General features: G+C 68.3%; 45 protein-coding genes (1 of these 45 cut by a window edge). 24 read left to right on the top strand and 21 right to left on the bottom strand.

Translation table 11 applies throughout. The features are described from left to right. Window positions 1-138: 138 nt before the first annotated feature. Window positions 139-750, bottom strand: coding sequence for an NAD(P)H-dependent oxidoreductase (locus ACFV2O_RS16690; protein WP_355078052.1), 612 nt, complete (start codon window positions 748-750; stop codon window positions 139-141). A gap of 12 nt (window positions 751-762) precedes the next feature. Further along, window positions 763-2238, bottom strand: coding sequence for an aminotransferase class I/II-fold pyridoxal phosphate-dependent enzyme (locus tag ACFV2O_RS16685; RefSeq protein ID WP_379252527.1), 1476 nt, complete (start codon window positions 2236-2238; stop codon window positions 763-765). A gap of 168 nt (window positions 2239-2406) precedes the next feature. Here ACFV2O_RS16685 and ACFV2O_RS16680 point away from each other — a divergent pair, with 168 nt between their 5' ends. From ACFV2O_RS16680 to ACFV2O_RS16665, 4 genes are all read left to right on the top strand, one after another. Beyond that, complete coding sequence (locus ACFV2O_RS16680; protein WP_379252526.1) at window positions 2407-3597, top strand: alcohol dehydrogenase catalytic domain-containing protein; 1191 nt, start codon at window positions 2407-2409, stop codon at window positions 3595-3597. A gap of 92 nt (window positions 3598-3689) precedes the next feature. Continuing rightward, window positions 3690-8294 carry a cation-translocating P-type ATPase gene (locus ACFV2O_RS16675; protein ID WP_379252525.1) on the top strand — a complete coding sequence of 1535 codons (4605 nt, stop codon included), beginning with the start codon at window positions 3690-3692 and terminating at the stop codon, window positions 8292-8294. 160 nt (window positions 8295-8454) lie between these two features. Next, window positions 8455-9015 (top strand): hemerythrin domain-containing protein, encoded by a 561-nt coding sequence (locus ACFV2O_RS16670; RefSeq protein ID WP_379252524.1) that lies wholly within the window; start codon window positions 8455-8457, stop codon window positions 9013-9015. A 38-nt stretch (window positions 9016-9053) separates the two neighbouring features. Then, window positions 9054-9893 (top strand): SDR family oxidoreductase, encoded by an 840-nt coding sequence (locus ACFV2O_RS16665; protein ID WP_355078047.1) that lies wholly within the window; start codon window positions 9054-9056, stop codon window positions 9891-9893. Between the two features lie 67 nt (window positions 9894-9960). On the opposite strand, the gene ACFV2O_RS16660 is transcribed toward ACFV2O_RS16665, so the two are convergent. The 3 genes from ACFV2O_RS16660 to ACFV2O_RS16650 are packed head-to-tail and all read right to left on the bottom strand — an operon-like array spanning window position 9961 to window position 10747. After that, window positions 9961-10191, bottom strand: a complete 231-nt coding sequence (locus ACFV2O_RS16660) for a DUF6480 family protein (RefSeq protein ID WP_379252523.1) — start codon at window positions 10189-10191, stop codon at window positions 9961-9963. Between the two features lie 9 nt (window positions 10192-10200). After that, window positions 10201-10317, bottom strand: a complete 117-nt coding sequence (locus tag ACFV2O_RS16655; protein WP_355078045.1) for an LPXTG cell wall anchor domain-containing protein — start codon at window positions 10315-10317, stop codon at window positions 10201-10203. Between the two features lie 49 nt (window positions 10318-10366). Continuing rightward, complete coding sequence (locus tag ACFV2O_RS16650) at window positions 10367-10747, bottom strand: inorganic diphosphatase (protein ID WP_379252522.1); 381 nt, start codon at window positions 10745-10747, stop codon at window positions 10367-10369. A 186-nt stretch (window positions 10748-10933) separates the two neighbouring features. Between ACFV2O_RS16650 and ACFV2O_RS16645 the strand changes: the two genes are divergently transcribed. The 5 genes from ACFV2O_RS16645 to ACFV2O_RS16625 all read left to right on the top strand — a co-directional run bounded on the left by ACFV2O_RS16645 (window position 10934) and on the right by ACFV2O_RS16625 (window position 14940). Then, complete coding sequence (locus ACFV2O_RS16645; RefSeq protein ID WP_379252520.1) at window positions 10934-11875, top strand: esterase/lipase family protein; 942 nt, start codon at window positions 10934-10936, stop codon at window positions 11873-11875. After that, complete coding sequence (locus tag ACFV2O_RS16640; RefSeq protein ID WP_379252519.1) at window positions 11872-12435, top strand: TetR/AcrR family transcriptional regulator; 564 nt, start codon at window positions 11872-11874, stop codon at window positions 12433-12435. The genes ACFV2O_RS16645 and ACFV2O_RS16640 overlap by 4 nt, the downstream gene beginning before the upstream one ends. Window positions 12436-12527: 92 nt before the next feature. After that, window positions 12528-13151 (top strand): hypothetical protein, encoded by a 624-nt coding sequence (locus ACFV2O_RS16635; protein ID WP_364434969.1) that lies wholly within the window; start codon window positions 12528-12530, stop codon window positions 13149-13151. 155 nt (window positions 13152-13306) lie between these two features. Continuing rightward, window positions 13307-14086, top strand: coding sequence for a helix-turn-helix transcriptional regulator (locus ACFV2O_RS16630; RefSeq protein ID WP_355078040.1), 780 nt, complete (start codon window positions 13307-13309; stop codon window positions 14084-14086). Continuing rightward, on the top strand, window positions 14083-14940 hold the full coding sequence (locus ACFV2O_RS16625) for a fructosamine kinase family protein (RefSeq protein ID WP_379252518.1): 858 nt from the start codon (window positions 14083-14085) through the stop codon (window positions 14938-14940). Before ACFV2O_RS16630 ends, ACFV2O_RS16625 begins: the two co-directional genes overlap by 4 nt. A gap of 13 nt (window positions 14941-14953) precedes the next feature. Here ACFV2O_RS16625 and ACFV2O_RS16620 read toward each other — a convergent pair whose 3' ends face one another. From ACFV2O_RS16620 to ACFV2O_RS16610, 3 genes are all read right to left on the bottom strand, one after another. Beyond that, window positions 14954-15829 (bottom strand): TIGR03619 family F420-dependent LLM class oxidoreductase, encoded by an 876-nt coding sequence (locus ACFV2O_RS16620; RefSeq protein WP_379252517.1) that lies wholly within the window; start codon window positions 15827-15829, stop codon window positions 14954-14956. A 127-nt stretch (window positions 15830-15956) separates the two neighbouring features. Then, on the bottom strand, window positions 15957-16460 hold the full coding sequence (locus tag ACFV2O_RS16615; RefSeq protein WP_379252515.1) for a VOC family protein: 504 nt from the start codon (window positions 16458-16460) through the stop codon (window positions 15957-15959). Then, window positions 16457-16798, bottom strand: a complete 342-nt coding sequence (locus tag ACFV2O_RS16610; RefSeq protein ID WP_379252513.1) for a hypothetical protein — start codon at window positions 16796-16798, stop codon at window positions 16457-16459. Before ACFV2O_RS16610 ends, ACFV2O_RS16615 begins: the two co-directional genes overlap by 4 nt. A 61-nt stretch (window positions 16799-16859) precedes the next feature. Here ACFV2O_RS16610 and ACFV2O_RS16605 point away from each other — a divergent pair, with 61 nt between their 5' ends. Beyond that, the gene (locus ACFV2O_RS16605) at window positions 16860-17498 is read left to right on the top strand and encodes a TetR family transcriptional regulator (RefSeq protein WP_379252512.1); all 639 of its coding nucleotides are present in this window, start codon (window positions 16860-16862) and stop codon (window positions 17496-17498) included. 12 nt (window positions 17499-17510) lie between these two features. On the opposite strand, the gene ACFV2O_RS16600 is transcribed toward ACFV2O_RS16605, so the two are convergent. Next, the gene (locus ACFV2O_RS16600) at window positions 17511-17762 is read right to left on the bottom strand and encodes a hypothetical protein (protein ID WP_379252511.1); all 252 of its coding nucleotides are present in this window, start codon (window positions 17760-17762) and stop codon (window positions 17511-17513) included. Window positions 17763-18002: 240 nt separating this feature from the next. Here ACFV2O_RS16600 and ACFV2O_RS16595 point away from each other — a divergent pair, with 240 nt between their 5' ends. Beyond that, entirely contained in the window at window positions 18003-18179 is a 177-nt protein-coding gene (locus ACFV2O_RS16595) for a hypothetical protein (protein WP_379252510.1), read from the top strand. A 131-nt stretch (window positions 18180-18310) separates the two neighbouring features. Further along, on the top strand, window positions 18311-19609 hold the full coding sequence (locus tag ACFV2O_RS16590; protein ID WP_379252509.1) for an NtaA/DmoA family FMN-dependent monooxygenase: 1299 nt from the start codon (window positions 18311-18313) through the stop codon (window positions 19607-19609). Between the two features lie 22 nt (window positions 19610-19631). Here ACFV2O_RS16590 and ACFV2O_RS16585 read toward each other — a convergent pair whose 3' ends face one another. Beyond that, the gene (locus tag ACFV2O_RS16585) at window positions 19632-19961 is read right to left on the bottom strand and encodes a winged helix-turn-helix transcriptional regulator (RefSeq protein ID WP_379252508.1); all 330 of its coding nucleotides are present in this window, start codon (window positions 19959-19961) and stop codon (window positions 19632-19634) included. A gap of 63 nt (window positions 19962-20024) precedes the next feature. On the opposite strand from ACFV2O_RS16585, the gene ACFV2O_RS16580 reads away from it, so the two are divergent. Then, window positions 20025-20420 (top strand): VOC family protein, encoded by a 396-nt coding sequence (locus ACFV2O_RS16580; protein WP_379252507.1) that lies wholly within the window; start codon window positions 20025-20027, stop codon window positions 20418-20420. Here ACFV2O_RS16580 and ACFV2O_RS16575 read toward each other — a convergent pair. From ACFV2O_RS16575 to ACFV2O_RS16565, 3 genes are all read right to left on the bottom strand, one after another. Then, window positions 20417-21196 (bottom strand): hypothetical protein, encoded by a 780-nt coding sequence (locus ACFV2O_RS16575; protein ID WP_379252506.1) that lies wholly within the window; start codon window positions 21194-21196, stop codon window positions 20417-20419. The two genes, ACFV2O_RS16580 and ACFV2O_RS16575, sit on opposite strands and share 4 nt — an antisense overlap. A gap of 565 nt (window positions 21197-21761) precedes the next feature. Next, window positions 21762-22583, bottom strand: a complete 822-nt coding sequence (gene prcB, locus ACFV2O_RS16570; RefSeq protein WP_379252505.1) for a proteasome subunit beta — start codon at window positions 22581-22583, stop codon at window positions 21762-21764. Between the two features lie 95 nt (window positions 22584-22678). Then, window positions 22679-23998, bottom strand: a complete 1320-nt coding sequence (locus ACFV2O_RS16565) for a family 1 glycosylhydrolase (protein WP_379252504.1) — start codon at window positions 23996-23998, stop codon at window positions 22679-22681. Between the two features lie 339 nt (window positions 23999-24337). Between ACFV2O_RS16565 and ACFV2O_RS16560 the strand changes: the two genes are divergently transcribed. Further along, on the top strand, window positions 24338-25435 hold the full coding sequence (locus tag ACFV2O_RS16560) for a hypothetical protein (protein ID WP_355078027.1): 1098 nt from the start codon (window positions 24338-24340) through the stop codon (window positions 25433-25435). A gap of 42 nt (window positions 25436-25477) precedes the next feature. Here ACFV2O_RS16560 and ACFV2O_RS16555 read toward each other — a convergent pair whose 3' ends face one another. The 4 genes from ACFV2O_RS16555 to ACFV2O_RS16540 all read right to left on the bottom strand — a co-directional run bounded on the left by ACFV2O_RS16555 (window position 25478) and on the right by ACFV2O_RS16540 (window position 29754). Further along, the gene (locus ACFV2O_RS16555; protein WP_379252503.1) at window positions 25478-26725 is read right to left on the bottom strand and encodes an esterase/lipase family protein; all 1248 of its coding nucleotides are present in this window, start codon (window positions 26723-26725) and stop codon (window positions 25478-25480) included. A 36-nt stretch (window positions 26726-26761) separates the two neighbouring features. Beyond that, window positions 26762-27760, bottom strand: coding sequence for an SMP-30/gluconolactonase/LRE family protein (locus ACFV2O_RS16550; protein ID WP_379252502.1), 999 nt, complete (start codon window positions 27758-27760; stop codon window positions 26762-26764). A 336-nt stretch (window positions 27761-28096) separates the two neighbouring features. Next, on the bottom strand, window positions 28097-28813 hold the full coding sequence (locus tag ACFV2O_RS16545) for a metal-dependent hydrolase (RefSeq protein ID WP_379252501.1): 717 nt from the start codon (window positions 28811-28813) through the stop codon (window positions 28097-28099). A gap of 398 nt (window positions 28814-29211) precedes the next feature. After that, window positions 29212-29754 carry an AAA family ATPase gene (locus ACFV2O_RS16540; protein WP_379252543.1) on the bottom strand — a complete coding sequence of 181 codons (543 nt, stop codon included), beginning with the start codon at window positions 29752-29754 and terminating at the stop codon, window positions 29212-29214. Between the two features lie 292 nt (window positions 29755-30046). On the opposite strand from ACFV2O_RS16540, the gene ACFV2O_RS16535 reads away from it, so the two are divergent. The 3 genes from ACFV2O_RS16535 (at window position 30047) to ACFV2O_RS16525 (ending at window position 33204) form a co-directional block, all read left to right on the top strand. Continuing rightward, on the top strand, window positions 30047-31081 hold the full coding sequence (locus tag ACFV2O_RS16535) for a hypothetical protein (RefSeq protein ID WP_379252500.1): 1035 nt from the start codon (window positions 30047-30049) through the stop codon (window positions 31079-31081). 734 nt (window positions 31082-31815) lie between these two features. Beyond that, window positions 31816-32298 carry a hypothetical protein gene (locus tag ACFV2O_RS16530; protein WP_379252499.1) on the top strand — a complete coding sequence of 161 codons (483 nt, stop codon included), beginning with the start codon at window positions 31816-31818 and terminating at the stop codon, window positions 32296-32298. 261 nt (window positions 32299-32559) lie between these two features. Beyond that, window positions 32560-33204: a YitT family protein gene (locus ACFV2O_RS16525; protein WP_379252498.1), complete on the top strand. Its 645-nt coding sequence runs from the start codon at window positions 32560-32562 to the stop codon at window positions 33202-33204. A gap of 74 nt (window positions 33205-33278) precedes the next feature. Here the strand turns inward: ACFV2O_RS16525 and ACFV2O_RS16520 are convergent, their stop codons facing one another. Beyond that, complete coding sequence (locus ACFV2O_RS16520; RefSeq protein ID WP_379252497.1) at window positions 33279-34127, bottom strand: LLM class F420-dependent oxidoreductase; 849 nt, start codon at window positions 34125-34127, stop codon at window positions 33279-33281. 54 nt (window positions 34128-34181) lie between these two features. Between ACFV2O_RS16520 and ACFV2O_RS16515 the strand changes: the two genes are divergently transcribed. The 4 genes from ACFV2O_RS16515 (at window position 34182) to ACFV2O_RS16500 (ending at window position 38706) form a co-directional block, all read left to right on the top strand. Continuing rightward, window positions 34182-34568, top strand: coding sequence for a MerR family transcriptional regulator (locus tag ACFV2O_RS16515; RefSeq protein ID WP_379252496.1), 387 nt, complete (start codon window positions 34182-34184; stop codon window positions 34566-34568). Window positions 34569-34883: 315 nt separating this feature from the next. Continuing rightward, window positions 34884-35453: a GNAT family N-acetyltransferase gene (locus ACFV2O_RS16510; RefSeq protein ID WP_379252495.1), complete on the top strand. Its 570-nt coding sequence runs from the start codon at window positions 34884-34886 to the stop codon at window positions 35451-35453. A 66-nt stretch (window positions 35454-35519) separates the two neighbouring features. Then, window positions 35520-37733, top strand: coding sequence for a molybdopterin oxidoreductase family protein (locus tag ACFV2O_RS16505; protein WP_379252494.1), 2214 nt, complete (start codon window positions 35520-35522; stop codon window positions 37731-37733). A gap of 388 nt (window positions 37734-38121) precedes the next feature. Next, window positions 38122-38706 (top strand): SMI1/KNR4 family protein, encoded by a 585-nt coding sequence (locus ACFV2O_RS16500; RefSeq protein ID WP_364435028.1) that lies wholly within the window; start codon window positions 38122-38124, stop codon window positions 38704-38706. Between the two features lie 92 nt (window positions 38707-38798). On the opposite strand, the gene ACFV2O_RS16495 is transcribed toward ACFV2O_RS16500, so the two are convergent. Together ACFV2O_RS16495 and ACFV2O_RS16490 are read right to left on the bottom strand one after the other, a co-directional pair. Next, complete coding sequence (locus tag ACFV2O_RS16495; protein WP_379252493.1) at window positions 38799-39770, bottom strand: enoyl-CoA hydratase/isomerase family protein; 972 nt, start codon at window positions 39768-39770, stop codon at window positions 38799-38801. 156 nt (window positions 39771-39926) lie between these two features. Next, window positions 39927-40829 carry an alpha/beta fold hydrolase gene (locus tag ACFV2O_RS16490; RefSeq protein WP_379252492.1) on the bottom strand — a complete coding sequence of 301 codons (903 nt, stop codon included), beginning with the start codon at window positions 40827-40829 and terminating at the stop codon, window positions 39927-39929. Window positions 40830-40956: 127 nt separating this feature from the next. Between ACFV2O_RS16490 and ACFV2O_RS16485 the strand changes: the two genes are divergently transcribed. Next, a complete protein-coding gene (locus ACFV2O_RS16485; protein WP_379252491.1) occupies window positions 40957-42813 on the top strand; it encodes a Na+/H+ antiporter in 1857 nt (618 codons plus the stop codon). A gap of 10 nt (window positions 42814-42823) precedes the next feature. Here the strand turns inward: ACFV2O_RS16485 and ACFV2O_RS16480 are convergent, their stop codons facing one another. Then, complete coding sequence (locus ACFV2O_RS16480; protein WP_355078013.1) at window positions 42824-43372, bottom strand: TetR/AcrR family transcriptional regulator; 549 nt, start codon at window positions 43370-43372, stop codon at window positions 42824-42826. A 265-nt stretch (window positions 43373-43637) separates the two neighbouring features. Between ACFV2O_RS16480 and ACFV2O_RS16475 the strand changes: the two genes are divergently transcribed. Continuing rightward, window positions 43638-43853, top strand: a complete 216-nt coding sequence (locus tag ACFV2O_RS16475; protein WP_379252490.1) for a hypothetical protein — start codon at window positions 43638-43640, stop codon at window positions 43851-43853. A gap of 465 nt (window positions 43854-44318) precedes the next feature. Beyond that, window positions 44319-45392: the 5' portion of a fatty acid--CoA ligase FadD11 gene (fadD11, locus tag ACFV2O_RS16470; protein ID WP_379252489.1), read on the top strand. Its footprint extends 768 nt past the window's final position; 1074 of the gene's 1842 nt are visible here — the first part of the coding sequence; the start codon lies at window positions 44319-44321; its stop codon lies beyond the right edge, outside the window.

Genomic DNA, 45392 nt, shown 5'->3' with positions numbered 1-45392 from the left:
TGGGGGTGTACCTTTACGGGGGGGTTTGTGGATTTGTTGCATTTTTTTTTCCGGCCCCCGCGGGTTCGGCGGGGGGCGCCGCGCCCCGGGGCGCCCCCCCCCCCCCGGGGGCGGTGGCCCCCGCGACGGGCGCGGGAATCATTCAGCGGGAGGGTACTGCTGGGCGCCGAGCACCCGGGCCAGGTGCGCGGCGTTCCTGGCCAGCGCCGCGGTCGCCGAAGCCACCGCCTTCGGCACCGAGTCGAGGTCCTGATAGTCGGTGCCGCCCATGGCCTGATCGTTCCAGTACGTGCACCCCTGTGCCGGGATGGTGAATCCGATGTCGTTGAGCCCTTGATACAGGTCGGCGACGATCTTGTGCGCGCCGTCCTCGTTGCCGACGACCGCGACCGTGGCCACTTTGCCGACCATGGCGGGACGACCCGCGTCGTCGGTTTCGGACAGTTCGGCGTCCAATCGCTCCAGCATCCGCTGCGCCACCGACGACATGTGCCCGACCCAGGTGGGGGTGGCCACCAGCAGGATGTCGGCCGCCGCGATCCGTTCGCGGATGGACGGCCACTGGTCGCCGGGGCCTTCGTCGGCGGTCACTCCGGGTAGCACGTCGTAGTCCACCAGCCGCAGCACCGTGCCCTGCACGTCGTGTTCGGCCAGCTCGTCGAGGACCTGCCGGGCGATGACATCACTGCTGGATTCGGCGGGGGACTTCTTCAGCGTGCACACCAGGGCGAGCGCGGTCGGTCCGGCCATGAAAGAAACCTCCTACGTTTCGGTTCGATCGCGGGCGACGACGCGGATCGTGCGCAGCCGGGAGTCGGCCGCGTCGGGGACGTTCATGCCCGCGTCGAGCCCGGTGCGCAGGTAGTCGACGACGGCGGCGTCGATGCGCTCGCCGGGTATGACCACCGGAATGCCCGGCGGATAGGGCGTGATCTGTTCGCCGGCGATCCGGCCGACGGCGTCGCGCGCGTCCACTGTCTCCACCGGGCCGAAGAACGCGTCGCGCGGCAGCATCACCGATTCCAGTTGCAGGTCGTCGGGCGAGGGCAACTGGATGCGTGGCGGCCGCGGATCGCTCAGTTGGTCGCGCCACGCGGCGATGCCGTCGACCAGGACATCGATGGTGTCCTTGTCGTCGGCGAGCGACAGCGTGGCGAGCAACCGGCGGTGATCGGTCAATCCCATGTCGATGCGGCGGTGCTCGCGCAGCCAGTCAGCGGCCTGATAACCGCTGGCCCCGGTACCGGACACGTCCATGAGGACCTGCAACCGGTCGAGGTCGTGGGAGGCTTCGACACCGAGCAGTTCGTCTTCCAGCACCTTGATGCCGGGGATCTCGGCGAGCCGGCGCCTGGCCTGTTCGGCTACGCGCAGCGCGGAACCGAGCAGTTCCTGCCCCCGCTCGACCATCTGCCTGCGCCAGCCGTCGAGCGCGGCGTAGACCAGCACGTTCGGGCTGGTGGTCATCAGCAGGTCGGCGCATTCGCTGAGCCTGATCGTGTCGACCAGATCGCCTTGGACGTGGAAGACCGAGCCCTGCTCGAAACCGGCGCCCATCTTGTGCACGCTGACCACACACAGGTCCGCCCCTGCGTCCATCGCCCAGGTCGGCAGGTCGTCGTGGAACGGCAGATGCGCGCCCCACGCCTCGTCGACGATGAGCGGCTTGCCGCGCTCGTGACAGACCTCGGCGATGCCGGCGATGTCCGCGCAGGTGCCGTAGGGACTCGGGCTCACGATCAACGCGCCCGCGGCGTCGGGGTGTTCCTCCCACGCCTCGGACACCTGCCGCGGCGAGGGCGGGTGGGCGAAATGCTGCTCGGCGTCCCAGCGCGGGGAGATCCAGTGCGGCTGGACACCGGAGAAGATCAGCCCGGCGACCACGGACTTGTGGCTGTCGCGCGCCACCAGCAGGCCGCCCTCGTGGCCGCCCGCCACCGTCATCATGGCCGCCTTCACCGACAGCGAACTGCCGCAGGTGGAGAAGAACGCCGATTCCGCGCGCACCGCGTCGGCCATGAGCGCTTCGGCGCGCGACAGGTAGCCACCGCGCGAGAGCCGGTCGTCGAGTCCGGCGACGGCCAGGACATCGGAGCCGAAGGCGTCGCGGCCGATCACGTCCAGGACTCGTTCGTCGGTTCCGCGTCCTTGCCGATGCCCAGGGGGTGTGAAGCCGTACCGGCCCAGCCGGTGATAGTCGGCAAGGGCTTCCAGCAGGGGAGCTCGTGAATGGTCCACGGCTACCGCCTACCCCGAATCCGCGGCCGCACACATCCGGCGTACCCACCGCGCACCGAGCCCGTGGCCTGCGGTGTTGCCCACGGCAAACCCCGGCGCGGTCGTTTCGGGCACAGGTGTCCGGGTAGGACGGGGACAAGTACCGACCCCGACCGAGGAGCCGCGCGGATGAAAGCAGTGACCTGGCAAGGGCGACACAAAATCGCCGTGGAGACCGTGCCCGATCCTCGGATCGAGGCCCCGACGGACGCGATCATCGAGGTCAGCTCCACCGGCATCTGTGGATCCGACCTACACCTGTACGAGGTGCTCGGCGCCTACATGAGCAACGGCGACGTCCTCGGCCACGAACCCATGGGACGTGTGGTGGAGACCGGTTCGGCCGTCACCGGGCTGGAACGCGGTGACCGCGTGGTCATCCCGTTCCAGATCAGCTGCGGCGCCTGTTACATGTGCCGGACCGGGCTGCCCACCCAGTGCGAGACGACGCAGGTCCGCCGATACGGCTGCGGAGCCGCCCTGTTCGGCTATTCGAAGCTCTACGGGCAGGTGCCCGGCGGCCAAGCCGAGTATCTGCGGGTGCCGCACGCGGACGCCACCCACATCACCGTGCCCGACGGACCGGCCGACGACCGCTTCCTGTACCTGTCGGACGTGCTGCCCACCGCGTGGCAGGCCGTGGAATACGCCGGGGTGCCCGACGGCGGATCGGTGACCGTGCTGGGTCTGGGCCCGATCGGGGACATGGCCTGCCGGGTGGCCGCGCACCGCGGCTATCGCGTCATCGGTGTCGACCGGGTACCCGAGCGGCTGGCGCGGGTGGCCGAGCGCGGCATGGAAGTGATCGACCTCGACGCCGTCGACGAGCCGGTCGGCGACATCATCCGCGGCTGGACCGACGGCCGGGGCACCGACTCGGTGATCGACGCGGTGGGGATGGAAGCCCACGGGTCGCCGATCGCGTCGATGGCCCAGCGCTCGGCGGCGTTCCTGCCCGATTTCGTGGCCCAGAAGGTGATGGACACCGCGGGCGTCGACCGGCTCGCGGCACTGCACTCCGCCATCGACATCGTCCGTCGCGGCGGCACGATCTCGGTGATCGGCGTCTACGGCGGCATGCTCGACCCACTGCCGATGCGGGTGTTGTTCGACAAGCAGATCCAGCTGCGGATGGGCCAGGCGAACGTCAAACGGTGGGTCGACGACATCATGCCGCTGCTGCGCGACGGCGACCCGCTGGGCGTGGACACCTTCGCCACCCACCGCCTCCCACTGACCGATGCGGCGCAGGCCTACGCCACCTTCCAGCAGAAGACCGACGGCGCGGTGAAGATCGTGCTCGACCCGACCGCGAACTGACCGGCGGAGCGGGTCCGCACCGGACCCGGCCGCGGTGCCCGCACCGCGGCCGCGGACGGTTTGCTCTGTGCATGCCTGGGTAGCTGCCGTGTATGAGCTTCTTACTACGCGGAGTCGTCTCACCGTGGTGGCTCGAGGCGCCGACCTCCGTTGCGGCGGAGATGGCCCGTGCGAGCGTGGAGAAGGCCGTCGATGTGGGAATGAAGGCGGCGCAGGCGCCGGTGCAGGCGGTGGCAGCGGGTGCGCGGGCAGGCGTGTCGCTGCTGAATCTGGGCAGTAACGAGGAGTTGCGCGACGAGTTGGCCGCGCTGATCGACCCGCACGCGCTGCGCTCCCGGCGCCGGGTTGCGCTCAACGAGGACCGGGCCACCGTGGAGGTGCGCGGCCTGGACTCCGGCAGGAGCGGAGACATCACCGAGGCGCTGCACCGGACGCTGGACCGCCGCCGCGATGTGCGTTGGTGGCGGGTGAACGCGGTGACCGGCCGCGTCGTGGCCGCTCTCGAGCACGGTGCGGCCGACCTGCCCGCCCTGGTGTCGGCCATCGAATCCGTCGAGACCGATACCGCGGTCGGCGATCTGGACTGGAGTCGGGGCTGCGAGCACCCGGGGGACCGGGAACCGCTGCTGGCGGCCGGGATCCAGGTCGCGGGCGACGTGTGCGCGATCGGGTTGTCCGTTATGAGCGCCGTGCTGCCGTTGCGCGGACCCGCCCGGGTGTTGCGCGCCGCCGCCGCCTTCGTCGACACCCAGCCCCGCCTCCGCAAACGGCTCGAGGATCAGCTCGGCCGTCCACGGACCGACCTGGTGCTGACCACGGCGAACGCGATCGGCAACGCCCTGGGCAACAGTGCGGCGGCGGGCACGGCGAATCTGGTGATCGATGCGGTGCACCGCGGTTTCACGCTGACCGAATCGCTCACCCGCTACGTGCAATGGCAGGGCTGGGAGGCCGAGATCGACCGCCGCCCAGCGGAAGTGTGCGACCCGCTGACCCCGCCCGACCGTGTGGTCGAGATGCCGCAGGGCCCGATCGAACGGGTCGCCGACGAAACGGCCGCGGGTGCGCTGGCGGGCGCGGTCACCTCCGTCCTCGGCGGACGTGGCCTGTTCGGCGCGGCCGACGCGCTGGAACTCGGAGCGCCCAAGGCGGCGCGGGCCAGCCGCGAGGCCTACGGCGCGCTGGTCTCCACGATGCTGGGCCGCGCGGGTGTGCTGACGCTGCACCCGCGGGTGTGGCGGCGGCTGGACCGACTGTCGGCGCTGGTCATCGATGGAGAATCGCTGCTGACCACACGGCGTCTGGTCCTCGAGGCCGAAGCGAGCGACCCGAGATGGTCGGTCGCCGAGGTATGGAGCGCGAGCCAGCGACTGCTGTGGGAGTACGAGACCGGCGAAAGCCGCGACGACGCGCAGCCCGACCACACCGGCCGCTACCTGTCGGCCGGCGGTCACCGCAGACTGGTGCATCCCGCGACCGGAAAACCCGACGACGGTGTGACGCGCCGCCCAGTGTGGCGCGAACTCCACGACAACGGAACATCGGTCGGACGGGTCCTGGTCGGCCGGGAACTCGACCGGCGGGCATACGCGCTGCTGGGCCGGGCGCGCAGCGCGGGCCTGCGCGTGACGCTCGCCGCGAGCGCCGACGCCGCCGAGTTGCGGTCCATGGCCGACGAATTCGTCTCCCCGTCCACGTCGATGAGCGGGCTGGTGCGCGCTCTGCAGCAGGACGGTCACGTCGTCGCCGTGTTGAGTCCCCGCGCGCACAAGGCGCTGGCCCACGCCGACGTCGCGATCGGTCTGGCCGTGCGGGAAGACAACGCGCTGCAGATGCCGTGGACCGCCGACGCGGTCTGCCGCGACCTCGCACAGGCCGACCGCGTCCTCGCCGCCGTCGCTCCGGCCCGTCAGGTGAGCGAACGCGGTCGCTCACTGGCCCTGTCCGGCGCGGCGCTGGGCGGTCTGCTGCTCGCGGTCGCCCCCGACAGCGTGGGCCGCTCGTCGCCCATGACCGCTGCCCACTACACCGGTCTGCTCACCGGCGCCTACACCGGATGGCGTTCGGCGCGCACCGCCCCACCGGCCACGCTCGCACCGTTGCTGCCCTGGCACGCCCTCGAACCCCAAGAGGTGCTGAGCCGGTTGCCGCGGCCGCTCGCGGTGCCCGAGCGCGCCCGGCCCGGCGCGGTCGCCCGCATCCCCGGCGTGAGCGTCATCGCGGCGGCGGCGTCGTTCGCCGGTCAGTTGCGCCGGGAACTCGCCGATCCGCTCACCCCGATCCTCGGCGTCGGCGCGGTCGCCACCGCGGTACTCGGCGCGCCGTCGGACGCGGTGCTGCTGTCGTCGGTGCTCGGCGTCAACGCGCTGGTCTCCGCCTGGCAGCGCCAGCGCGCGGAGAACGCGCTGTTCCGCCTGTTCGAAGGCGAGCAGCTCAGCGCCCGCGTGATCGACCGCGCCGACCTCGACACCGCCGAACCGTACGAGCACCTGGTGCCCGCCGACGTCCTCGCACTCGGCGACGTGATCGTGCTGCGGGCCGGGGAAGTGGTCCCCGCCGATGCCCGGCTGCTGCGCGCGGACGATCTGGAAGTGGACGAATCCGGCCTCACCGGCGAATCGATCACCGTCGAGAAACAGGTCGCGGCGACCCCGGGCCGGGCGCTGGCCGAGCGCGCCTGCATGGTCTTCGAAGGCAGCACCGTGGTCAACGGCACCGGGCGAGCGATCGTCGTGGCCGTCGGTCACGACACCCAGGCGGGCCGCGCCGCCGCCGGTGCCATCCCGCCGGAAAAGGCCGGTGTGCAGGCGCAATTGCGCCGCCTGACCGACCGAGCCCTGCCGTTGACGCTCAGCGGCGGCGGCATCGTCACCGGACTGGGCATGCTGCGCGGCAGGCCGCTGCGCACCGCGATCGCCGACGGCGTGGCGGTCGCGGTCGCCGCGGTCCCCGAAGGACTGCCGCTGGTGGCCACGGTCGCTCAGCTCGCCGCCGCCCGCAGGCTGTCGCGACACGGCGTGCTGGTGCGCGCCAGCCGCACCGTCGAGGCACTGGGCCGGGTGGACACCCTGTGCTTCGACAAGACCGGCACCCTCACCGAGGGGCGGCTGCGCCTGACCACACTCGCCGATCTCGACGAGCAGTGGCCCCCCGACGCCGACTGCGAGCACGCGCACCGCCTGCTGCGGGCGGCGACCCGCGCCTGTCCCGATCCCGTCGAGGGCCCGATCGTGCACGCCACCGACCGCGCGGTGGTCGAGGCCGCGGCCGAGGCGCTCGGCGACGACCCCCGCCGCTGGGACGCGATCGAAGAGATCCCGTTCGAATCCAACCGCGGCTACGCCGCCACCCTCGGTCACACCTCCCGCAAACTGCGGCTGATCGTGAAGGGCGCCCCCGAAGTGGTGCTCTCGCGCTGCACCGGCGTGCGGAGCGACGAGACCGACCATCCCTTCGACGACCGCCTGCGTCAACGCGCCGAACAGGTGGTTCGCGATCTGGCCGAGCAGGGCTTGCGGGTGCTGGTGGTGGCCCGGCGCGACCTGCCGACCGAACCCGACGACGTCGAGGCGGCGGTCGCCGAACTGAGTCTGCTCGGCTTCATCGGCCTCGCCGACGCCCCGCGCCCGCAGACGGTGCCGCTGGTCACCGCGTTGCAGCGCAACGGAATCAGCGTCCGCATGATCACCGGCGACCACCCGGTGACCGCGGCGGCGGTGGCCCGCCAGCTCGGCATCGAGGCGGGGGAGGTGGTGACCGGCGCGGATCTCGATCGTCTGGACGAGACCGCGCGTGCGGAACTGATCGAACAGAGCACGGTTTTCGCTCGCGTCAGCCCGGAACACAAGGTGCGCATCGTGGCGGCGCTGCGCCGCGCGGGACACGTGGTCGGCATGACCGGCGACGGCAGCAACGACGCCGCCGCGATCCGCACCGCCGACGTCGGAATCGGTTTGGCCGCACAGGGTTCGGTCGCCGCCCGCAACGCCGCCGACATGGTGCTCACCCATCCCGACCCCCTGGTGCTGTTGCACGCCCTCGTCGAAGGCCGCGGCATGTGGCAGCGGGTCACCGACGCCGTCGGCGTGCTGGTCGGCGGCAACGCAGGCGAGGTCGCCTTCACGCTGTACGGCACCGCCGTCAGCGGCCAGGCGCCGCTGGGCACCCGGCAGTTCCTGCTGGTGAACATGCTCACCGACATGTTCCCCGCCATGGCGCTGGCGCTGTCGCGGGAACGGGACGCGGTCGATCCCGACGACACCGACGACCCGCAGGCCCAAGCGCAGCGCGCGGCGGAGCGGCTGGCCGAACTGCCGCCCGCGCGCCTGGGCCCCGACCTGCTGCACACGCTCGGGGTGCGCGGCGTCGCCACGGCCACCAGCGCCTCGGTCGCCTGGACCCTCGGCCGGATGACCGGCACGCAGCGCCGCGCCGCCACCATCGGCCTGGTCGCGCTCATCGGCACACAGCTGGGTCAGACGCTGGTCTCCGGTTACCGCAGCCCGTTGGTGTGGCTCACCACGGCCGCCAGCGGTGCGGTGCTCGGCGCGGTGGTGATGACACCGGGACTGTGCGGCTACTTCGGTTGCCGCCCGCTGGATCCGGTCGGCTGGGGGATCGCGACCACCTGCGCGACCACCGCCACCGTCGCCGCGGTGCTGGTTCCGCGGCTGCTGCCCCCACCGGAATCGGAGTAGCGGCGGCGCGCTGATTGGCGTCCGTCCGCCCGGGTACCCGCCGGGCGACGGACCTCGCCACGGGCACACGATCCCCGGTCCGCGCGGCGACCCCGGTCGCCCAGGGCGCGAAAACCTGAGCCCACGAACGCATTCCACAGCGACAGAAACGAGTGTTGCGATGACCGATCAGGATGTCGTCGACCTGCTCACCGCCCAGCACGAGGAGATCCGCACGCTGCTGGCGCGACTGAAGTCGGGTAACGACGGGAAACAGGACTTGTTCACCGAGTTGGTGCGGTTGCTGGCCGTGCACGAGAGCGCCGAGGAGGAGGTCGTGCATCCGGTCGCCGGACGGGCCCGGTTCGGCGCCGACGCCGACATCGTGCAACCGCGGCTGGAGGAGGAGAACGCGGCCAAACGCGCGCTGGCCGACCTCTACGACCTCGGAGTGGACCATCCCGAGTTCGATGCCCGGCTCGCCGAATTCGCCGACGCGGTGGACGAGCACGCCGCGCACGAGGAGGCCGAGGAATTCGCTCTGCTGCGCGCCCAGTTCTCCAGCAGCCAGCTCAAGCGGATGGCCGGGTCGCTGCGGGCCGCCGAGGCCGTGGCGCCCACCCGGCCGCACCCGCACGCGGGGGAGTCCGCGCTCGCCAATCTGGCGGCGGGCCCGCCGCTGGCGCTGTTCGACCGCGCCCGCGACGCGGTGCGCGACTGGCGCCGCCAGCACGACAGCTGAACCACCCACAGCCCCGAAACGCCAGAAGGAGGACCGACATGGGGTTTCCCGAGCAGCAGCAGAAAGTCCCAGGTATCCAGGCCAAGATGACTCCGGTGCCGGATTGCGGTGAGGACAGCTACCGCGGTTCCGGCAAACTGACCGGCAAGGCCGCCGTCGTCACCGGCGCAGACAGCGGCATCGGGCGGGCGGTGGCGATCGCCTACGCGCGTGAAGGCGCGGACGTACTGATCTCCTACCTCGACGAGGACGAGGACGCGAAGGAAGTCGCCGATCTGGTGACGCAGGCCGGACGCAAAGCCGTGCTCGTGCCCGGCGACCTGTCCGAAGCCGCCCACTGCCGCGCCGTCATCGACCGGGCAGTGCGGGAATTCGGAAAGATCGACGTCCTGGTGAGCAACGCGGCGTTCCAGATGACCCACGAGACCCTGGAAGAGATCAGCGACGAGGAGTTCGAGCACACCGTCAAGCTGAACATCAACGCCTACTTCTACCTGGTGAAGGCGGCGCTGCCGCACATGCCGCCGGGGTCATCGATCATCGGCAGCTCTTCGGTGAATTCCGACATGCCCTCGCCCACCCTGGCTCCGTACGCGGCGACCAAAGCCGCCATCGCGAACTTCTCCGCCAGCCTCGCGCAGCTACTGGGTGAGCGCGGGATCCGGGTCAACAGCGTTGCGCCGGGACCGATCTGGACTCCGTTGATCCCGTCCACCATGCCGGTGGAGAAGGTCACCCACTTCGGGGACGACACCCCGCTGGGCCGCGCCGGTCAACCGGCCGAACTGGCGCCCACCTACGTCATGCTGGCCTCCGACGACGGCAGCTATGTCTCGGGCGCTCGGATCGCCGTCACCGGCGGCAGGCCCATCCTGTGACCCTCGGCGCACCATAACCCCACGGTCGGCCGATCTCCCGGATCGGCCGACCGCCGGTGGCGGCGGGTCACAGCATCGTCACCACGAGCCCGACCGCGACGGCGACGAACAGCAGGATCACCAGCGCCCCGATGAGCATCGCCAGCACGCCGGTGATCGGGAAGTGGTGTCGGGTGCTCGGCTCCGGCGCGGACAGACCGGACGTCTGTGGGGTGTCCGGTGGTGTGGCGCCGGGCGACACCCCGCCGCCGGGTTCCAGGTCGGGAGTTTTCGCGGGGTCGGGGTCCATCGCGTTCATAGCCGCTCCCTACTCGCCGTCGTTTCCGGGTGCCTCGGGTGCGTCGGGCCGTTTGCCGGACCTCTTGCGATACAGGATCACCGCGCCGACCAGCACCGCGAGTCCGAGAATCACCAACAGTTCCATGGCAGGGGCCTACCCGGTATCCGCGTGCCCAATCGAGAGGGTCTGCCGGTCACCTGCCGATGATCACGTAGTGACCGGCGGTCTCCTGGAACTCGACGGCGTCGGCGATCGCCGCGTCGTCGAGCGCGGGGCTACCGTCCGCGACGACGAGCAGCTTGTCGTCATCGTCGTAGAACCGGTGGATGATCCCCACACAGCGTCCGCGGGCGAAGACCAGAGGTTCGGACGGTCCGAGGAAGTACCCGTCCAGTTCTTGTCCGTCGGGCGCGCGGGTGAGCGGAACGTATCCGTAGTTGACGCGATAGCGGAATCCGCATCGCGGATGGTGGCTGCCGTACGGGCGGTCGATGACCAGATCCACTGTGCGGCCGAGGAATAGACGCGCCAACCGCAGCGATTCGGAATCCTCGAGTTTCACCGGATCGGTCACCCGCCCCAGGCTACGGCAGATCGATCCTGCCGTGGCGCGCGAGCCACGACGGAGTTCGACGGCATCACCCCGCACGGGTGCGGGCCGGTCGATCGGGCGCTCCGCTTCGCCCTTCCCGCCCGGCCGCCACACCTGTACGCTATGACCGACCGGTCGGTCATAGCGTGTTCAGTGAAGGAGTAGCAGGTGCGAACCTTGCTTCGATTTGCCGCATCGACGGCCACCGCCGCGGTGTGCCTCCTGGGAGCCGCGCCCGTCGCCGGGGCGCAGGAGCCCGCGAGCGTTCCCTACAGCTATCTGGCGGGGTTGGCCGCGCAGCTGGCGGCGCCGGGGGCGCCCCCGCCGGGAGCCGACGATTGGACCTGCCACCCGGGCGCCGCACATCCGAATCCCGTGGTGTTGCTGCACGGCCTGGGCAACGAGACGGTGAGCTGGCAGACCCTGTCGCCGTTGCTGGCGGCCGCCGGTTACTGCGTGTACACCACCACCTACGGCACCGGTGCGTTCGGTCCGGCGCTGGGCGCGGTGGCGCCGGTCCCCGAGAGCGCCCGCCAGATCGGAGCGTTCATCGACCGCGTCCTGGCCGCCACCGGCGCGGCGAAGGTCGACGTCGTAGGGCATTCGATGGGCGGTGCGGTGCCGTTCTACTACTTCCACCACCTCGGCGGCGCCGGAAAGGTCGCACGCCACATCGGGCTGGGCGCTCCCTATCACGGGTCGACGCTCAGCGGCGCCGACACCGCGGCGAAGCCCCTGCGGGATCTGCCGGGCACCGCGGACGCCATCGCCGACTGCGGCCCCTGCCAGATGTCGCCGGACTCGCCGTTTCTGCGGGAGTTGAAAGCGGACGCCCGGCTGGTGCCCGATGTGCAGTTCGTCAGCATCGTCAGCCGCTACGACGAGATCGCCACGCCCTACACCACCGGCATGCTCGACGGGCCGAACGCCCGCAACATCGTGCTGCAGGACGTGTGCGCCACCGACTACTCCGAACACTACGGGCTCACCTCCGATCCGGTCGCGGTGCACGAAGTGCTCGACGCGCTGGATCCCGAGCATGCCCGGTCGGTGGAATGCCCGGTGGTCGCGCCGATCGTCGGACCGCTCACCTCGGCGGCCGGGTCGTGAGGTCGGCCGAGCCCGGCCGCAAGGCACTGCTGCACGCGGGCCGCACCCTGCTGGGGGAGGCGGATCTGGCCAAACTGTCGGTGAACGCGATCGTCGCGCAGGCGAACATGGCCAAAGGCAGCTTCTATCAGCACTGGTCCAGCCGCGGCGACTACATCCGAGCGCTGCACCACGCTTTCCACGAGGACTTGTTCGCCCAGGTGCTGGACACCGTCTCCGGCACGCCGCCGGGTATCGAGCGGCTGACCGCGGGTATGCACGCCTACCTCGACGGCTGCCTGGCCCAGCCGGCGACGAAGGCGCTGCTGATCCAGGCGCGCTCCGAGGCGGGCCTCGGTGAGCAGGTCGCGGCGCGCAATCGGCAAGCCGCGCTGGTCATCACGGACGATCTCGCCGCCGCCGGGTGGGCGGACCCGGAACCGGTCGCGCTGCTGATCGTGGCCGCGATCGCCGATATCGCGCTCGCGGAGCTGACCGCCTCGCGGACCCGCCCGGACCTGCGTGCGGCCTTGGTACGCCTGGCCACCGGACACCGCGGCAACGAGGTAGCCGAACGGTAGCCGAGGCATTGCGTGTGGGCGTGGGCTGGAGGAAGGTGAGTATGTCCGGTGGCGCCACCGGGGCGCCGCCATGAGCAGTCGGGAGGTTGCCCGTGTACGCACGTTCCAGCACAATCGCGGCCCAGCCGTCATCGATGGACGACGGGATCGCATACCTCCGCGATGAAGTGATGTCGAATCTGCCGGAGCTGCAGGGGTGGGTCGGCATGTCGTTGCTGGTGAACCGGTCGACGGGACGTTGCATCGCTACGACCTCGTGGGAATCGCAGGAGGCATTGCATGCCAGCAGAGGACGGGCCCAGCAACTGCGCGACGGCCTGGCCCGCCGACTCGGCGGCGAGGTGGAGCGCGTCGAGGAATGGGACATCGCGGCGATGCACCGCGACCATCCCGCCGGCGACGCCGCCTGCGCCAGGTGCAGTTGGGTGCAGGTCGACCCGGGGCAGGTCGAGCGCCTGATCGACACATTCCGGATGGAAGTGCTGCCGCAGATCGAGACGCTCGACGGATTCTGCAGCGCCAGCCTGTTCGTCGACCGGGACAGCGGTCGAGGGGTGGGCGCGATGGTGTGGGCGACTCGCGAGGCGATGGACGCCACCCGCGAGCACAGCACTCGGATCAGGAGCGCGGCGACTCAGCGGGTCGGCGCCAACGTGCTCGAGGTGGGGGAGTTCGAGCTGGCGTTCGCGCATCTGCGCGTCCCCGAAATGGCCTGACAGCGCCCGAGTTCCGGCCGGAGCACACGCTTCCGGCCGGACATTCGTGTTCCCGCGCGGGCACGGCGACCGGAACGGCCAGGACGCCGCGGGTATCGGCGACCCTTACCCGAGAGGTAATGGCCGCGACGGCCGGCCGTTCGTAGGATCGGGGCGTGACTACCCCAACGGCAGGTGACCTGCTGCGACATTGGCGCCTGGAACGCAGGCTCAGCCAGCTGGAGCTGGCCGGACGGGCCGACACCTCGGCGCGGCACCTGAGCTTCATCGAAACCGGGCGCGCCACCCCGAGCCGCACCATGATCGTGCACCTGTCGGAGCATCTGGAGATCCCGTTGCGCGAACGCAACCGCGTCCTGCTGGCCGCGGGCTACGCGCCCGCCTACGCGCAGCCCGGTCTGGACACTCCGGCCATGAACGCCGTCCGCGGCGCCATGCGCCAAATCCTCGCGGGCCACGAGCCCTACCCCGCGCTGGCCATCGACCAGAACTGGACGATGATCGACGCCAACAGCGGCGTGGCCGTGCTCATCGCGGACATCGATCCGGCACTGACGAAACCGCCGGTGAACGCGCTGCGGCTGAGCCTGCACCCCGACGGCATGGCCGGCCGCATCCGCAACCTCGCCGAATGGCGTGGCCACATCCTCGCCCGTCTGACGCGCCAAGTAGAGGTCACCGGCGCCAGGGACCTGGCCGACCTGCTCGAGGAGCTGCGGTCCTACCCCGGTGGCGAAGTGGAGCTCACCGTGCCCGAACCCGACCAGGCGGTGGTGCCGCTGCGGATCGAGCACGACGGCAACGAGTTGTCGTTCCTCAGCGTCACGACGGTGTTCGGCACCCCGATGAACGTCACCGTCGCCGAACTGGCCATCGAGTCGTTCTTCCCCGCCGACGAGGACACTATGAAACGGCTCACCGCGGGCGCCCGGTGAGCCGCGCGGCCCAGCTGTCGGCCCTGCTGGACGCGCCCGTGCGCGCCGTCACCGATCTCGGCGCCCGCCACGCGTGGACGCTGCACCGCGCCGAAACAGCCGACGGCAGAACCGTTTTCGTGAAGGCTTCGGCCGAGCCGACATCCGTCTTCGCGGCGGAAGCTGCGGGCCTGTCCTGGCTGCGCGCCACCGCGCCCGACCCGGCCGGGGCCTTGCTGCCGCAGGTCCTGGCCGCCGACGACCGGACACTGGTGCTGCCCTGGCTGGAGGAGACCGGACCCACCCCCGCGGCCGCCGAGCGATTCGGCCGTGAACTGGCCGCGCTGCACGCCGCCCGCGCCGAGTTGTTCGGGGCCCCGTGGGAAGGCTGGATCGCGAGCCTGCCACTGCCCAACACCCCGACCGACGGTCCGTGGTCGCGGTGGTACGCCGAGCAGCGCCTCGCGCCCTACCTCGCTCGGGCGGCGGCGGCGCTCGGCGCCGACGGCACCCGCCTGATCGAACGCGTCATCGATCGCATCGATGAGCTGGCCGGCCCCGCCGAACCACCGACCCGCATCCACGGCGATCTCTGGTCGGGCAACATCGTGTGGACGCGGGAACGGGCGATGCTCGTCGACCCCGCCGCGCACGCGGGCCACCGCGAGACCGATCTGGCCATGCTCGCCCTCTTCGGCGCTCCACACCTGAACCGTATCCGCGCCGCCTACCACGAAACCCACCCGCCGGCCGACGGATGGCGCACCCGCACGCCGCTGCACCAGCTGCATCCGCTGCTGGTGCACGTCGCGCTTTTCGGCGCGGGCTACCGAGCGCGGACCCTCGCCGCGGCCGCCGCCGCGCTAGGGTCCTGACCCGCACCCGGCGTCACCCGTTGACCCGGGCGATGACCTTCTCCGCGAAGCGGGACAGGTTGGCGATCTTGGTCTCCAGCGGCTCGGTGTCCTGCTCGGTGGTGTAGGGGAGCCGGAAGCCGACGATCACATCGGTGACCCCTTTGTCCTCGAGACGTTTGATCCCGTCGACAGTGAAACCGTCCAGCGAGATGACGTGCACCTCGAAGTCCTTGCGGGTGCCGTACTCCGCGCGCAACGTGTCCAATTCGCCCAGCAGCCGGTCCAATTCGGCGCCGTCGCCACCGGCGTGCATCCACCCGTCGCCGCGCTGCGCGGCCCGGCGCAACGCGGGCCTGCTGTGGCCGCCGATCAGGATCGGTACCGGTTCGGTCGGCACCGGGCTGATCTTGATCGGCGGAATGTCGTAGAACTGCCCGTGGTATTCGAAGTACCCGCCTGCCGAAAGTCCGCGCACGATGTCGATGCATTCGTCCATCCGCGCGCCGCGCTTGTCGAACGGCACCCCCATGATCTCGAAATCGTCCGGCCACGGGCTGATGCCGACACCGAGCCCGAACCGGTTGCCGCTCAGCGCGGCCACCGACGCGGCCTGCTTGGCCACCAGCACGGGCGGGCGAATCGGCAGCTTCAGCACGAACGGCGTGAACCGCAGCGTGGTGGTCACCGCTGCCATCGCCGCGCTGAGCACGAATGCCTCGACGAACGGCTTGTCCTCCAGGAAATCCCGGTTCCCGTCGGGGGTGTAGGGATATTTCGCGTCGGACTCCTTCGGGTACGCCACGCTGTCGGCGACCGCCATGGAGGTGTAGCCCGCCTCCTCGGCGGCCTTGGCCAGAGCGAGGTAATACGACGGGTCGGTCATCGTCTCGGCGTAGGTGAAACGCATGGTGCCTGCCTTCCTGGCGCGTCGAGCGCGCCGCTCGGGTCCCGGGCGGTTGCCGAGACGTGAGGGGAACTGCCGCAGGCGCGACCGTGGCGCCGCGACGGCATCGCGGACTGCCGTGGGTCGCCGCCTACTGCCATGGGTTGGTGAATCCTTCCGGAATCAAATGGTCGAACAGCGCACGCATCTGCGGTGACAACCGCAGCAGTTCGATGTGCGAGCCGATCGGCCCGCCCTCGAGATAGGCGAACTCCATCCCGACGCCATCGAACCGGCCGCGCGCGGTGATCTCGATACCGGCCGCGGCGGCCTCGGCGAGCGCGGCGTCGTAGTCCTCGGGCACCCAGGCGGCGTGATGCAGTCCGGGGCCGACCCGATCGAGATGCTCGGCGTACAGGCTCACCCCGCCACGCGGCTCGATCAGCTCCAACTGCTGGCCACCCGCATAACCGAGCGCCACACCGATCGTGTAATCGGTCGGGGCCCCGCGCAATTCGGCCGCATCGGGCCCGAAGTGGACCTCCGGAATGGTGAACCATTCACCGACTCCGTACCGGGTGGTGAACGTCTCACGAGCCGAAGCCAGATCACCCACCACCCAGCACAATTGGAAGATCGGGCCGCCTGTGATCATCGGCGGCCTCCGAGACGGCTCAGCAGACCCGGACACCACCGGTGTGCGATGTAGGGCCGGTTCTTCCGCATGCCACGCAGGATGTGCCGCGCGGCCCGTTCGGAGCCGGTCATCCCGATCGGCATCCGGCGCAACGGTGCGCGATAGGAGTACCCGGGCAGGTCGATCCCGGAATCGACGATGTCGGTCGCGACCCCGCCGGGCACGGCCACGCTCACGCGGACACCGGCGGCGTCGATGTCGGCGGCCACCACCGCGACGCCCTGCGCGGCCAAAAGGCGGCACAGCGCGGCGCCGGGGCCGGACGCGGCATCGGTGACCACCGCCACATTATCCACGCCGTTTAATTAATCATCTGTGTTTAACATCGTCAATACTCGTGTTTAGTAGAGTGCGTGCATGCCGAGCGACGAATCGCGCACCGCCTTGCTCGACGCCGGAGAACGCCTCATCGCCGAACGCGGCCTCGACGTGCCGCTGCGCGACATCGCCGCCGCCGCGGGCCAGCGCAACAACTCCGCCGTGCACTACTACTTCGATTCGCGCACCGGACTGATCGAGGCCATCGTCGAGCGCCGGATGAACTGGCTCGAACAGCGGCGCATGCAGCTGCTGGCCGCCCACGAGGCCGACGGCCGCACCAACGACGTGCACACCCTCGTCGCCATGCTCGCGACCCCGATCCTCGAACTGCTCGGCCACGACCGGGTGACTCATCTGGGCCGGTTCCTGGAAGTGGTACGCACCCATCCCGTCGTGGCGGACGCGCACCGTCTCGCCGACGCCGACCGCGCCGCCGTCCGCATCATCGCCACCCGCCTCGACGCCGCGCTGACCGCTCTGCCGCGGCGGCTGCGCAGGCAACGCCTGGAAACCATGGCCACCGTCATGTTCGCGTTGATCGCCGACTACGAACGCACCCTGGAAGCGGGGGTGCGCACCGCCCACCCCGGGGACGCCGCGGAGATCGTGGACATGATCGTCGCCATGCTCACCGTGCCCGTCCCCGAGCGCACGGCCGCCGCGCCGGGGCACTGAGACCGGCACCCCTCAACCCAGCACCGGCCGTGTACCCGGGGCGACGACCAGCTGCCGACGCACTTGCGGCCCCGCGGTATCGGGGAACCGTCGGTGCAGCCGGTCGATATAGCGGCGCACCACGCACAATTCGCTGTACAGCTCGTGCCGCGCGGCGGGATCGTGGCGGTAAGTGGATTCGATGTCCCGCGCCAACGTCCGGGCTTGCCGGGTCAGCAACTCCAAGAAGACCCGAGCCTGGGCGAGGTCGGCGTCGTATTCCATTCGGTAGGCCGATCTGTCGTTCGATTCCTGTATCGGTCGCCCAGCGCTCCCCGTGCCGCGGTCCTCGGCAGATCGGAGCAGAACATGATGCTAACCGAGCCTCAGCCTCTCGGGCGCCGAAATGGAACCGTTCGACCGCTATCGCCTGGCGATCACGTCCGCACTCGTCGACCGAACGCCGTCGGCGGGGATGCGCCGTGCCGGACTCGGTCGGATCCCGCTCGCGCGTATGGTGATCGTATGGGCGTCATCGGGGAGCTGTTTCCTGGCAAGAAGCTGAACCATGAGGGCAGCGAGGACAGCGACGGGCAGACCCATACACCGCGGTTCGACATCGATCTCGACACCGGAGTGGTACGGGTGCCGCGCGCGGACCGGACCCCCGAGGACCACGGCGACGGGCGAGAACAGGCCTAGGATCGGCCCCGGTGTACGAAGCCATGCCACATCACCTCTGTGGCACCGCCCCGCAAATTCCGCTCGGACAGAAAACATCTCGCTGATCGCAACCCGTTACGACAGCGGTGCGCACCGGTAGCGTCGCCGCAATGGGCAAAGTTGGTGGGCGACGACGGCCTCTGAAGACCGTCACGGGAGTCAGCGGTGCGGTCAGCGTGTACGCGGCGGCCATCGATCCGTCCGCCACGACGATCGCGTCATCGATCGAGATCGCGAAAATCGCCGAACAACACAAATTCGACGCCCTCTTCGCCGCCGACCTGCTCAGTTTCGGCGCACAAGGCGCCATCGGCGCCCAGGAACCGTTGATCTTCCTGTCCGCGCTGAGCGCCGTCACCTCGCACGTCGGCCTCATCGCCACGGTAACCACCACCTTCCACCACCCCTACAACCTCGCCCGGCTCTTCGGCACCCTCGACCACATCAGCAACGGCCGCGCGGCATGGAACGCGGTGACTTCCTCGGTGGGGGAGGAGAACTACGGCGACCAGGATCTGCCGAGCCCCGAAGACCGGTATGCCCGCGCCACCGAATCCCTCGAGGTGGTCAACGCCCTGTTCGACAGCTGGCAGTCCGGCGCGCTGACTCCCGACGGGCACGGCGGCGCGATCCTGGACGCCACCCGCGTGCGGCCCATCGATCACGCCGGGCGGTACTTCACCGTCCGTGGACCGCTGAACATCCCGCCCCTACCGCAGCGCAGACCCGTGCAATTCCAGGCCGGGCAATCGGCGGGCGGCATCGAACTGGGCGCGCGATTCGCCGAGGTCGTGTTCACCTCACTGCCGACCCTCGAAGACGCGGTCACCTACACCAAACGCATTCGCGCACGCGCGAGCGAACTCGGCCGCGCCGAAGGCCTGCCGCTGATCATGAGCTCGTTCCACGCCACCTACGGCGCCACCGAAGCCGAAGCGAAGCGCCTGGCGCGGGAACAGGCCGAGGCGACCGACTTCGAAGCGGGACGCGCCGCCCTCGCCGACATGCTCGGCGGCGGCGTCGACCTGTCCGGCCTGCCGCTGGACAAGCCCCTCCCGGACAACGTGCTCCCCGACGTGGCATCCGTGCACCGCCGACGCGGCCGGGTAGAGATCTTCAGCAACTTCGCACGGTCGGGAAAGACACTGCGAGAGCTGATCATCGCCGCCAAAGACACCGGCCACTGGGCCGTCGCGGGCACCCCCGAACAACTCGCCGACGCGATCGAAGAACGCTACGACGCAGGCGTTCTCGATGTGATCTCCCTCGGCGGACTCGCCGACGAACGCACCCGCGACTTCGTCGTCAACGGACTGCTGCCCGAACTACGCCGCCGCGGCATCACCGGTTCCGACTACGTCGGCGCGACCTTCCGCGAAAACCTCGAACTACCCCCGCTACCGGACTGACACGTGCGGCACGCAGCCGCTGTCACATCAACTCGGCGAGATGGGCGCGCGACCACGCGCACATACCGTGCACCAGCCGCAGCAACTCGTCTCCGGCAGGGGTGAGGGAATACTCCACCCGAGGATTGGCCGTGTGGTGATCACGCCGCGCGACCAAACCCTCCCGTTCCAGCGAACGCAGTGTCTCGGTCAGCATCTTGTAGCTCACGCCCTCGATCGACCGATGCAACTCGCCGAAACGGCGTTCGCCGTCCCCGATCTCCTCGAGCACCCGCAACGCCCACTTCGTCGACAGCGCCGCGAAAACACGCCGGGCGAGCGCCCTGGCCTGCTGCTCCTCGGTCTCGGACATCCTCACCACTCACCTTCGAGTGCGTACTGCCGGTCGTGCCGATCCGCGCCTAGCGTCGGACCGGTGCGCATCCTGAAAACCTATGCCAGAGTCTTCGTCACCGACCTCGACACCGCCCTGCCGACCTACGAACGGCTGGCCGGAGCGAAAGCCGATCTCCGTTTCGGCTTCGAGCGCGCCGAACTCGCCGCCGTCGGCGACTTCCTGCTCATCGCGGGCCACCCGGACGATGTCGAGCGCTACCGGACCACCGTCGGCCCGGTCATCGTCGATGATCTCGACGCTCTGCTGCGGACGGTGACCGACTACGGCGCTGAACTCATCGCAGGACCACTCACCAGCGCCACCGGGACATTCGTCTACGTCCGGCATGCCGACGGAGCCGAGCTGGAATTTGTGCAGTGGTCGCCCGAGACACGAGCGCGCGTACTGGGACCGGACCACACCATCGGGCGCTAGCGGGTGAGGACCGGCGTCGACCGATGCCCTGAGGCTTCCGGCCGCGGCGGGTTCGTGTTCCGCACCCACGTGACGTTGGCGACCAAGTCGTCATCGAAGACCAGTTCGTCCCACAGCAGCCGCTCGGCGGCGTCCGGCGTCGGCTGTACCGCCGGACGCGGCGCCGCCGCGACGGCCGCGGGCTGCTCGGGCTCGGCGGGCGGCGGCGTCACCAACCACGACAGGGCCCGCATCGGGCTGAGGCCGTAGCGGCGAGCGCCCTGCGCGATCGCGGCCACCGCGGCGGCGCAGCTCAGCACGCCGGCGACCAACGCCACGGGCGTGAGTCCGGCGCTGGCCATACGCCGTTCCCCGCTGCCCGACCCACCCTCGCCGAAGATACGGTGCAGCAACCCCGCGCCGAGACCTTCACCCGGATCGACCAGGATCCGCAATTCCGGCCCCCTGGCATCCAGGTACAGCAAGGCGCTCAGCACCACGATCGCCGCCAGCACACTGGAGCCGATCACCAGGTGCGCGAACCCGCGGGTCCGCAACCGCAGCTGCGCCACCACCGCGAACACGGTGACGACCATCGCTGCCGCGGCCAGCAGACCCCAGGCGCCGCTGATGTTCACGTCACGGAATTTCGACACCGACCACTCGTCGAAACCATTGGTCGCCCCGGTGACCCGGCCGAACGCGTCGGAGCGCGCCTCGCCACCCGAACCCGACGCCGAAAGCCACGGCTGGAACAGCAAGGCGAAGCCGACCGCGCTCGCGGTCGCGGCGAACAAGAAGCCCCAATCCACACCCCGTGGTGGCGTCGCCCCGCGTCCGGTGCCTCCGGAGCCACGGCTCCGACGGTCGCGCGTTTTGCTTGCCTGCCAAGGGGTTGGTTGTACCATTGCTCCAGTTTCGCCGGTGCCGCATGAATAACCTTGCCGCCCAGAGCAATAACAGCGGAATTGCTCCAGAAGCCGAATATCGCGGCACATCGATAAGATGTAATTCGATCGGGCATCATCGGCCATCGACGAAAATCACCGTAAGTAGCTGCGCGACAGCAGGCAAGCGTGATCGATCTCCCACGCATCGCCGCAGCTCCCACGGCCTACCGACGAAGAGCGACCCAACCGGCGAGTAACTTTTCGCGCACGGCGTTGAACTCGACATTCGCAGATTTCACCGCAACGATGCCCAACGCACCGCGCCCCGATTGCTGTGACACGCTTAACAAGACAGCACTAGGACGTCGGTCACAAAATTCACGCGGCACGAACTCGACACGGCCGGAAATTCGCGAATCCCCGCCGCCCGAACGCATTCCCAGCAGCACCGCCCGAAGCGGACATCCCGCCGCTAGTGCCCCTCCGCGGCCGCACGCGCATCCGCCACCGCCCGGGCGATCCGCGCCAGACGCTCCTCCGGCACCTCCACCGCGCCGTCGGCATCGACCAGCACCGCGGTCGGATAGATGTCGCGCAACAGATCCGGGCCACCCGTCGCGGTATCGTCATCGGCCGCGTCGAACAGCGCCTGCACCGCCAGACGCAACGCCGCCTCCGCATCGATCGCACGGTGATAGGTCTTCTTCAACGACGACTTCGCGAACACCGACCCCGAACCGACCGCCGTGTAACCGAAACGCTCCTCCTGCCGGCCACCCACCGCGTCATACGACACGATCCGCCCCGCCCGCTCCGGCTCCACAGCGTCCGGGTCGTAGCCGACCAGCACCGGGATCACCGCCATATCCTGCAGCGCCGCAGGCAGATTGGCCCGCACCATCGCCGACAACTTCGTGGCCTTGCCGTCGAACGTCAGCGGCGCTCCCTCGATCTTCTCGTAATGCTCGAGCTCCACCGCGAACAACCGGATCATCTCCACCGCCATCCCGACCGTGCCCGCGAAACCCGCCGCCGAATACGTGTCGGTGACGAACACCTTCTGCATATCGCGCGTCGACACCAGATGCGCCATCGTGCCCCGCCGATCACCCGCCACCAGCACACCACCGCGATAACCGATCGCGACGATCGTCGTCCCGTGCGGCGCGACACCACTCGCGCCACCGCCGAAATCCGGATCCGGCAACAACCGCGGCGCATACCGGCGCAGATACTCCGAGAAGGACGCCGCCGGGTACCGCAAGCCGAGCGGCAGGTGACTATCGGTCGTCATGAATCACCTCTCCGGGCGGAGCGTGCCCCACCCGCGAACGCGTGCACTTCCGCCCGACGTTACCGGAACCCCACCACCACCCGGCGACAACCGCGCTAGGCCGGATCCTCCCCGACACAGGTCTCCGCCGCATCGATGTGGACACAGGGAACCGGAGCCCGCGTCGGCCGATAATCCGGCGCCACACCACCCGCGCGGATCAGCCGGGCATACGCGTCGACCCCATCGGTCGGGCGGCGCGCCAACGTCGGATCGGTCAGCACATCGACCGTATAGAGCCCGAACCGCGGCGCATAGGAACCCCACTCATAGTTGTCCGTCAGACTCCAATAGTTGTAGCCGACCACATTCATCCCATCGGCCTTCGCCCGCTGCAACCAATACACCGTGTCCCGCAGATGATCGGCGCGGGTATACCCATCCGGGCGCACCTGCCCGTTCTCCGTCGGAAGCCCGTTCTCCACCACATACAGCGGCCGCCCCGGAAACTGGCGCGCGTAATGCCGCAACGCGTAGTAGATACCCTCCGGATGCACCGGCAGCTCCCACATCGGCGGACCCCCCTCCGCACCGCCCTGCGCCGCCTCCCCGGTCTGCGGCAACGGAGCGAAGTAATAGTCCAGACCGATGAAGTCCAACTTCGCCGAAATCCGATCCACGATCGGCTGATTCACCTCCGTCTCCGCACCCGCCACATACCCCAGATTGCTGGTCACCTGAGCGCCCGACCGATAACCGTGGATGACGTCGTAGATCTCGTTGTGCGCCTGCGCGATCCGATCCAGCATCACCGGCGCCTCATCGACACCGATCCCACCCGTGCGCAACTCGGTGCCGACATACGCCACAGGCTCGTTGAACGTCACCCACAGCGGATCACGCGAGGCATACCGCTGCACCACCTTGCGCATGTTCGCCAGCCAATCCTCCACCATGCCCGGATCGCGCCACCCGCCCCGATCCACCGCCCACCCCGGATACACCCAGTGATCCAACGTCAGCATCGGCCGCATCCCCGCCGCGACGATCCGGGCGATCACATCGTCGTAGAACCCGAACGCCGCCTCATCCCAGGCATGCGGCGCCGGCTGCAACCGCGCCCACTCGATACCCACCCGATACACCCGCACGCCCAGCCGCGCCGCCAGATCGATATCGGTGAGATAGCGGCGAGCGAAGTCCACCGAATCCAGATACGGATCCGCCGTCCCACCCGACGCGATGAAACGCGACCAGTTGCTGTCCGGTGCATGGCCCTCGGACTGAAACCCCGACGACGCCACGCCCCACAAGAAATCCCTACCGAACGCGGGCAACTCCCGGCCCGGCTGAGCAGCGGAAACCCCCGAAGCCATCAGCATCGCCGCAGCGGCCGACAACGCGGCGAACCCGCGCCGGTGAGTGCGTGTACGCATCGCCGTAGCGTAACTGTGAGATTGCTGGTGACCGGGGGAGGAACTCGCGTGTCGTAGATCCCACAACCGTCACAATCCGGGCTCGCCCCAACCGCGACCGCCGCGCCAACTCCACGCCCACGGCGAACCATCCTCCGCCGCACTTGCCGACCTCGCGGTATTCGACCCGGCCGCAATAGTTCTCACCGCCTCCGCTGCCGAAGGCCCGCCGCCCGGATCACCATGATCGACAGTCATAGCCCCATCCTCCCAGCGCGTCCCCAGGAAACGCCGCACAACATCACACAAGCGAATCAATTGACCGAGCGCATCCGCCGCCGATCGACCAGACTTGCCCAGGTGACCAGATACGCATTCGATGCCGACCGCGCCGCCCTCGTCGCCACCTGGGCGACCGGACGAGGCGACCTCGCCCAGACGGTGGCCACCCTGCCCCCGCAGGTGACCACGGACCAGGCAACCGATCTGGCGTCGAACCTCACCACCCTCTCGCGGTTCCAATGGCGCACCTACACCCACCCCGCCAGCGCCGCGGGCGACCCCGACGTCCCCAACAGCGAAGCATGGCGCCGCGCCGAAGAACGCCGCAACTTCAAAGAAGTCGAAGCTGGACTGCGCAATCCCCACCTTCCCACCGACGAAGGACTACTCGTCTCCTACAGCGGCGTCGTCGAATCCGCCCACCGCATCGGCCGCACCCTGCACGACATCGACCACGCCGCCCTGCTCGAAACCGTCGCCGCCGAGGTACGCACCGAACAGGAAGCCATCGAATCCGCCGAACGCGGCGACCTCTCCGGCCGCGCCCGCCAAGCCGTCGAACTGTCCCGTCCCGACGTATCCCCGGCCCAGGTCCACGCCGCCGACGCACTCCTGCGCAACGACCCACTCGGCAGCATCGAACTGTTCACCGAACTCGACCCCGCCTCCGCCTCCGTCGCCGCGGCACACTGGCTCTACGCCGCCGCCGAAGTCGCAGGCGAGGCCGCGAACGTAGCCACCACCGATGTCGTCGCCGAAGCCGACGACATCGAAGCACTCCAAGTCGAGACACCCACCCTCGTCCTCGAACGACTCGCCGCAGGCGACACCCCGACCGAAGTCGTCCTCGACCTGATCGCCGAAGCGATGGCCGTCCACGAAGGCCGCGTCCCGGCCCCCTGGAGCCTCGTCGCCCGCGTCGCCGACATCGAAGCCCAAGCCCACCGATTCGGCGTCGACGCCGACACCCGCGAAGCAATGCTCACCAGCTTCCGCATCAGCCGACTCGACCCCGCCCGCCCCGCTCTCGACCTCTTGGAAGACCTCCTCGACGGTATCCGCGGCTGCCTGCTGCTCTACGCCGCCCACACCGAGCACGACGACGCCGAAACCGAAAGCCGCTTCGCCGAAGACGTGCGCCTCGAAGCCGACGCCGACCCCGAAGACCTTCTCTGAACGCCGAGGCGGGGCACGGCCACGCCCTGCCCCGCCGGGAGTTCAGCGAGAAACTTCATCGGACCCAGCCGATTCCGAGGCCAACCAGGTACGCAACGCGCGGTAGACCGCCGCGTGATTGAGCAACGTGAAGTGATGCGCCGATGCGACATGCATACCCTTGTCGACATCGAACCCGATGCGCCGGGTCCGAGCCCGGCCCGAGCCACTCGGTGTGAGAACCAGACCGTCACCGATCACACGCCCCAGCGGATGCCGCGAATTCCGCGTGACCGTGGCGGTAACGAAATAATGCTCCGCGTCCCGCAGCAGCGGAACCTCCCGAACCACCCGGCGACGCAGCGCGTCGGCGTCCAGATCACGCCAATCCTCGTCCACCAGGGAGCCGTCCCGAAGGTCCCGGATACCCGCGCTGCGGCGACGCAACAGCCGCCCGAATGGACGAGTTTCCGGAAACCGCACCAGCGCCGCCGACGCGTAATGCACCAACTGCTCCAGCGGCGCGCCCATATGCGGTGAACCCAGGCACACCACGTGGCGCACCCGCCGCACCCACGGCACCCCGGCTTCACTCGCCACAAAGCACGCACCTCGGGCGACCAACCCACCCATCGAATGACCTACCAGCGACACCCGCTCGATCGGCACCGGCCACCCGTCGACCAAGCCCTGCATCAGCTCGCTGAACTGCGCCGCGTTCTCCGAGATATGCAGACCGGTGTTGTACCGGACCTGCAACGACGTGCATCCCGTATCGGACTCCAGACGCTCGGCATAGGTCGGCCCGCCGCCCAAACCCCACGCGTGCTCGGTTTCCACCAAGCCGTGCAAGAACACCACGACGTGCGCGGCGGGCCGTTGAACGCGCGCACCGACGAGCTCCGCGGGCACGGGAGCGCCGTCGATCCGGAACGTCATCGGACCGGCCAGAATCGGCCGCGTCCGTTCGAGATCATCACCGATCAAACCCTGCAGCGCGGCCAGCAATCCCGAGCCGTACACCGTGCGTGACAGTGCGACGCCGGGCAGATCCGCTGCCCGTTCCGCGACCATGCCCGCCGCCACCGCGGATCCACCGACCACGCGGTAGACGTTCTCCGCGATCGCGTCGTGCATCAACTCGACCGGAGCCGCCGCAGGCCCCACGCCCCACCGCACCGCCGCGAACACGCGCTGCGCGATCGCCCGGTGCACGGCCGCGATCCCGTCGACCGCACCGCCGAGTTCGTCACCGGCCAGCCGGGCCAGCGCCCTGACCTCCGCTTGCCGCTGGGGCACACCCTCCGTCACAACCTCAGTGTACAAGTGTGCACTGAAAAGTGAACCCTACGGCACCCGCGACACGGCCACCGCCGCCTCGGTGAGACTGCCCAGATACAGCACGCCGTCCTGCTCGACCACGCCGGTCACCATCGAATAGTCGGTGCCCTCGACCTGAAGGTCGTGCACGACGTTGCCGTCGAAATCGACCGCCAGCACCCACACCGTCCGCGCAGGCTTCGGCTGCACCCACTTCGGCAGCGTCCACACGATGCGCCGCAGAATGCCAGGCAGCGGAAGCAGGCGATCCAGCAACGGATTACGCGGCGAAGGAAGCGTGATCCAGATCAGGCCGTCGCTGCCGAGGCCGAGGTTGTCCGGGAATCCGGGCAGATTCTCGATCAACGGTTCCTGCGTTCCCGCCTTCGGGCCGGTCAGCCAATAGCGCTTGAGACGGTAACCGCCGGTCTCCGCGACGACGACGCTGGAGCGATCGGGTGCCAGGACGACGCCGTTGGCGAATTGCAGATCGTCGATGAGCGTCTCCACGTTGCCCGCGGGGTCCCGGCGGAACAGGCGACCCGTGCCGGAGTGCTCCAGGATGTCACCCATGTATTCGTCGAGCGAGTACCGGCGCGACGACGCCGAGAAGTAGATCGTGCCGTCGGCATCGCGCACCACATTGCTGGCGAACCGTAGTCGCTCGCCGTCGATTTCGTCGACCAGGACGTTCAGCCCGCCCTCGGCGTCCAGCTCCAGCAGTCCACGTTCGAAATCGCAGATCAGCACGCGCCCGTCGGCGTCGGCGTGCAGACCGAGCGGGCGGCCTCCGGTGTTCGCGAGTTCACGGACGTCGCCGGTCGCCGGATCGATGCTGAGGACCGCACCGCCTTCGACGCCCGCGATGATCCTGCCGTCGGGGGAGAGGACGACATCTTCCGGGCCTGCACCCGGCAGCTCGAGGCGCCGGATGTCGGGAAGAGGTGGAGCACTACGAGTTTGATGCGCTCGTGCGGGGGAGCGCGGTGGTGTCCAGCGTTGCGGCTGCATGGTCGAGGCGAGCATGGCATCAGGGTAGCCGGGGGAGTGCGGAGGCCTCGGGAGAAACGGTGCGCGGTCGGGGACCGCTTATGGGCGGAGGCGGAGGTACCCAGGACGGATGTGTTCGCACTGCGAAAAACATGTCGCTACGTAGATATGCGCATCTACGAATGTTACCCCCATTATTCTAACCAAACTCACTCAACCCGAACGAACCAAAGCAGCATTGAAGGGAAGGGGAGCGTGCGAGATCGGCGACGACTACGCAGAACGGGCGGCCCCTCACGCTGCTGCCCAGGCCGCCTGTCGCGGCAATCGCGCCGCCGGGAGCACGGCGGCCTGGGCAGCGGCATCGAGACGTCAGGGCTGGTGGGTGATGGTGTACCAGAGAATTGCCAGGGTACCGATCGTGAAAAGCGGTGCGATGATGAAGGTTTCGACCTTGTTCCCGGTGCGCTCGATGACGGGAAGGCTGACTCGTAGGCCGAAGGGCCAGAACAGGCGGCAGCCGCGCTCGGTGAGGCAGTCGCCGAGCAGGTGGGCCAGTGCGCCGAGTCCGACCGCGAACGGCAGCCAGACCGGCTTGTCGGCGATCCAATGTTCCATGGCGAACGTGCCCGCGGAGGCGAGCACGACGATCGGTCCCCATGCCTTGAAGTTGTTGCCGGACGGGCACAGATGCAGTGCGCGCACAGCCAGGGCGAGGAGGAAGAAGACCAGGCTCAGGGTGAACCAGTGCCCGAGCCAGTGCTCGCCGGCCCACGCGCCGTAGGCGGCGGCCGCGACGAAGGCCAGGGAGTGCGTGGCGCCGCGATGGCCGCCGGAGGCCCAGGAGATGAGCTTGCATGCGGTGTGCGTGATCGGACCCAAAGTGTGCGAGATGGTCCCGTCGGGGTGGTCCGCGTCTGGCAGCAGTGCGGCCCCGGCCGTGAGAAAGACGCCGAGCAGCAGGTCGACGGTACCGAGATGTCCCGTCGCATCCTGGAGAGCCGGAAACGTCAAGATCGTGACCGGTAGCGTCGCCGCTGCCGCCGACCAGGCCAACGCGCCACTGGTCGCATGTGAATGTCCAAGCACGATTCGAACGTTAGTTCAGCTTGCTATCGGTTCGCGAATGCCGCTGTGCGAGGTCGGAAGTCGGGCGGGAAGCGTGTCCTGCGTTCGGGCTTGCGCGGAAATGAGGTAGGGGAGTGCTGGTAAGAGTCGTGGCGATGCGTAAAACGTTCTGTAGGTGAACAATCCGGTTCAGCGCGGGATGCGGGCGTGAGAACCGTTCATGCATACCTCGCGACATCATGAGCGTCGCTTGAAGCGATCCGCGGTGCGCGTGCATCAGCGCGTGAAGGAAAAAAATTGCGATACGTTCCTTTGCGTATATATGCATGATTCCCACCTGCAACCGAAGTTTCGATCCAGCCGGACTCAAACCAAAGCAGCATCGAGGCCAGGGGACCAGGCGTGATGTGAATCCAGTGCTAGAGGACGTCGCCGATGGCAACAGTCGCTGCTGCCATGATCCGGCGCGCGAGGTCGGATCCGTCGACCGGGCCGGTGGTGTCGACGGCGACGACCGGCGTGAGCGCGAGCGGTTCCGCCAGGCGCGCCCAGTGGTCCCAGTCGTGCGCGAGGTGCGCGTCGTCGTGGTACAGGGCGGCACGTGTACGGCCGCGGTATCGGTCGCGGGCGAGCTCGGGCGGAACCGAGCACCAGACCTCCACTGCTCGCGTCGCGCCCGATTTCGCGATGCCGTTGGCGGCGTAGCGCGCATCTCGGGGTTTGAACCACCACGAGTCGATCACCGCGACACCGGGAAGCGCGGCGGCCAGCGCCCAGGCGGCCTCTGTCGCGATCGCCCCGATATTCGGCAGTACCGCGGTGTGATCGAGCCCTGAGCCCAGCGCCTCTTTGATGGCGTCCCGCGTGATCAGGTGCGCACCGAGTTCGAGCGCCAGCGCCGGAGCCAAGGTGGACTTCCCGGAGCCGGGTAGTCCGTTGACGAGAACGAGTAGTTCGCAGATGGCGACGAACCTCCGGGGCGATCGAGAAGAACAAGTCGGCGAAGGGCCTGATTCTCGTTGCGCAGCGCCATGACCGGCAAGCCGGAAGGAGGGCGTGTTCGGCCAGTGAATCTATCGCCGATGGTTTCCCAGACCTGGGGATCTCACTTCGCACTCCGCGCATACGCTGCATCGCATAGCGCTAGATGATCGATAGCTATATCTCGATCCGGACGTCTGGACGAAGCGTGGCAAATGTCTGGTTTCGATCAGATCGGCTCAACCAGTGGTAGGCCCTGCGGAGGAGGTTGTGGTGGGTGAGGGGCGCGGAGTTCATCTGTGCGGCAGTGTGCCGTTGGCGGATGCGGAAACAGTCTTCACCGAGGCGTCGCGGCGAATCGGCAAGCACTTGAAGCGCATTCCGGATGGGGAGACCGGAGTTCGGGACAACTGGGTAGTGTGGCAGTTGCCCAAGATGCAGGCGCATCCGGACCTGGAAACCATTCCGCCGCCGAGCCCCGAGTACGGGCCGAGCGAGCGGGTGCGGCCCAAGCCCGGCGTGGACGCGGCGTCGATCGACTTCGGTCCCTTGGGTTACGCGGAGGCGGCGCTGGAATCCTGGCGAGTCTTCCACCGGCTGCGTGAGGACGGGACGATCCCCGCGGGCATTCGGTTCCAGGTGAGCTTGCCAACGCCTATCGCGGTGATCGGTGCGTTCGTCGCGGGTCCGCAGGGCGAGTTGGAGCGCAGGTACGAGGCGCGGCTGCTCGACGAACTCGCCGTCATCCTCGGCACGATCCCGGCGGAAGATCTTGCGGTGCAGTGGGATGCCGCGGTGGAGTTCGCCATCTTCGAAGGCGTCTTCCCGTCGTGGTTCGGCTCCGACTACCCGACGCAGCTCGAGGAAGTGGGGCGGCGGCTCGTTCGGTTGGGCGGTGCTGTGCCCGAGCCGGTAGATCTTGGTTATCACCTCTGCTACGGCGATTTCGGTCACCGGCACTTCGCCGAACCCGCCGATACCGGCAAGCTGGCTGCGGTCGCCGGCCGTATCCTGGGCGGGCTGGAGCGGCGGGTCGACTGGATTCACCTGCCGGTTCCGCGCTCGCGTACCGATGCCGACTATTTCAAGCCTCTCGCCGATCTTGTTTTGCCATCTGGAACGGACTTGCACCTCGGGCTGGTGCACGCCACCGACGGCCGTGCCGGCGCGCTGGCACGGATCGAAGCTGCCCGCTCGGTCGTCGGCGAGTTCGGCATCGCCACCGAGTGCGGTATGGGCCGCCGTCCGGCCGGTCAGATTTCCACGTTGCTGGATCTGCACGCGGAACTCGCGGACTTGCTCGCTTGAATCCGCCTCCTCGACGCCGGGTCATATTTCGGGGTTGGGCCCGGCGCCGAGCCGCGAACCGGCGCGGACACCGACCACGACCACATCGTCGTAACGCACGGCTACACGCTGACCTTCGTCATCACCACGTGGATGATGCTGCCGATGGAGGCTGGCGGTTTCGTTTCGTTCGCAACCGCGCGACCCTCAGCCTCGCCGATACGTCTCACTTGGATGCGCCGGGAGATGAGGCTTCTTCGAACCGGAGGGGCGGTTACCAGTCCTCTAGTTGACATAATGTTGATTATCGGCGCAATTTTGGGGCGGTTCGCAGCAGTGATTGTGCGGCGTATTCGTTGTCTGTCTGTCCGATCCGGTAAGGCGAGAATGATTCGGTGAGTTCAAGGGCTGTCGGGCTTCTGCTGCGATTCCGGGAGTGACCTGATTGCGTAACCTGCTGCGTACAGATTGCGCACCGCCATTTTGTCACTGTGACGTATTGCGTAGCCAGGTGTGCGCCGATACGAAGAACTTGGCAAATATGCCGTCGACGTAAGACACTCCGCGGCAGTGGATGATTGGTCGGCGACGTCGTGGAACGAACGGTTGGGCGACGTCGACCGCATCGTTGCGGACCTGCCCCCTACCCAGGATGGCAGCTCTGCCCTCGGGCAAGGTGGTAGAGACGAAAGAATCCGGTTTCGACAAACAAGAGGACACCCATGCACTGGGCTGTAGAACAGCTGAGCCGAATCATGCCGCCGCCCCCGGATGGCGGCGACCTGGTCGACTGGGACGCGCTGCGTGTCGAGACCGGATGGGAACTGCCAGCTGACTATCGCGACTTTGTCGCGGTGTATGGGATGGGGGCGATCAGTGACTCGATCGGCATCAGCACGCCCCACTTCGAGGGCTCTCCGTATGAGGACCACATGTTGTTCCGCGCCGAGCAGCGGGTCGCGGACGGGGAGTTGACCTGGGCGTCGAACGAGGCAGGTGACGACTTCCTGTGGCGATGCGTCGGCGAGCCAGAGCGGTGGGAGGTGATCTTCCGGCCCAGGAGCCGTGGTCAGGACCACGGATACGAGATGGGAATGGCCGAGTTCCTGCTGCGCCTGGTGCGGGGCGAGATCCATCCGCCGCTGGAGGCCGAACTCGCGATGCCGACCACGTTCGAGTCGTGGCGGGAAGAAGAAGGGCGTCTACTCGACGTCGATGGCAACCTTGAAGGCTTCTGATCGCCCTGCAAAGACCTTCCCATCGTGGTACCGAGCGCTCGGGTGCGGAGGCGCGACGACCGCTGTTGGAATGGGTTGGTTGACGAGTCTTGGAAATTTCCTAGATCGGGCTCGTCGAGGCTAGCGGCGGCTCGGTGGACCGGGATGGTGAGGAAGCGTGGCGGGTGTACCGCGTGGTGTTGCTGGATGGCTGTCGTCGCGCAGTCCAGTGATCGGTGATTGGCTCTGGTTGTGGTGGCCAGTTGCGGGCACGCTGGGTCGGTGCTGGTTCGTCGGTTGGTCGCGTTGTATGTCGGATTGTGGTTGTACGGGTTCTCGATGGCGGTGATGGTGCGGGCGGGGCTCGGGCTGGATCCGTGGGATGTGTTTCATCAAGGTGTGGCGCGGCACGTGCCGATCAGTTTCGGTGCCGTCACAGCACTGACCGGTGTCGCGGTGCTGTTGGCTTGGATTCCGCTGCGACAGTTGCCGGGTCTGGGCACGGTGAGCAATGTCGTGGTGATCGCCGTGTCGGTCGATGCCGGGCTCGTCTGGCTGCCGTCGTGGGATGCACTGGCGGTGCGGGCCGGTGCCATGGGGGCCGCTGTCGTGTTGAACGCGGTGGCGAGTGTGTTGTACATCGGCGCGGGTATGGGTCCGGGCCCGCGGGATGGACTGATGACTGGACTGGTCCGGTGCACCGGGCGATCGGTGTGGGTGGTGCGCACGGCGATCGAGGTGACGGTGTTGACGACGGGATTGGTTCTCGGCGGCAGCGTCGGTGTGGGGACTTTGGTCTACGCCTTCGGGATCGGACCGCTGATCCACCTGATGATCCCTGCTGTGAACCGATTCCTGCCGGGGTTTTCGCCGTCGAAGCCGGTGCTTGCCGTCGGCGGTGAAGTGGTGGAAGCTCCGGCCGGGTAGCTCGACTCCCCTACTCCTCTTCGACGCGTCTTCGAATCGTCACAGTGACGACAGGGTGTGACTTCGATGTCGGTTCAGCGGTGTGGTCCGAAGCTCACCTCGGCGAGCCGGTCCAACTCGTGCAGCGCCGCATCGTGTGGCAGAACTGGAACGATGCCCAGCAATGTGCGGTGAATTCCCAACTCCGCCAGGTATTGCAGTTGGTGGCGCTGTGGTTGGAACAGTGTCGCGATCACCGGCACTGGCGCTCGACCGTGGCGGTCGGCCAGGGCCTGTAGTTCGCGGATCCCCCTCGCCAGCTCGTCGAGTGGAATGCCGACGGGGGCCAACCATCCGTCGGCGTGGTCGAGGATGCGTTCGTGTGTGGATGGTCCCCAGCCGCCGAGCCACACTGGAGGGCGCGGCTGCTGGACTGGCTTCGGCCACGAGTACAGCGGGTCGAAATCGACGAATTCGCCGTGGAATTCGGCTTGTCGGTGGGTCCAGATGTTTGTCATCGCAAGGAGTCGTTCGCGCTGTAGCGCAACTCGTGTTCTGGGATCGGTGCCGTGGTTGCGCATCTCTTCACGCAGCCAGCCGACGCCGACGCCGAGTTCGAACCGTCCTCCCGAGGCCAGGTCCAGGCTCGCCACCTCCTTGGCCAGAATGATCGGATCGCGTTGGACGACCAGCGTTACGGCCGTGCCGATCCGTAACCGTTGTGTCGCGGCGGCTGCGAACGACAGTGTGACGAACGGGTCGAGATTGCGGTGGTAGTCGTGTGGGATCTCGTCGCCACCGGGGTATGGCGTGGTGACCGTGACCGGTATGTGCGTGTGCTCGGCGACGAACAGCGACTCGAAGCCGCGGTCTTCCACTGCCCGGGCGAGGTCGGCCGGGCCGATGCTTTCGTCGGTCACGCCGGTGAAGATTCCGATCTGCATTGGGCTACGGTAAACATTGACGCCAGCGTCAAGGTCAAGGTCGAGGTGAGTGGAATGCGGATCGGTGAACTAGCGCAGCGCACTGGTTGCAGCACGAGGGCATTGCGCTATTACGAGCGGCAGGGTTTGCTGACGGCAGCGCGTGGCGGCAACGGCTACCGCAGATTCGACGACTCCACCGTCGAGACCGTTCTTCGTATCCGTGCTCTTCTGGCAGCCGGGTTGCCCACCGATGTCATCCGTCGGGTACTGCCATGCGCCCGCGACACCGTCCCGCGGTTCGAGCCGTGTGCCGAGGTGGTAGCGATCTTGAAGTCGGAGATCGACCGAATGGACGCGCTTGCCTCGGATCTGGCGCGCTCCCGCCACCTGCTCGCCTCGATTCTGCTCGACTCCGGTGTACCGGTAGCGAGCGACCGCGCCGCACAGAGCTCGACGTAGCAACCGCGCGGTGCTACGGATCCGGCACGTCCCGCGCGCCGTCGGTGGCGTCTCACTGCGCGAGGCGCACCGAGTGGCGGACACGATGGGAACCGAGCCGCCGTCCGTCGAGGTGCTCGGGTCGATATGAGCTCGTTTCGGGCGCAGGCGTGCGGCTGACCGTACCTAGCCTGGTGACGGCGCATCCTGCCGGTGGATACTCTGGACGACCGTGCGGCGTCGTCACGTGCGAAACAGGTTGGTGCGAATGGTCTTCGGCGATTCGGTCGACGAAATGCGTGGCGGTGGATCGCGCGTGTGAGTGACAATCCGGATGTGTCCGCTCTGATGCCCGATGTGGTCGCCGCCGAAGTGTTCGCAGCCGGGACGCAGCCCACGTTGAGAGGTGAGACCGTGTTGTTGCGGCCTTGGACGAACGCCGACGCGGCGGTGATCCAGGCCGTCTACCAGGATCCGGATATCCAACGCTGGCATGTTCGCGATGTCGTTTCCGAGGCCGAGGCGCGGGAGTTGATCGCGCGCTGGCAGGCGGGGTGGCGTAGTGGTGACGGCCCGCAGTGGGCTGTCGTCGTCGGTGACGTGGTGGCGGCACGGGTCGGTTTGCGGGGCATGTCGGCGGCGGATGGAGTGTCGGGGATCGCGTACTGGACGGCTCCGGGATGGCGGGGCCGCGGCGTGACGCCCGCCGCGGTGGAGACGGTGACTCGGTGGGCGTTCGAGGTGGGTTTCCATCGGCTGGAGGTGTCGCACTCGGTGCTTAATACCGCGTCCTGCCGTGCGGCGGTGAAGGCGGGATTCGCGCCGGAGGGTGTCCGGCGCAGTGCTGGGTTGCACGCGGACGGTTGGCACGACATGCATTTGCATGCCCGCCTCCGCCCGGCATAGATCCCTGTACGGAAGCAGCTGTCCCAGATAGCCTGTGGGAAGCGATCCGGCAGAAGGTGAAAATTCATGAGTGCTACCACCATCGCCCGCCAGTGCACGTTGTGTGAGGCGCACTGCGGAATTCTCGTCACGGTCTCCGGTGACCAGGTGACGCGGATCGAGGGCAATCCGCAGGACGTGCTGTCGAAGGGGTACATCTGCCCGAAGGCGACGGCGATGGGCGGGTTGCACCACGACCCGGATCGGTTGCGGACGCCGGTGCGGCGGGTGGGTTCGTCGTTCGAGCCGATCGGCTGGGACGAGGCATTCGACGAGATCGGTCGGCGGTTGCGCGAGGTGCGGCGCGAGCACGGCAACAGCGCGATCGGCATGTATCTGGGGAATCCGGCCGCGCACAGCTCGTCGGTGCTGTACGCGGTGTTGCTGCGGTCGGTGCTGCTGACGCGGAACTTCTTCTCGGCGTCGTCGATCGATCAGTTCCCGCAGGAGTTCGTCGCGTGGCGGATGTTCGGCTCGAATGTGCTGATGCCGGTGACCGATATCGATCGGACCGACCGCCTGGTGATCCTGGGGGCGAATCCGGCGGTGTCGAACGGGTCGGTGACGACCATGCCGAATGCGAAGCAGCGGATCGGGGACGTGCGGCGGCGTGGTGGGAAGGTCGTGGTGATCGACCCTCGGCGGACCGAGACGGCGCGGCTGGCCGATCAGCATGTCGCGGTGGCTGCGGGCGGTGATGTGTATCTGCTGCTGGCGATGTTGCATGTGCTGGTCGCCGAGGATCTGTGTGACGAGAGGGCGATTCGCGCGTCGAGCACCGGTTGGGAGCGGTTGCGTGCGCTGGTGGCCGAGGCGTCGCCGGAGCAGATGGCGCAGTACGCGGGAGTGGACGCGCAGACGATTCGCGGGCTGGCTCGGGAGCACGCGGCGGCGCGCTCGGCGGTGCTGTACGCGCGGATCGGGGTGTGCCAGCAGGTGACCGGCACGTTGACGCATTGGCTGGTGAACACGATCAACGCGGTGACGGGCAACTTGGATCGGGCGGGTGGGCAGATGTTCGCGACGCCGCCGATCGATGCGCCGCGGTATGCGAAGTACCTGCCGATGGGGTATGGGGCGTGGACCGACAGCTCCGGGACCTACAAGTCGTTCCGCTCGGAGTTGCCGGTGGCGGCGCTGGCGCAGGAGATGTCGGCCGAGGGGCCGGGCCGGATCCGCGCGATGATCACGTATGCGGGCAATCCGGTGTTGTCCACGCCGCAGCGCGGCCGGTTGGGGGCGGCGCTGGACGGGCTGGATTTCTATGTGGCCGTGGACATGTACGTCACGGAGACGACGCGGCACGCGGACATCATCCTGCCGCCGATCTCGCCGTTGGAGCGCGAGGACGTCAACATCCTGTTCCCGGTGTTCAGTGTGCGCAACAATCTGCGTTTCGACGCGCGCGTGTTCGAGCCGCCCGCCGATGGGCTGGAGGATTGGCAGATCATGGCGCGGTTGGTCACCGAGATGGTGCCGTTGCCTGCGCGGTGGCTCACCGCGCGGGTGCTCAACGCGGTGTTCGATCGGGTCAGCCCCGTGCGGATCGCCACGCTGGGGGTGGCGGCGGGGCCGTATGGGGTGTTGCGGCGGGGTCGCAAGGGTTTGACGGTGGGTAAGGCGCGTGCGGCGGCGGGCGGTATCGATCTGGGTCCGTTGCGGCCGAGGCTGCGGTCGCTGCTGGGGACGAAGGATCGGAAGGTGCATGTGGCGCCGGAGGATTTCGTGGCGGCGGCGCGTGAAGTTCTCGCGGCCGCGCGGCGGGGTGAGGCGGTGACCGCGCCTGCCGACGGCTATGACTTGAAGTTGATCGGTCGCCGTCATCTGCGCAGCAACAATTCGTGGTTGCACAATGTGCCGTCGATGGTGAAGGGGCGCGATCGTTGCACGGCGCTGATGCATCCGCAGGATGCGGCGGCGCGCGGGTTGCGCGACGGTGAGCCGGTGACGGTGCGTTCTCGCACCGGGGCGATCGTGGTGCCGTTGGAGGTCAGCGACGACATCCGGGCCGGGACGGTGGCGATCCCGCACGGGTGGGGACATCAGGAGCCGGGTGTCGGGTGGACGGTGGCGGCGTCGCTGCCGGGCGCGAATGTGAACCTGCTGCACGATCCGGCGGTGACCGACATGTTCTCGGGGACGGCGGCGGTGAACAACACGTGGGTGACGGTGACGCGGGCGTCGGTCGATTCCGGGGAGCGTGTGGACCTCAGCGAGCGCGAACCCGCGCCGACCGCTTGACGAGTGTGGACCGTCTGCTCGGCAGCGTCATCGCCGTTGGCTGGCGCCAAACGGCTTGACCAGCGGTTATGGCGGTGGCGGTTTGGCTGTTCGGAATGTCCCTCCGCCGGATGGGCGGCCATCGAGAGGTCGCTGGTTCAGGTCTCCCCCGGTTACCGCATGCAAGGCGTGTTGCGGGCTACAGCCGTGACTGGGAACAGCTTCGGGCCGACACGCGCCAATGTTGGCATGATGGGTGCGCCTCCGCCCGCCGGCACTGAACACCGATGTCTCGCAACGGGCTGTTGAACTGTAAAGCCAGGGCGGGTCACGAGACTCGGCTGACCCGGACAATCGCATGAATCCGGCGAGTCCGGTTCCGACGGGTCCGACGGATTGGGGAGAACCGATGACAAGCGATGCGCTCGAACGTTTGCGGCGGATTCTGCCGCCGTCGCCGGCCAGCGCGGAGTGGGCGGCGCTGGACCTGCAGGGGGTGGCGGAGGCCGAGGCGGCGTTGGGGGTCCAACTGCCGCCGGACTACCTGGACTTCCTCGCGGTCTACGGCGCCGGGTTGCTTGATGACTCCCTGCTGATCGCGGCACCGGCGACGGCGCCCGGCCACCGGTACAGCACGAGTGTGGTGGAGATCACCGGGACGTTTCGGCGGGCTGCTGCCAAGCCGTACAGGGCCGAGATTCTGGGTGACGGTGACATGTATATCCACTGGGGTGTTGATGGCGGTGGCGACTTCTACTACCTGTGGCGCGTCGAGGGTGAGTCGAGCGCCGAGTGGCCGGTGTGCGTATACGACGACGAATTGACGGTGCTGCCGTACGGGATGGTGGAATTCCTGGCCAGAGCCTGTACCGGAGGCCTTCCCGGCGAGCTGCAGTGCAAGTTCCGCGGCAACGGCCACGAATTCCTGCACTGGCAGGACCAGTACCGCCGCGACGTCGAGCAGTACGGGTCCGGGTCATACATCCCCGGCTGAGCGACTCGCTTCCGCTCCGCCGACTTCACTGCACCTGACTATGAGGGTGGAACGCTGACGACCCCCGTGGGTGTCGTCCCCCGCGAGGTGGGTCATTTGCTCACCTGGTCGACGCGGGTGCCGTCCAGCCAGGGTTGGGGGTCGGCCAGGAACGGGGTGTCGGCGAGGCGGTCGAGGTCTTCGAAGAAGGCTTTGGTGGTGCGGGCGGCTGCGGTGGTGGTGCCGACGGAGACGAATCCGGCTTGTTCGGCGTCGAGGCCGCGGGAGAGGGATTTGTCGGAGCCGAAGTAGACGGCGCGTTTGAGTTCGGCGACGACGACCGGGTTGCGGGCGGCCAGCCGGGCCGCGGTGGCCTGGGTTTCGGTGAGCAGGTCCTCGGCAGGCAGTACGCGGTTCACCAGGCCGAGACGCAGCGCTTGCTGGGCGGTGAACGGCGTGCCTTCGAGGGTGACCTCGATGGCTTTGGCGGCGCCGAGCAGACGGGTGAGGCGTTGGGTCGCGCCGCCGCCGGGAATGAGGTTGGCCAGCGTCTCGATCTGGCCCAAGCGCACGTGGTCGGCGTCGGCGGCGTAGCGCAGATCGCAGGCCAGCGCGATCTCGTGCCCGCCGCCGAGTGCGGGTCCGTTGATGGCGGCGAGGTAGGCGACGCCGGAGCGGTTCATCCGCAAGGTGGTGCGTTTCCAGCGGTAACCCCAGACCAGGCCCGCACCGAGACCGCCGCCGTGGCGTTCGACCAGATCGGTGGCGCCGGGAACGTGCAGGACGGCAGCGGCGGCGCGCAGGAACGGTGCGGCGGCGCGAGCGGGGACGAAGGGGCGTGGTTTCTCGATCATGCCGCCGAGGGCGGCGGGGTCGGCATGGGTGAGGAAGCGGCCGGGCAGTCCTCCGGTGAGCACGACCGCGCCCACGGTGTCGTCGATATCGACCGCGGCGGTGAGAAGGTCGAGGTCGCGGACGACCGCGGTGGTGACGAAGTTCCACGGGGGCGCGACCACACGCGCGGTGAGTACCCGCCCGGACTGGTCGAGTTGGATGGTTTCCAGGGGCAGGTCGGCGGCGGACATCGGCGGCTCCTTCGGTGCGCATGTCGGCGGTCGGGACGCGAGAACGGTTCCACGCGAACGCGTTTCGGAAGCGGTCCAGCGCGGTCGTGGACTACACCCTAATGTTGCGGATACACGGTGATGTTGCGGACCGGCGGGGCCGGTCCGCAACGTCGGTCAGGCCGTGGGCTTGTGGACGCGGGTGTCGTGGAATTCCAGGAATGCCGCGAGGGTCTGCTCGGGTGCCTCCAGTTGCGGGTAGTGGCCGATTCGCGACAGTTCCACGACATCGGGGTCGGTGATCAGTTCGCGGTAGCGGTGCACCATGTGGCCGCCGGAGACGGGATCGGACAGGCCGTCGACGAGCCGGACCGGGACCTGGGCCTGCTGCAGTGCGCCCACCCAGCGCTTGCGCTGCTTGCGGCGTTCGGCCATGTAGCGGATGAGTTTGTGGCCGTTGCTCTTGCCGTGCCTGCTGCACCACAGCAGCCAGAACTGGTGCAGTTCGATGTCGGTGGGTTTGGTGTCGGGCCCGAATACCGCGGCCAAGCTGTGGTGGAAGGTGCGTTCGCTGCCCAGGACGCCGATCAGCGGGCCGAGCGGGCTCGCCAGCAGCCGCTGCACCGGGCGGGGGCGGTGGGTTTCGGGGAACAAGCCGCCGTTGAGCAGGCACACCGATTCGATCACGAGGGATTCGTCGCCGGCGGCGCGGCGTTCGGCGTCGCGGGCCACAAGCTCTTGGGCGACGGTGTCGCCGTAGTCGTGGGCGAGGATGTGGTACCGGCTGATGCCCTGTTCCCGCAGCAGGTTCTCGTGGATGTCGGCTTGGTCGGTGATGCGGTAGTCGTAGTGGCGGGGTTTGGCCGACCAGCCGAAGCCGATCATGTCGGGGGCGATGACCCTGGCGAATCGTTCGCACAGGCCCGGCCAGATCCGATGCCAGTCCCAGGACGCGGTGGGAAATCCGTGGATGCACACCAGCGTCCCGTGGGTGCCTGCGCCTCCGTCGCGCCAGAAGATCTGGTGGCCGCGATGAGTGTGGCGTCGTCCGTTCGCCCGCCAGGACGCGAACTCCTCCATGTCTACCTCCTTGTCGTCGACAAGCATGGCGCGTGTGTGCGCCCGGGCACAGTAGTTCGGTCGGCCGTGCACGTGTCATCTACCGCGCGGGCCGATAGCCGATCGTGCGCTCTGCGAGAATTCCACCGTGCATGTCGCGATCGGCCTGGTTGTTCTCGTCGCGTCGGCGGCCGCGTTGGCGGCGCTGGCGCGACGGTTCGGGATCTCCGAACCGCTGGTATTGACGGTGGGCGGGGTGGCGGCGTCGTATCTGCCGTTCGTGCCGGAGATCCATTTGGAGCCGGAGATCATTCTGCTCGGTTTCCTGCCTCCTTTGCTGTATACCGCCGCGATCCGCACGTCGCTGGTGGATTTCCGGGCGAATGCGCGCACGATCGGGTTGTTGTCGGTGGGGTTGGTGTTGTTCACGACCTTCGCCGTGGCGGTGGTGGTGTGGTGGCTGCTGCCGGTGCCGTTCGCGGTCGCTGTCGCGCTGGGTGCGGTGGTGGCTCCGCCGGATGCGGTGGCCGCCACGGCGGTGGCGCGGCGGATCGGGATGCCGCGGCGGATCGTGACGATCCTGGAGGACGAGTCGCTGTTCAACGACGCGACCGCGCTGGTGGCGTTGCGGACGGCGCTGGCGGCGATGGTGGGCACGGTGTCGGTGTGGGCGGCCGGCGCCGATTTCGCGCTGGCGGCCGGTGGCGGCGCGGCGGTGGGAGTGGTGGTGGCCTATCTGCTGGCGATGCTGCGGCGGCGGATCACCGACCCGGTGATGGACACGACGTTGTCGTTCCTGGCGCCGTTCGCGGCGTATCTGCCCGCCGAGGGCATCCACGCCTCGGGGGTGATCGCGGTGGTCGTGTGCGGGATGATCCTCGGACACAACGCGCCGGTGTGGCAGAGCGCCGCGTCGCGGATCGCCGAGCGCATCAATTGGCGCACGATCCAGTTCATCCTGGAGAGCGCGGTGTTCGTGCTGATCGGGTTGCAGGTGCGCGGCATCGTGGAGGGTGCTTGGCACAGCGAGCTCGACCACGCGACCCTGCTGTGGTCGGCGGTGGCGGTGCTGGCCGCGACGATGCTGGCGCGTCCGGTCTGGGTGTTCGGGTCGTCGTTGTTGTCGCGCAGTCTCGGTGGTGGCGAGGCGGTGCCGGTGAGTCATCTGGTGGTGGTGTCGTGGGCGGGGATGCGCGGGGTGGTGACGTTGGCGGCGGTGCTGCTGCTGCCGCAGGACACTCCGTTGCTGGCTGTGCTGCGGCTGCTGGCGCTGGTGGTGGTGGCGGGAACGCTGCTGGTGCAAGGCACGTCGTTGCCGTGGCTGGTGCGGTGGCTGCGGTTGCGCGCGCCCAGTCGCGCCGAGGACGCGTTGCAGAAGGCCAACGTGTTGCAGCAGGCCACCGCGGCCGGTTTGGCCGCTCTCGAGCGGGAAGTCACGCCGGACACGCCGCCGGGGGTGGTGCAGACGTTGCGTGATCGCGTCCTGTGGAAGGCCAACGCCGCCTGGGAGCGGTTGGGGCGGGCGGAGTCGGAGCTGGTGACACCCACCGCGGAGTACCGGCGGCTGCGGTTGGCGATGTTGCAGGCCGAACGGGAAACCGTCTTGCGCGTACGGGATTCGGGCGCCGTCGACTACGAGATCCTGCAGCATGTGCTGGCGCAGTTGGATCTCGAGGAGTCGATCATCGATCGCTACGACGAGACCGAGGAAGAACGGGTCGAACCGCTGGCGGCGGCAGGGGCCGACGACGCTTGCGCGCATCTGCGGGACGCGCCGCTGGTGCGTGCGCACGGCGGGCCGGACGAATGCGGCGAATGTCTCGCGGAGGGACTGGCGTGGGTGCATCTGCGGATGTGCTTGTCGTGCGGGCACATCGCCTGCTGCGACTCTTCTCCGGGCAATCACGCGACCAAGCACTACGCCGCCAGCGGGCATCCGGTGATGCGTAGTGTGGAGCCGGGAGAGGCGTGGCGCTGGTGCTATGTCGACGAGCTGCTCGGTTAGCCGGAGCGGGTCAGCGCTGCGCGTGGGAGTAGATCAGGCGCGCGTATTCGGCCAGCAGCTGGTCCAGTGACAGGTTCTCCCCGCCCGCGGCGATCTGCTGGTAGCCGACGAGCATCGCCATGCCCAGTGAGGTGACCACGGCGGCGGTGTCGTCGTCACCGACGACGCCCTTGATCGCTTTGTGCACGGTGCGCCTGCGGGATTCGTCGACGCGCTTGAGTGCGAGGTTGACCGATTCGTCGTTGGCCGCCCAGGCGCGGATGGCGGCTTCGGCGGAATGGTGCAGTCCGGCGGCGAGGTCGGACATGGCGCGGATGTCGTCATCGGGGTTGCCCTGGTTGAACGGCATGGTGCCCAGGATGCGCACTTGGCGGTTCTCCCAGTGTTCGAGCAGGGCGTCGACGAATCCTTGCCAACTGCCGAAGTGGTGGTAGAACGATCCGCTGGTGACGCCGAGCTGCCGGCACAGGACGCCGATGTTGAGACCTTTGAAGCCGAGTTCGGCGAGCACTTCCAAGCCGGTGTCGAAGTACTGCTCCTTGGTGACCACTCGTGACATACGCGCGCCGTTCTCTTCGTTCGGTCAGGGGGAGGGACCGAACAGTACCCCATCGTAGCGTCGGCTGGACCGACCTCGGGAAGTACCGATGCGTACGCCGAGAAGACGCTTCGGTACCTGTTACCTGCTGAAATATTTAGCGCGCGTGGGTGGATCGCGCGCGGAGCCGCTCAGCGAGGTGCCCGGCAGCGGCGTGCGGGCCGTACTCGCCGTCGGTCCCCCACCCCTTTGACTCCTGTTTTCACCCCTACCGGAAGGACCCCCGATGCCTACGCTCGACTACCACGACAAGATCGCCGTTCTCGACCTCGGCGGTGACGAGAACCGTTTCTCCCCCTCGAAATTGCTGCGTCGCAAGAGTTTTCCTTCATTCCGTGGGTTGGTAATTCCTGATGGATTGCTGTGTCGCGCCTTTTACTCGACAACTCGTCGGCGTAATGCCGCACGGTGGGAGCGGGAATCTTTTCATCGGACCGGGTGATGGCCGAAGCCGGAAAGATGGCGATGAATCCCAGCTCGGCGAGTATCAGAGGTGGAAACCGGCGGTCACCCCGTCCGGTGCCGGCCGGTTTCTGTTTATTCATTCCTCGTTCACGAGAAAGACGATCGCGTCATACACGCTGCTGACTTCGTGTTTTCTACCGAAAGGGAGCGATCGTGGAATTGCTGACAGTTCTCGCCGACCTCATGACCGCCGTGTTCCAAGCCGGTAGCGGTAGCGCGGCCTGACCCGCCCCGCCGCGGCGGTCGGTCCGCGACCCCATCGCCCGCCGCGGCGGGCAGCGCAATCCGCACGGCCGGAATCACCGATCCTGTTGCCGGAGAAGTGGTTCGGTCGTGCGCGGGCGAACCGGTCGTGGATCCGGAAACGGGCGAAAACGCCCCGCCGAGCACGGTCGGACACCTACGGTCTGGGAAAGCCGGGTGTACCGAACGGGGTTGTGCGATGACCGAACCGAACACGTCCTGCGCCGCGTTCCAGCACAGCGCCGCGATCGATCCGGACGCGGTGGCCGTCCGGTCCATCGGCGGCGAACAAACGCTCAGCTGGCGGGTGTACGCCGAAGAAGTGTGCGCGGTCGCGGCGGGCCTGGCCGCGCTGGGTGTCGGCCGCGGCGACACGGTGGCGTTGATGATGGGCAACCGGGTGGAGTTCTATCCCCTGGAAGTCGGCGCGCAGCACACCGGCGCGACTTCGTTCTCGGTGTACAACACCCTCTCGCCCGAACAACTGACCTACGTGTTCGCCAACGCGGGCAATCGGGTGGTGATCTGCGAGCAGCAGTACCTCGAGCGGATCCGTGCCTGCGGCACGCCGATCGAGACCATCGTCTGCATCGACGCCACGCCCGAGGGAACCGTGGGGCTCGATGAACTGAAAGCCATGGGCCGCCCCGATTTCGACTTCGAGGCGACCTGGCGGGCCGTGCGGCCCGACGACGTGCTCACCCTCGTCTACACCTCCGGCACCACCGGCGACCCCAAGGGTGTGGAGATCACCCACGCCAATCTGCTGGCCGAAGCGCGAGCGTTCCACGCGGTGCTGCCGGTGGAGTTCGGCGACCGGCAGACCTCCTACCTGCCCTCGGCGCACATGGCCGACCGGTTCTGCTCGCTGTATCTGCAGCAGGTGTACGGCACGCAGATCACCGTGGTGCCCGACCGGTCGCTGCTGCCGGCCGCGCTGGCCGACGTGCACCCCACCATCTGGGGCGCGGTGCCGCGGGTGTGGGAGAAACTGAAGGCCGCCATCGAGTTCTCCGTCGCCGCCGAACCCGACGACGCCCGCCGCGGTGCGCTGCGGTGGGCGCTGGACGTGGCGGCGCGCAAGGCCGACGCCCAGCTGCGCGGCGAACCGATCGATGACCGGCTGGCGGCCGAATGGGCGCGGGCCGACGAGCAGGTGCTGTCGGCGTTGCGCGCCGGAATCGGCCTGGACCGACTGAAGTGGGCGATGTCGGGCGCCGCGCCGATTCCACCGCAGACCCTCGGGTTCTTCTTCGGCATCGGCATCCCGATC

Source organism: Nocardia sp. NPDC059691, from assembly GCF_042733915.1.
Taxonomy (GTDB): domain Bacteria; phylum Actinomycetota; class Actinomycetes; order Mycobacteriales; family Mycobacteriaceae; genus Nocardia; species Nocardia sichangensis.
The sequence above is the reverse complement of the archived record's forward strand: the minus strand, read 5'-3'. Positions and strand labels throughout refer to the sequence as shown.

Coding starts and splice junctions, on each gene's coding strand:
- prcB (WP_379252505.1), bottom strand. CDS start 22,583: ATGACGACCGATAGTCACCTGCCGCTCGGCTTGCGGTACCCGGCGGCG.
- ACFV2O_RS16600 (WP_379252511.1), bottom strand. CDS start 17,762: ATGGAATACGACGCCGACCTCGCCCAGGCTCGGGTCTTCTTGGAGTTG.
- ACFV2O_RS16500 (WP_364435028.1), top strand. CDS start 38,122: ATGACAAGCGATGCGCTCGAACGTTTGCGGCGGATTCTGCCGCCGTCG.
- ACFV2O_RS16550 (WP_379252502.1), bottom strand. CDS start 27,760: ATGCTCGCCTCGACCATGCAGCCGCAACGCTGGACACCACCGCGCTCC.
- ACFV2O_RS16590 (WP_379252509.1), top strand. CDS start 18,311: ATGGGCAAAGTTGGTGGGCGACGACGGCCTCTGAAGACCGTCACGGGA.
- ACFV2O_RS16490 (WP_379252492.1), bottom strand. CDS start 40,829: ATGGAGGAGTTCGCGTCCTGGCGGGCGAACGGACGACGCCACACTCAT.
- ACFV2O_RS16615 (WP_379252515.1), bottom strand. CDS start 16,460: ATGATCACAGGCGGCCCGATCTTCCAATTGTGCTGGGTGGTGGGTGAT.
- ACFV2O_RS16690 (WP_355078052.1), bottom strand. CDS start 750: ATGGCCGGACCGACCGCGCTCGCCCTGGTGTGCACGCTGAAGAAGTCC.
- ACFV2O_RS16520 (WP_379252497.1), bottom strand. CDS start 34,127: ATGCAGATCGGAATCTTCACCGGCGTGACCGACGAAAGCATCGGCCCG.
- ACFV2O_RS16530 (WP_379252499.1), top strand. CDS start 31,816: ATGCCGCCGCCCCCGGATGGCGGCGACCTGGTCGACTGGGACGCGCTG.
- ACFV2O_RS16680 (WP_379252526.1), top strand. CDS start 2,407: ATGAAAGCAGTGACCTGGCAAGGGCGACACAAAATCGCCGTGGAGACC.
- ACFV2O_RS16660 (WP_379252523.1), bottom strand. CDS start 10,191: ATGAACGCGATGGACCCCGACCCCGCGAAAACTCCCGACCTGGAACCC.
- ACFV2O_RS16505 (WP_379252494.1), top strand. CDS start 35,520: ATGAGTGCTACCACCATCGCCCGCCAGTGCACGTTGTGTGAGGCGCAC.
- ACFV2O_RS16670 (WP_379252524.1), top strand. CDS start 8,455: ATGACCGATCAGGATGTCGTCGACCTGCTCACCGCCCAGCACGAGGAG.
- ACFV2O_RS16655 (WP_355078045.1), bottom strand. CDS start 10,317: ATGGAACTGTTGGTGATTCTCGGACTCGCGGTGCTGGTCGGCGCGGTG.
- ACFV2O_RS16475 (WP_379252490.1), top strand. CDS start 43,638: ATGCCTACGCTCGACTACCACGACAAGATCGCCGTTCTCGACCTCGGC.
- ACFV2O_RS16675 (WP_379252525.1), top strand. CDS start 3,690: ATGAGCTTCTTACTACGCGGAGTCGTCTCACCGTGGTGGCTCGAGGCG.
- ACFV2O_RS16605 (WP_379252512.1), top strand. CDS start 16,860: ATGCCGAGCGACGAATCGCGCACCGCCTTGCTCGACGCCGGAGAACGC.
- ACFV2O_RS16515 (WP_379252496.1), top strand. CDS start 34,182: ATGCGGATCGGTGAACTAGCGCAGCGCACTGGTTGCAGCACGAGGGCA.
- ACFV2O_RS16495 (WP_379252493.1), bottom strand. CDS start 39,770: ATGTCCGCCGCCGACCTGCCCCTGGAAACCATCCAACTCGACCAGTCC.
- ACFV2O_RS16665 (WP_355078047.1), top strand. CDS start 9,054: ATGGGGTTTCCCGAGCAGCAGCAGAAAGTCCCAGGTATCCAGGCCAAG.
- ACFV2O_RS16595 (WP_379252510.1), top strand. CDS start 18,003: ATGGGCGTCATCGGGGAGCTGTTTCCTGGCAAGAAGCTGAACCATGAG.
- ACFV2O_RS16585 (WP_379252508.1), bottom strand. CDS start 19,961: ATGTCCGAGACCGAGGAGCAGCAGGCCAGGGCGCTCGCCCGGCGTGTT.
- ACFV2O_RS16565 (WP_379252504.1), bottom strand. CDS start 23,998: ATGCGTACACGCACTCACCGGCGCGGGTTCGCCGCGTTGTCGGCCGCT.
- ACFV2O_RS16620 (WP_379252517.1), bottom strand. CDS start 15,829: ATGCGTTTCACCTACGCCGAGACGATGACCGACCCGTCGTATTACCTC.
- ACFV2O_RS16480 (WP_355078013.1), bottom strand. CDS start 43,372: ATGTCACGAGTGGTCACCAAGGAGCAGTACTTCGACACCGGCTTGGAA.